Below are 57,671 nucleotides of genomic sequence, written 5' to 3'. Positions count from 1 at the left end.
GGGGATTCGTCATGAATGATATTCGCGGGCCGTTTCGCCTGTTGCAAACGCAGCCGACATCGGCGTCATTACCGCCACGCCCGTTGCTGCGCCGCGCTTCTCGGCTGTTGTCGCTGGAACAACGCTTCATGTTCGATGGCGCCGCGGTGGCCACGGCCGTCGATGCTGCCCACGCCAGCGACCCGCACGACGCCGCGCACGTCGCCGAGGCCAGCGCCCATGTGGTGCGTGCCGCCGATCCCGCCGCCAACGAAGGCAAGAAGGAGGTGGTGTTCGTCGATACCTCGCTGGCCAATTACCAGGCGCTCGAGGCCGGCGTGAGGGCAGGGATGGCGATCGTCGAATTCGACGGCAGCGCCGATGGCCTGGCGCAGATCGCGCAATGGGCGCGGGACAATACCGGCGTCGACGCCATCCATATCCTGTCGCACGGCTCGGAGGGTACGCTCAACCTGGGTTCCACGGTGCTGGACCAGGCGGCGCTGGCATCCGAGTCGGTCAAGGCCGAACTGGCCGACATCGGCCATGCCTTGAATGCGGGAGGCGACTTGCTGCTGTACGGCTGCGATATCGCCGCTGGCGACGATGGTCGGTTGCTCATCGCCGACATCGCACGGTTGACCGGCGTCGATGTCGCCGCTTCGACCGACCTGACCGGGTCTGCCGCGCTGGGCGGTAACTGGACGCTGGAGTCGCACGTGGGGCAGATCGACGTGCGTGCCATGAGTCTAGATGCATATGATGGATTGATGACGGTGGCTACCTTGACCGCCGCCGATCGGGTCACTAATCCGACAAGCATCTACTACGGTAGCTTCATCAAGATCATCGATGGGCAGAGGTTTTCCTTTGGAAGTACCGGGGGGGGCTATGATAGCTTGCGGTTCACCTCGGGGGGGACCCCCAACGGTGGCGTCTATTCGGTCGACGGGTACAACCTGTCCATTTATGCACCGACCGGTTATACCTTCGACCTGGATTCGCTGGTCATCGCCGCGCCAGCGGGTACGCGATTTTATGTCCAGAGCATCGACGCATCGGGAAGCCATCGCACTGTTTTCTTTACGACCAGCACCAGCGGATATAACACGTATTCCGGTTTTACCTCCGCAGCCAATGACGTAGTACAGGTCACGATCGGCTGGGTCGAGTTGGTGGAGGGTGCAGGGGTCACGCCGATCTACCAGAATTTTTCCATTACGGATATCCAGCCCGCCATCAAGATCAGCGACGGCAACATCTCCGTCACTTCCAGTGGCAGCGGCCTGGGTGGCGCCTACAAGATAGGCGACACGGTCACGGCACGGTGGAACAACACCAGCAGCGGCGACAATGCCAGCGGCATCGTGGCCACCACCTTCGATTTCAGCCAGTTCGGCGGCAGCGCCAGCGTGGCCGGCACCAATAACAATGGCATCTGGAGCGCCAGCTACACCATCACCGCCGGCAACATAGATGCCGTCAACCGCAACGTTTCGGTAAGTGCTTCCAATGGAGGCGGCATCAAGACCGTCACCGACAGCACCAACCTGACGGTGGACAACATCGCTCCCACCGTCACTACCGGGCGCATATCGATGACCGGGGCCACCGGCACCGGCGGGGTGTTCAAGATTGGCGATGTGGTGACCGTCAGCTGGAACAACTCGGCCTCGGGCGACAACAACAGCGATGCGATCAGCGCCGTGCGGGTCGATTTCAGCCAATTCGGCGGTCCACAGGTCAGCGCCACCAATGCCGGTGGCGTATGGACGGCGACCTATACCATCACCGCCGGAACCGTCGATTCGCTCAATCGCACCGCATCGGTCACGGTGGTCGACAATGCCGGCAACACCACCGCGCGCAATACGGCGGGGGCCAGGCTGGACAACATCGTACCGACGGTCGTCATCACCAGCAATGCCGGCAGCCTGGCCGCTGGCGAGAGCGCCACCATCACCTTCAATTTCAGCGAGGATCCAGGCTCGTCCTTCACCTGGAACGGCAGCAGCGGAGATCTGGTCGTGGCCGGTGGCTTGCTGTCGGCCATTTCCGGCACTGGCCTGACCCGCACCGCGATCTTCACGCCAACGGCCAACGTCAACAGCGGTAACGGCAGCATCACGGTGGTCGCCGGCAGCTATACCGATGGCGCGGGCAACGCCAGCGGAGCGGCCGTCACTTTAACCGTGCCCTATGACACGCTGGCGCCCAATGCCCCGTCGACGCCAGCGATGAGCGCAGCGTCCGACACCGGCGTGTCCAGTAGTGACGCCATCACCCGCAACACGACGCCCACCTTTACCGGCACCGCAGACGCCGGTGCAACGGTGGTGCTGTACGACACCAACGGTGTCACCGTGTTGGGCACCACGGTGGCCAACGGCAGCGGCAACTGGTCGATCACGACCGGGGTGCTCAGCGCCGGCACCCATGTGCTGCAAGCCGCGGCCATCGATGCTGCAGGCAACGCCAGTCCGCGCTCGGCCGCGCTGGTGGTGGTGATCGATACGACGCCGCCCACGGTCACCATCGCCAGCAACGTGGCCACGCTCGGTGTGGGCCAGAGCGCGACCATCACCTTCACCTTCAGTGAGGACCCGGGCAATACCTTCACCTGGAACGGTAGCAGCGGCGACGTGGTGGTCAGCGGTGGCACGCTGTCGGCCATTTCCGGCAGCGGCCTGACGCGCACGGCCATCTTCACGCCCACGGCCAACCTCAACAGCGGCACGGCCAGCATCACGGTCACCGGTGGCAGTTATACCGACGTGGCCGGCAACAGCGGCGGCGCCGGCACCGCGCCGGCGATCACCTTCGATACGCTGGCGCCGAACGCGCCCTCGGCACCGACGATGAACGGCGCCTCCGACACCGGCGTATCCAGCAGCGATGGCATCACGCGCAACACCACGCCGACCTTCACCGGCACGGCCGAGGCGGGATCGATGGTGACCCTGTACGACACCGATGGCGTGACCGCGTTGGGCTCGGCGGTGGCCACGGGCGGCAACTGGTCCATCACCACATCGGTCCTGGGCGAGGGCCTGCATACCATCACGGCACGCGCCACCGACGGTGCCGGCAATATCGGTGCGCGCTCGGCGGGCCTGGGCGTGAGCATCGACACCACGCCGCCCACGGTGGCCATTACCAGCAACCTGGCCACTCTCAAGAGCGGTGAAGTCGCCACGATCACCTTCACCTTCAGCGAAGACCCCGGCAGCACCTTTACGTGGAACGGCAGCAGCGGCGATGTGATGGTCACGGGTGGCACGCTGTCGGCCATTTCAGGAACCGGTCGCACGCGCACGGCGACCTTTACCCCTACGGCCAACGTCAACAGCGGCACGGCGAGCATCGCCGTCACGGGCGGCAGCTACACCGACGCCGCAGGAAACAGCGGCGGCGCTGGCACCACGCCCTCGCTCGTCTTCGATACGCTGGCGCCCAATGCGCCGTCGGCGCCGATCATGAGCAGCGCGTCCGATACGGGCGTGTCCAACGGCGACGCCAACACCCGCAACACCACCCCGACCTTCACCGGCACCGCTGAAGCAGGGGCCACCGTGATGCTCTACGACACCAACGGCATCACGGTGCTGGGCTCGACCACCGCCGATGGCAGCGGCAACTGGTCCATCACCACCCCGGTATTGAGCGAAGGCACACACGTCGTGCATGCCGCGGCCATCGATGCCGCTGGTAACACCAGCGCGCGCTCGGGCGCACTGGTGGTCGTCATCGATACGACCGCACCCAGCGTGGCCATCGCCAGCAACGTGGCCGTGCTCGGCGTGGGCCAGACCGCGACCATCACCTTTACCTTCAGCGAGGATCCGGGAAGTACGTTCACCTGGGACGGCAGCAGTGGCGACCTGGTGGTCAGTGGTGGCACGTTGTCGGCCATCAGTGGCAGCGGCCTGACGCGCACGGCGATCTTTACGCCGGCTGCCAACGTTGGCAGCGGCACGGCCAGCATCGCGGTCATCGGCGGCAGCTATACCGATGCGGCCGGCAACAGCGGCGGCGCCGGCACCACACCATCGCTGGTCTTCGATACGGTGGCGCCGAACGCGCCGTCGGCGCCGGTGATGAACACCGCCTCGGACACCGGCGTATCCAACAGCGATGGCATCACCCGCAACACCACCCCCAGCTTCACCGGTACGGCCGAAGCGGGCGCGACGGTAACCCTGTACGACACCGACGGTGTCACCGTGCTGGGCTCGGCGGTGGCCACCGGCGGCAACTGGTCCATCACTACCTCGGTCCTCGGCCAGGGAGCGCATACCATCACGGCGCGCGCCATCGACGGCGCCGGCAATATCGGGGCCCGTTCGGCCGGGCTGGGCGTGGGCATCGACACCACGCCGCCGACAGTGGTCATCACCAGCAGCGCAGGCAGTCTCAAAAGTGGCGAGACGGCCACCATCACCTTCACCTTCAGCGAAGACCCGGGCAGCACCTTCATTTGGGACGGCAGCAGTGGCGACGTCGCGGTCACTGGCGGCACCTTGTCGGCCATCAGCGGCTCGGGGTTGACGCGTATCGCGATCTTCACGCCGACCGCCCATGTCGCTGGCGGCACGGCCAGCATCACGGTCGCGGCCGGCAGCTATACCGATACCGCCGGCAATAACGGCGGCGCGGGCAGCGCCCCCACGCTGAACTTCAACACCCTGGTCCCCGACGCGCCGTCGGTGCCGGTGATGAGTGGCGCCTCGGATACGGGCGTGTCCAGCAGCGACGGCATCACCCGCAACACCACGCCCACCTTCACCGGCACCGCCGAAGCGGGATCGACGGTGACCCTGTACGACACCGACGGCGTGACCGTGCTGGGCTCGGCGCTGGCCATCGGCGGCAACTGGTCGATTACCACCTCGGCGCTGGGAGAGGGGGCGCATACCATCTCCGCGCGTGCCACCGATGGCGCCGGCAACGTCGGTGCGCGTTCTGCCGCGCTGGCAGTGATCATCGACACCACGTCGCCGACGTTGGCCATCACCAGCAACCTGGGCAGCATCAGGAGCGGCGAATCTGCCACGATCACCTTCACCTTCAGCGAAGACCCGGGCAGCACCTTTACCTGGAACGGCAGCAGTGGCGACGTGGTGGTCACGGGTGGCACGCTGTCGGCCATTTCAGGCACCGGATCGACACGCACGGCCATCTTCACGCCCACGGCCGGGGTCGACAATGGCATGGCCAGCATCACCGTCACGGCCGGCGGCTATACCGATGCCGCAGGTAATGGCGGCGGCGCAGGCACGACGCCATCGCTGGTCTTCGATACGCTGGCGCCGAACGCGTCGTCCCGGCCTGCGATGAGCAGCGCCTCGGACACGGGTGCGTCCAACAGTGATGGCATCACCAGCAATCCCACGCCCACGTTCATCGGGTCGGCCGAAGCCGGCGCCACGGTGACGCTATACGATTCCAACGGTGTCACCGTGCTGGGTTCGACCACCGCCGATGGCAGCGGCAACTGGACCATCACGGTCTCGCCGCTGACGGCGGGCGTGCATGAAATCAGTGCTGCCGTCACCGACGGCGCGGGCAACACCAGCACCCGCTCTGCGGCGGCGGCCGTGACAGTGATCACCACGGCGCCGTCGCAGATCGTGACCGGCGTCGATTTCTCGGCGCCCGGCGGCATCTCGGGTGGCACACTGCTCACCTCCAGCACGGCGCATACCCTGAGCGGTAGCCTGAGCGCGCCGCTGGGGGCATACCAGTCGGTGCAGGTGTCGCTCGACAACGGCGCCTCCTGGTCCGCTGCGGATGCCATCATCGGCACCACCGCATGGCGTATCGACAGCGTGCTCGATAGCGCCGGATCGACCATCATGATCAGGGTCGTCGACCTGGCCGGCAATGCCGGCCCGACCTGGTCGCAGGCCTATGCCGTCGATACCGTGGCGCCCACTGTCGTGTCGGTCACGGCGCCTGCCGACGGCACCTACTCGCTGGGACAGAACCTGGATTTCACGGTCCATTTTTCCGAGGCGGTGTTGGTCAACACGACTGGCACCATCCCTGCCATTTCCCTCACCCTCGATACCGGCGGCACGGTGCAGGCCACCTATGTGTCCGGCTCGGGAAGCAGCGACCTGGTGTTCCGCTATACGGTGTCCAACAACGTCCAGGACCTGACAGGGGTGAGCATCGGCGCAGCACTGACGGGGCGCCGGCAGGTCACGGATATCGCCGGCAATGCCGTGGTGGCCGCTCTCAACGCGGTGGCCAGCACGGCGGCGGTTCGGGTCGACGGACTCGACCCGACCATGGTCGATGTGGCCGTGGCCAACGGCGGCGGTGGCTATGGTGCCGGCAGCGTCATCACCGTCGTGGTCACCTTCGACCGCCCGGTGTCGGTTGATACCTTCGGCGGCCAGCCCTCGTTTGCGCTCAACACCGGCGGCCAGGCGATCTACAGCGGTGGCACCGGCACCTCGACCCTGAGCTTCACCTATACGGTGGCACCCGGAGAGAATGCGGCTGGCCTGGACCTGGGCGGCGCGCTGCTGCTCAATGGCGCCACCATTGTCGATGCCGCCAGCCTGCAGTCCAATGCCCAGTTGGGCTTGCGCCCCGGCTTGGGCCTGTTCGGCAACGTCGTCATCGACACTGTCGCTCCGGCTACGCCGGTCATCGACCGCATCGACACCGGTGGCCAGCAGCCGGTATTGGGTGGGTCGGCAATACTGGCCAATGGCGAGCGCCTGACGGTCGACATCGGTGGCGCGACCTATGAGGTGGTGGTCGCTGCCAATGGCAGCTGGAGCCTGGACCTGGCCGGTGCCAGGCCCACCAGCGGCAGTCTTGCGCTGGTACCGGGCGGCAGTTATGTGATCAACGTCGTCATCCGCGACCGCGCCGGCAACACCGGCAGCGCCAGCGCCGCATTGACGGTGCCGCTGAATGCGGCGGTGCCGCCCTCGGTGCTCAGGCCGGCACTCGACCGCCTGTCCGCATTCGTGCCCTTCGATTCGTGGTCGAGATTGATGGCGCGCTTCGATCGCGGCGCCGCCATCGAGGTCGGGGCCGTGGGCGGTGCCAGCCAGGCGGCGCTGGCGGAGTCGTCGTACGCATTGACCGAATCGAGCCGTGAATTCATCGTCCCCGAGCAGGCGGGCACGCCCCCGCGGGAAGGCGCCGTGGCGCTCGATGCGCCGGCCGCCCAGGGCACGCTGACCCTGGGCGGCGGCTTCGCGGTGACGGTACTGGGGCGCGCCCAGCCTGGTGCCGGCCCGGTGGTCAACCTCGGCATTGCCGACCAGGTGCTGGCCAGCACCAGCTACCTCGAGTTCTTCGTGCCGACCGACGCCTTCGCCCATGACGACCAGCGTGCCGCGGTCTACCTGACGGCTACGCGGGAAGACGGCAAGCCATTGCCCTACTGGATCAGTTTCAACCCGGCTACCGGCAAGTTCGTCGTCGATGCCAAGGCTTGCCTGACGGCCAATGTGACCATCAAGGTAGTGGCGCATGACAATCGCGGCAAGTCCGCAGCGGTGCAGTTCCAGCTCCGGGTCGGCGAACCGGGCGCCGCAGCCGGCAGCGACGCCAGCACGTCGGGGATGTCGCTCGAGCATGCAGGCTGCATTGCCTTGTCGGAGCAGATTCGCCTGGCCGCACAGCCCCATCGGGATGGATTGGAGCACTATCTTGCGCGGCTGGTGGCGAGCCTGCCCGGGCCGCGCGCCTAGCGCCTCAGAATCCGGCCTCGCGCCGGATCACCACCAGCGCGCCGCGTAGATAGCGCCATGCCGGTACGGCCCACTGCCCGTTGAGCATCACGGTGCCGCGCCAGGCATGTTGCGCCGCCGCCGACCCTGCCTCGCGCACCTTGAGCGTGACCCGGTAGACCGGGCGCTCGGGATAGACCTGTCCGTTCTTCTCGCGCGCGACGATGGTGCCGCCGAACAGGCTGGCCAGCTCAGGCTCGGGCAAGGTACGGCTGGCATCACGGTCCACCTCGATCACCTCCAGCCGGGCCCCGGGGCCTTCCGGCGTATCGGCGTGAAAGCGTGCGCTGTCGCCGATCCTGACCTGGTGGGCCTGGTCTTCGTCGAGGTAGGTCACGACAGTCGAGTCCCGGTCCGACACCAGCCGCGCCAGCGGCTCCTGCTGCGACAGCCAGACCCCCGGTTGCACCTCGGGCGACAGGTCGCGCAACACACCTGCGAAGGGAGCCACCGGTGCGTAGCGCACCGCGTCGGCCTGGATGGCGGCGATCTCGGCCTCGGTCGTGCCAAGCTGTTCCTGCGCGACTTGCCATAGTGCGCGTTGTTCGGCATCGAATGGCGCCGAGCTGACCTGCCATTGCAGCCGCCGCTGGCGTGCCCTGGCCGCGCGCAGCCGTCCTTCCAATTCGGCCGACGACAGCTGCAGCAACAACGTGCCTGCCGCGACATGCTGGCCTTCGGCCACCGGCACGGCCTGCACCTGCGCATGTGCAGGCGCATAGAGCAGCATCTGCTGGGCCGGGCGCAACAGGGCCGAGGTGCTCATGCGGGTCGGCCAGGGAACCAGCAGCGACAGCAACAGCAGCAGCGCCAGCAGGGCAGTGAAGCGGCTGCGCCGGCTGCCGGCGATGGCCGGCCACAGTGTCTTCCAGGTCTTCAGTTCCTGCGTCAACGGGCGCAACACGAACCAGCCGATCTCGAGCATGAACAGGAAGATGCCGACGGCCTTGATGAAGAACGCGTAGACCAGCGCGGCGATGCCCAGGAACACCACCAGCCGGTAGACCCATGTCGCATAGGCGAACAGGATCAGGCCGGTGCGGCGCGCACGTGGGAAGTTCTCTGGCGCCGGCTGGCCCAGTGCGAACAAGCGCTCGCGCAGGTCCCAGCGCGCCAGGGCAAATGCCCGGGCGTGCAGGTTGGGCATCTGCAGCCAGTCCGACAGGAAGAAGTAGCCGTCGAAGCGCATGAACGGGCTGGCATTGATGGCCAGCGTGGCCATCAGGGTGGTCGTCGCCAGCAGGAAGGCCAGCGACTTCAGGGTGCCATCCGGCAGCAGCGCCCAGGCCAGCGTCGACCATGCCGCCACCGCCATTTCGGTCAGCACGCCCGCCCCGACCACGGCCAGGCGCCGATGCCGCGCGGTCAGCTTCCAGACTTCGTTGGTATCGGTATAGGCCACCGGCCACAGCACCAGGAAGGCCACCCCCATGGTGGGCACCCGGCAGCCGAAACGCTTGGCGGTGATGGCATGCCCCAGCTCATGCAGCACCTTGACCGCCGTCAGCGCCAGGCCGTAGCTGGCCAGTCCCTGCCACGAGATGGTATCGACCAGCGTGGCGCAGAACGAATCCCATTGGCGCAACATTTCGATGGCGCCGCAGGCCAGCGCAGCCAGCGTCAGGACCAGGAACAGCGGCGAATAGAACAGCCCCAGGCGTGGCGCCCAGCGCCCGAGCCAGGCGTCGGGACGTACCAGCGGTATCCGGAAGAACAGGTAATTGTGCAGCAGGCGGTGGTGCCAGCCGCCGCGCCGTTGGCGCAGGCGCGTGGCGTAGTCCGCGGCCGTGCCGGCGGCCGGACGCAGCAACTGGTTATCGCGCAGGAACAGCAGCGCCTCGTCGACTTCGCCGGGCCCCAGTTGCAGTGTCGTATCGCGGCTGACGGCATCGGCCACCGCCCCGGCCTGGCCCAGGTGCCAGCGGCGCAGTATCTCGAACGTGGGCCAGTCGATCTGGAAGAACTGGTTGCGCACCGGATCGTGCAAGGTGTGGCTGGGTTGGCCGTCGGCCAGGACCGGCCCGGGCAGCAGCGCCAGTTCCTCGCGCAATGCTGGCAGGCGCGCCGTCATAGGCCCAGATACTGGCGCATGACCGCCAGCGGGCGGCGCAGCATCCAGTACACCAACGGTACCCACGGGCCGGACAGCCTGGCCGTTCCCTTGAGGCCGATCCGAAGTTCGGCCTGCGCCGCCAGGCGGGCCCGTACCCGATAGGCATAGCTGCCGTCGGGACGTGGCACGGCATCATGGGCCACGTAACGCAACCAGGCCTGTACCGCCGACAGCGGCGCCGATGCCAGGTACAGCGTGACCTCGGCCTCGTCGGCCAGGGGGATGGCGTCGCCGATGGGCAGCCAGGCCTCTACCTCGACGTCGCCCGGGGCGGCAATGCGCATGATGCGTTCGCCGGTCTGTACCGGCTTGCCGATCCATTCGCCGGGATCGTCGAACAGGGCGATGCCGGCTTGCGGCGCCATGACCCGCGAGCGCTGGAGCTGGTCGCGGGCGAAATCGGCCTCGGCCTGCTTTTCCTCGATCTTGCCGCCCAGGTTGGCCAGCTGGGTCTTCGACTTGGGGTCCGACAGCGCTTGCTGGGCATATTGGCGATACTCGGCCTGTGCCGTCGCCAGCGCCTGGGCGGCAACCTCCATGCGGGTAGCCAGCGGCGCCTGGTCGAAATAGAACAGTGGCTGGCCTGCCTGCACCGAGGCATTGGGCTGGACCTGGAATTGCGCGATGACACCGTCGAGCGGCGAGCGGATCAGTGCCGGATTGGCCGGCACCAGTTCGCCCGGCGCCAGCACCGACAGCCGCACCGGGCAGAACAGTAGCAAACCCACCGACGCCGCTGCCAGCGACCGCCGCTGTCGCCACCAGGGTTTGTCCGGGTGCGGTGCCAGCATGTGCTTGATGGAGTGGCCCAGGCGCCGCCAGGACCAGGCCGATGCGCTGCTCTGCTGGCGCGACCAGGCGTAGTGCCAGGTGTCGCTCCACTCCTTGAACAGCGCGATGGCTTCCTCGTCCCACGGGACGTCGGTGGCAAACAGCAAGCCAGCGCCGGCAAAAGGTAGCCACAGGGCGTAGGGTGGCAACCATTGCGACCACTGTTGGGCCAGTGCCGGCGGCAAGTGGTGCGGCCCGACCGCGATCGCTTCAGGCTGGCTCGCGGCCAGCGTGCGGCAGGCCTGGTCCAGCCATTGCGCATAAGGTGCGTTGGTTTCCGGTTCGAGCACGCCCGACAAGGTATCCACGCCACGGTCGGCGCGCCACAGGGCGGCCTGGCGATAGGCGCCCAGTGCATGGCTGTCGTTGACCACCAAGAACCCCAGTTCTTCGGTGCTGCGCGCGGCGCGGGCGCGCCGCCCCAGCTCCAGCAGCACCAGCAGCGGGTGTCGTGGCGGCGTGGTGCCCGACGGCTGTGCGCTCATGGCGGTGTCATCATCACGCGACCGCTCATGCCCGCCATCAGTTCATCGAACTGGCCGTCGATGGCGGCGGTCAGCTTGACCGACTGGCTTACTGGATCCACCCGGGCGCCGATGCGCAGGATCTTGGCCGGATAGCTGCGACCGGTCTCGTCGATGGCGACCTGGAATTTCTGGTTCGGCTTGAGCCATGCCAGCCATTTGCTGGGTACGATGAAGTCGAGTTCCAGCACCGAATCGTCGAGGATATCGAGCAGCGGCTGGCCCGGCTGCACGTACTGCTGTTCGCGGGCGCGCTGTTCGGCTACGCGGCCGTTGAAGGGAGCGGGGAGGCGGCATTTGTCCAGCGAGATGTTCATGTACGCGACATCGGCACGTGCCTTGCTGGCTTCGGCCTGCGACAGTTCCAGTTCCAGCTTGCCGATCGAATTGAGTTCGGCCAGTCGCTTGTTGGCGTTGTAGGTCTGGTCGGCCGCCGCCAGGGTCGCCCTGACCTTTTGCAGCTGCGCCTGCTGCAGCGAGCAGTCGAACAGGATCAGCGTCTGGCCGGCGCGAAAGCGGGCGCCCTCGGCCACCTCGATGCGATTGATCTTGGCGCCGATCTCCGCCGCCAACGTGGTATAGCGGCGCGGCGAGAGTTGCGCGCGCAGGTCCTGCCTTTCGATTGCCGAACGCTGCATCGTCGCGGGGGCGGCAGTCGGGGCCGTCGCTTGCGCCAGCGCACCGGTGCCGGGCAGCAGCGCCAGCAGCAAGATCGGCAAGGCGGAGCCGCAGCGTGCGGTCGATAACAGCATGGAGCACCTCATCGTCTAATTCACCGCAGGGGCCTGCCATTGCTGCAGCACCGCGCCGACCTGGGCGGCGAGCTGGTCCAGTGACAGCTCGTCCACGCTGCCGATGTCGGGTTCCATGCCCAGCGTGGCCTGCAGCTTGCCGCGCATGTTCTGCACCTGCGCCATGGACTGGTAGCGGCGCAACAGGCTGACGATGGCCGCGGCGTTGTTCGACACCAGTTCCAGCCGGCTCTGGGTTTGCGCCAGTTCGCGGTTCCTGCTGTGTTCGGCGATCTTTTCGTCGGCATGCCAGATCTCGTCGGAGCGCAGGTACTGGCGGTAGGCCGCCTCGTATTGCATCCGTGACAGGTGGACCTGCGTGAGCACCGTCATCTGGGTCGCGATGCGACGCTGGTCGGCCAGCTTGACGCCGGCCTCGGCCAGTTTCTTCTGCGACGGCGCGGCCAGCAGGTTGAAGATGTTGTACGAAAGCTGCAGGCCGGTCTCGTTCCAGGTGTTGTTGATCATGTAGCGATCGCTGTCATGGCGGATGCCGGCATTGAAGGACAGGTTGGGAAACAGCTTGAGCATGGCGCGCTTGGTTTCCTCCACTGCGATGCGGCTGCTGTATTGCTGTTCGCGGATGTCGGCGTTGTGCTGCATGGCCAGCTCTTCCATCTGCGGCATGGGGATCGCCAGCAACGGCGTGGCCAGCCGTTCCTCGGGCTCCACCACGCGGAAATGCAGGCCGGGCGGTGCATTCATCAACAGCGCCAGCTCCATTCTGCCTGCCGCCAGCTCTTGCTCGATATTTTCCAGCAGGCGCAGGTTTTCCAGCAATTGGCGCTGGTAGCGCAGGGCGTCGATGGGCGAGCGTACCCGTTCGGACTCGGCGCGGCGCGCGTCCTCCAGCGCACTCTCGGCATTGACGATGGCCAGCGTCACCTGCTCTTGCAGCTTCTGGGCGCTGGCCGTGCGCCAGAACGCGGTGACCACGTCCTGCAACAGCAGGTGCATGGCCTTGCGCCGGCGTTCGGCGGCGATCAGCACGCGGTCGGCCTGTTGCTTGGCGGCGATATAGCTCAAGCCGAAATCGAGCAGGTTCCAGGTCAGGCCCAGTTCCGCGGTGGCGTGCGCGCGCTCGGATGACACATAGGGATGCGCCAGTGACGGCTGGCCAGTGACCGAGTCGACGCTGTTGGTGATGAGGTCCTTGTTGCGACGGCTGTAGCCGGCTTGCGCCATCAGGCGCGGCAGCATGTCCCAGGTGGCGGTGTCGAGCTGGTCGTAGGCCAGCGCTTCCTCGAGCATCTTGGCACGACGTTCCAGGTTGTACTTGAGCGCCCGGGCGATGGCCTGCTCCATCGTCAGCGCTTCGGTGATGGCAGGCACATCCTGCTGTGCGGCAGCGCGATCGGCGGCGGTGCGGGCGGCAATCTCGGCTTCCGAATAGGGTTGTACCCCCACCGAACCGCAGCCGGCCAGTAGCAATGACGCCAGTAGCGCGGCCAGCACGGCGTGCGGCACCGCAAGCGGCGAAGAAGAAAAGACAATACGAAACCCCGTGGCGCCCATCCCCTGCCCCCAGTAGATTAGTCGACGTGAAATCCCAGGGGCGTGCATGGCGAGATGGGTGCCACGCGCCCCCACGCGTGGACCGGAGGCTGGGCCTCCACCATCCTTTGAACCATATTAAAGGGAGCCCCGCGACGGCGTATCTGCAGAGAAGACGGTGTTTTGACGGTTTGTTCTGGCCTTGCGCCGGGGGCGATTTTCAACGGGGCACCATGCTGCGGCGTGCCATGAATGGCAAAGTCGGGCAATCGCACGCGCCGATCCGGTCCGGCTCGGGCATAAAAAAGGCGCTCCGTCGAAGGAAGCGCCTGGTCGGAGCATCCAGCCCGGGGCTTCAGGTCAGCTTGTTCTTGGCCAACGGGGGATTCTTGGCGAAGTAGTTGCGAATCCCGGTCAGGATGGCGTCGGCCAACTGTTCCTGGTAGCGCTCGTCGGTCAGCTTGGCCTCTTCCTCGGGGTTCGAGATGAAGGCGGTCTCAATCAGGATGCTGGGGATGTCCGGGGCCTTGAGTACCGCAAAGCCGGCCTGTTCGACGGCCCCCTTGTGCAGCCGGTTGATGCCGCCGATCTCCTTCAGCACCGCATTGCCGACCCGCAGGCTGTCATTGATCTGGGCCGTGGTCGACAGGTCCAGCAGCACGCTGGCGAGCTGGCGGTCGTGGGTCTTGATGTTGACGCCACCGATCAGGTCGGCCGAGTTCTCCTTGTTGGCCAGCCAGCGCGCGGCAGTCGAGCTGGCGCCCTTTTCGGACAGCGCGAATACCGACGAGCCGCGGGCGGTAGGCTGCACGAAGGCGTCGGCGTGGATCGACACGAACAGGTCGGCCTGCACCTTGCGCGCCTTGACCACGCGCATGCCCAGCGGGACGAAGAAATCGGCGTCACGGGTGAGCATGACGCGCATGTTGGGATATTGCTCGATCTTGCGCTTGAGGCGCTTGGCGATCGACAGCACCACGTCCTTCTCGCGGTTGCCGCGCGCGCCGGTGGCGCCCGGGTCTTCGCCGCCGTGGCCGGGATCGAGGGCGATGGTGATCATGCGGGTGAGCTGCATGCGCGGCTCCTCCGGCACCACCCGGGGGTTCTTCTCGGCGCGATCCTCGGCCGGCGGCTTGGCCTCGACCAGCGGCACCGGGTCGGGCTTGACCGGCGCTTGCGCCTGGGCCGGCTCGCGCGGGGCCTCCTTGAGCCAGTCGCCCTTCTGGATCAGGGCGGCGATCGGGTCGGCCGGATTGGCCGGATACAGGTCGATCACGAAGCGGTACTTGTATTCGCCCACCGGCGCCAGCGTAAATACCTGCGGCTTGATCTCGTCCTTCAGGTCGAACACCAGGCGCACCACGCTGGGCCGGTTCTGGCCAACGCGCACCTGCTTGATGTAGGGGTCGTTGGGCTGGATCTTGGCTACCAGGTCCTTCAGGGTGCTATTGAGATCGATGCCTTCGATGTCGACCACCAGGCGTTCCGGGTCCTTGACCACGAAATGGGTGACCTTGAGATTGCTGTCGTTCTCCAGCGTGACGCGGGTGTAGTCGTCGGACGGCCAGACACGCACCGCCAGGATCTGCGAGGCGCAGGCAGGCAATGGGGTGACCACGGAGACGAACAGGACACCGCCAGCTTTGAGGACAGTGCGGCGGCTTTTGGACTTTACAGATTCGGAGCGAATTTCAGTCGAGCGAGGCATTCAAGACCCTTGTCGGACAACGCGCATAATTCTACATCACGGCCGTGGGCTGCGAGTACCAGGGTGAGCTCAATGTCCGGTGCAGGCAACACTGTGTCGCCTTTTTCCGGCCATTCGACTACACAGATTGTGTTTTCGTTGAAATGTTCACGAAAACCGGCCTCCAGGAATTCCTCCGGGCTGGCCATCCGGTAGAGATCGAAGTGGATGACTGTTACCATGCGCTCTGCCAGCTTGACCTCATAGGGCTCGGCCAGCGTGTAGGTCGGGCTCTTGACCCGTCCCTGGTAACCGGCCGCATGCAGCAGCGCGCGGGTCAGGGTGGTCTTGCCGGCGCCCAGGTCGCCATGCAGGTACAGCACCAGGCCCGGCGCCAGGGCCTGGGCCAGGTCTGCGCCCAGGCGGGCGGTGGCGGCCTCGTCGGGCAGGTGGAGTTGGCGGCGCTGCATGTTCAAACCTTTTGTCCCTACTGACGGATGTCTTTCGTTTCATGACCGATCTTGCCGCACTTGCCGTCGATATCAAGGCCTGGGGCCAGGAACTCGGGTTTGCCGAGTTGCGCATCGCCGACGTCGACCTGTCGCATCGCGAGGCCGGCTTCCAGGCCTGGCTCGACCGCGGCTACCACGGCGAGATGGATTATATGGCAAGCCACGGCATGAAGCGCGCCCGGCCGGCCGAACTGGTGCCGGGCACGGTGCGGGTCATCACCGCGCGCATGCCTTACCTGCCGGCGGCCAGTGGCGACGACTGGCGTGCGCGCGAAAGCGCCCGCAGCGCCGATGCGCGGATGGCGCAGGTGTCGCTGTATGCCCGTGGACGCGACTATCACAAGGTATTGCGGGCGCGGCTGCAGCAGCTGGCCAGCCGCATCGAGGCCCGCACCGGGCCGTTCGGCTACCGCGTCTTTACCGATTCGGCGCCGGTGATGGAAGTGGCCCTGGCCGAAAAAGCCGGCCTGGGATGGCGTGGGAAGCACACCCTGCTGTTGCATCGCGAGGCCGGGTCGATGTTCTTCCTGGGCGAGATCCTGACCGACCTGCCGCTGCCGGTGGACGCGCCGGTCACGCCACGCTGCGGGCAATGCACGAGTTGCATCGAGGTATGCCCGACCCAGGCCATCGTGGCGCCCTACGAGCTCGATGCCCGGCGCTGCATCTCGTATCTCACCATCGAACTCAAGGGCAGCATTCCGCCCGAGTTGCGGCCGCTGATCGGCAACCGCATCTACGGCTGCGACGACTGCCAGCTGTATTGCCCATGGAACAAGTTTGCCCAGCGCAGCACGCTGGCCGACTTCGATGCGCGTCATGGCCTCGATAGCGCCAGCCTGCTGGAATTGTTTGCCTGGAGCGAAGAGCAGTTCCTGAACAACACCGAAGGCAGCGCCATCCGCCGCATCGGCCACGAGCGCTGGCTGCGCAACCTGGCCGTCGGTCTGGGCAATGCCGCCGACGACCCCGCCATCCGCGGCAGTGCGCCGATCGTGGCGGCCCTGCAGGACGCCGGCGCGCATCCATCGGAAATGGTGCGCGAACACGCGGCCTGGGCGCTGGCGCGCCACCAGGATTGAAGCGGATTATTTCAGCAGGCGCGCCAGTTCCACTGCCGTCTTGACGTTCATCTTGTCGAAGATATGCGCGCGGTGGACCTCGACCGTACGCATGCTGATACCGAGCTCGTCGGCGATCACCTTGTTCATCTTGCCCGCCAGGATCAGGTCGAGCACCTCGCGTTCGCGCGCCGACAATGCCGCCAGCCGCGACTGCACGGCGGCGTCTTCGCCGGCCTGGCGCGAGCTTTCCAGCGCCTGCAGCACGCGGTCCATCAACTGGTTGTCGTTGAACGGCTTCTCGAAGAAGTCGAAGGCGCCGTTCTTGAGCATGTCGACCGCCATCGGCACGTCGCCGTGGCCGGTGAGGAAGATCACCGGGCGGCGCCGGGTCAGCGCCCGCGCCGCCAGCTGGTTGAACAGCGCCACGCCGCTCATGTCGGGCATGCGCACATCGAGCAGGATGCATTCGCCCCCGGCATCGAAGGCGGCGTCATTGTCCAGCGCCGACAGCAGCGCCTGGGCGCTGTCGTAGCTGACGGCGGCGATGTTGCGGGAGCGCGCCAGCCAGGTCAGCGAATCGCGGATGATTTCTTCGTCGTCGACTATATGCAGCATCGAATGGGTGGCGCCTGGCAAACGCGCAACGCGTGGAGTTGAAGGGCTATGCGGGTGCTGCGCCCAGGGCTGGCAGCGAAAACCGGAAGATTGTACCGCCTGCCGGGTTGTCGGTGTAGGTCAGCGTGCCGCCATGGAACTCGATGGTGGTGCGGCAGATGTTGAGCCCCATTCCCATGCCTTCGGCCTTGGTCGAGAAGAACGGCGAGAACAGCCGCGCCGCCACTTCCTCGGCGATCCCGTGCCCCTGGTCGATGACCGACACCACCACCGCTTCGGTACCGGGCTGGCTGCGGTCGATCTCGGCCACGATGCGCAGGATGCGCCGCTCGGGCGGGCTGGCCGTCATGGCCTGGATGCCGTTGCGCGTCAGGTTCAGGATCACCTGTTCCAGCAGCACGGCGTCGCCCAGCACGTCGGGCAACCGGGGCGGGACCTGGGTCTGCAGCACCACGAAGAATTGCTGCGCCTGCAATTCGATCAGCGGGGTGACGTTATCGATGAGCTGCTTGACCTGCAGCGGCGTGCGCGCAGGCTCGCGCTTGCGCACGAACTGGTGGACGCTGCGGATCACGTGCCCGGCGCGCTGCGCCTGGGCGTGGATCTTTTCCAGCGCCGGGGTGAGCGCGGACGGTTCCACGCTGCCCTGCTTGACCATGTTGAGGGCGCCGGTGGCGTAGCTGGAGATAGCCCCCAGCGGCTGGTTCAGTTCGTGCGCCAGGGTCGAGGCGATCTCGCCCATGCAGGCCAGGCGGGCGCTGGCCTGCAGTTTCTCTTCCTGGGTCCGGTTCAGGTCCTCGGCCCGCTTGCGTTCGGAAATGTCCAGGATCGACCCCATCCAGCCGGTCTGCTTGCCGTTCTGGTCGACCAGCGGCGCCTCGAAGATCAGCACCGGGAAGCGCTCGCCGTTGCTGCGCTGGAAGATGGTTTCGAACTGCGGCGTGATGCGCCCGGCCAGCACATTGGAAAAGCGTTCCTGGTATTCGTCGATGGCTTCGGGCGCCCAGTAGGGCATGGGCGGGATCTTGCCCACCAGCTGTTCGGCGTCGATGCCCACCATCTTGCAGAAGGCCGGGTTGACATAGGTGATGCGGCCCTGCAGGTCGCGCGCGCGCATGCCGGTGATGAGCGAGTTCTCCATTGCCGCCCGGAACGACGCCTCCTTCCACAGCGCGCCTTCGGCCTGGGTGCGGCGGTTGATGTCGCGCCACAGGGCCCACAGGCTCCACAGCAGTCCCAGCGACAGCACGATCACCGACCCCACCAGCAGGTTGGGCAGCAACTTGGGGGCGCTCTTGGTGCTATTGGTGTGCAGTACCAGCGTCAAGCCCGGCAATTCCAGTTCGCGGCGGTGGGTATAGACGTTCAGGCCTGGGCCGCCGGCGGTGCGGCGGGCGATCACGCTGTCGTCGGTGTCGGTGAGGGAGATCTCGTTGTCCTGCGCAAACCACCACGGCACCATTTCGTTGAGGATGCGCACCACCGCATAGCTGGCCACCAGGCTGCCCACGTAATGGTTATCGCGAAACATCGGCACGTGGTAATCCATCAGCGTCGGCTCGGCGATGCCGGGTGGCACCGCCGGCGGGCTATAGAGCGGCCGGCGCATCTGGCGCGCCCGCTGCTCGGTCATGCGCGACGGTTCCGAAAGGTCGCTGCGACCGATCGGAAAGTCGTCGCTGGAAGCCACCGGCTTGCCCTCGACATCGAGCCAGGTGACCCGATAGAATTCGCGGTTGTTGCGCAGCAGGGCATTGATGCGGGCGCGGAACTGGTCCTGGTGCAGGTGGTTGCCGACGATCTCGCGGGCGATGATGCGCATGCTTTCGTCGTCGCGGCTGAGCTGGAAGCGGATGGCCTGTTCTACCCACAGCGAGTCGGCGATCAATTGCTCCAGCCGTTCGCTGGCTTCCATCTGCTGCGCCTGGCGCGGCAACCAGATCAGCGTCAGCAAGAACAGCAGCACCAGCAGGAAGGGGATCAGCCAGCGCATGGTGGTCTTGCGGCTGGGGGCGAGCAGCAGCGAGGCGGCAGTGGGCTGGGCGTTGATGGCGGGCGGTTTCATGTCGTCGCCAGTGTAGCGGGGGCGGGCGGGCAGCGCCAGCGTGGCGCAGTGCAGCATCGGCCTGGCGTTGCGGTCGATGTGGTTATCCACAGTTGCCCGCGACGGCGCGGCCTGGGCAGAATCCGCGCAGGTCGCCAAGGCGGTTCATAACAATATCCTTCGAAGGTCGCAGGGGACACCATGAAGTTTCATTTCCTGGCGCGCGTGATGTCGGCCGTGCTCATCTTTGCCACCGGTAGCGGCGACACCGGCAGCGCCCAGGCGCAGCAGCCCATTGTCATCAAGTTCAGTCACGTGGTCTCGGCCGACACCCCCAAGGGCAAGGGCGCCGAGCGCTTCAAGGAACTGGCCGAGCAGGCCACCCGCGGCCGCGTCAGGGTCGAGGTCTACCCCAACAGTACGTTGTACAAGGACAAGGAAGAGCTGGAAGCCCTGCAACTGGGTGCGGTGCAGATGCTGGCGCCGTCGCTGGCCAAGTTCGGGCCGCTGGGGGTGAAGGAATTCGAGGTGTTCGACCTGCCCTATATCTTCCCCAGCAAGGAAGTGCTGTATCGGGTCACCGAAGGCCCGATCGGGCGCGAGCTGTTCAAGAAGCTCGAACCCAAGGGCATCACCGGGCTGGCCTATTGGGATAACGGCTTCAAGCTGATGTCGGCCAATCGGCCGCTGCACAGTCCGGCCGATTTCCGGGGCCTGAAGATGCGCATCCAGTCCTCCAAGGTGCTCGATGCACAGATGCGCGCACTGGGCGCCAGCCCCCAGGTACTGGTCTTCTCGGAGGTCTACCAGGCGTTGCAGGCCGGAGTGGTCGACGGCACCGAGAACCCGCCTTCGAACCTGTACACGCAGAAGATGCACGAGGTGCAAAAGCACGTCACGGTATCGGACCACGGGTACCTGGGCTATGCGGTGATCGTCAACAAGAAGTTCTGGGACGGCTTGCCGTCCGATATCCGCCGTGCCCTCGAAGGGGCCATGAAGGAAGCCACCCGCTACGCCAACGCCATCGCCGTGCAGGAAAACGAGGCCGCGCTGGCGGCGGTGCAGAAAACCGGCAAGACCACCATCTACCGCTTGTCCGAACAACAGAAGGCCGAATGGCGGCAGGCCCTGCTGCCGGTGCAGCAGCAGATGGAAAACCGTATCGGGCGCGACCTGATCGCCGCCGTCAATCGCGAAGCCGCGGCCGTCGCCGCGAAATGACGCGAGGCGGGAAAGCCCCAACCGGCGTGGCTTTGCCCTAAATTCATGTGATGTCTGTTGAGTTGCAGAAATGCACTTTCCAGCCATCAAAAAAGTGCTTTGAAGCGACCAAAAGTTTTGCTACAGTGCGTGCTTTGCTGAATTGGCAAGCGCAATTTGCCAGCCCGGCAACCGGATACGAGTGGGTGGTGCATAACAAACGGTATCGATACCGGGGAACTGAGGAGACGTGCATTCGATGAAGCTGTCCGAACGGCCGGGAATGCATCAAGGAGTTTTCAAGGCGCATCGACGATGCGCCTTTTTTCTTTTTGGACGCCGGATTGCTTAGAATAGGCGCACTGGTCGCCGCGCCGCCGCCCCCGCACCCCAAGATGCCCCAGCCCGCTTGCCCGCTCACTGCTCATTTTGCCGCCGTCATGCCGACCCCGTTCGGCGCGATCGGCATCCGTACCGGTGCCGGCGTGCTCACCGAGCTGGTCTACCTGCGGCCCGGTTTCGCCGACAAGGCGCCCACCGATACCCTCGCCGCCAGGACGGTCAAGCAGATAGCGCGCTACCTCGACGATCCGCAGTATCGCTTCAAGCTGCCGCTGGCCGAGGTCGGCAGCGCGTTCCAGCAACGGGTGTGGCGAGCCATCGACGACATACCGGTGGGCCGCGTGCTGACCTACGGCGACATCGCCCGGCGCATCGGCTCGGCGCCGCGCGCGGTGGGCCAGGCCTGCGGCGCCAACTGGTTCGCCCTGCTGGTGCCGTGTCACCGCGTCACCGCCGCAGGGGGGCTGGGCGGCTTTTCGGCGCATGACGACGTCGAGCACTTCCACCTCGACGTCAAGCGCTGGCTGCTGCGTCACGAAGGCGTACAGGGCTACTGAGCACACCATGGGACGCACCACACCGAAGATCGAGGCGCCACCGGAGAGCCGCAATGCCATCGACGAATTCTGCGACACCCTGTGGCTGGAAGACGGCCTGTCGCGCAATTCGCTCGATGCCTACCGGCGCGACATGACCCTGTACGCCCATTGGTTGCACCAGGCGCAGGGCAAGTCGCTGCTGGCGACGTCGGCCGCCGACCTTACCGCCTATTTCGCGGCGCGCCACGACCAGACCAAGCCCAGCTCGGCCAATCGCCGCCTGGCGGTATTGAAGCGTTTCTTCCAGCTGGCCTTGCGACAGAACCGCATCAGCGTCGACCCTTGCCTCAAGATGCGCTCGGCACGCCAGCCGCAGCGCTTGCCCAAGACCCTGTCCGAGGCCCAGGTGGTGGCCTTGCTGGGCGCCCCGGATGTCACCACGCCGTTGGGGCTGCGCGACCGCACCATGATCGAGTTGATGTATGCCAGCGGCCTGCGGGTGTCCGAGCTGGTGCTGCTCAAGACCATCGAGGTGGGCATGAACGAAGGCGTATTGCGCGTCACCGGCAAGGGCAACAAGACGCGCCTGGTGCCGTTCGGCGAAGAGGCCGGGGCCTGGATCGTGCGCTACCTGAGCCAGGGGCGGCCGCAGATCATGGCCGGGCAGGTCGACGACGCCCTGTTCGTGACCGCGCGCGGCGGGCCGATGACGCGCCAGATGTTCTGGACCCTGATCAAGAAGCATGCCCTGGCCGCCGGTATTTCGGTGCGCCTGTCGCCGCATACCCTGCGCCATGCCTTTGCCACCCACCTGCTCAATCACGGTGCCGACTTGCGGGTGGTGCAGTTGCTGCTGGGGCATGCCGATATCTCGACCACCCAGATCTATACCCATGTGGCGCGCGAACGGCTCAAGCAATTGCATGCGCAGCATCACCCGCGCGGCTAGCGCGCAAGGCGCCGATCTTGCGGCATAATGTGCGCCCATGGCGGCGTGACTGCATCAGCGGGACGCCGGTCGACTATACACACCCATGAGTTCCAGAAAAGAGCATATCTCCGAGACCCCGGCCACGCAGTTCCTGCGCAAGCATGGGGTGAGCTTCACCGAGCATCCCTATCAGTATGAAGAGCACGGCGGCACTTCGGTGTCCTCGCGCGAGCTGGGAGTGGCCGAGCATGCCGTGGTCAAGACCCTGGTGATGCAGGACGAGGCGGCCAGGCCGCTGCTGGTGCTGATGCACGGCGATTGCAAGGTATCGACCAAGAACCTGGCGCGCCAGATCGGCTGCAAGTCGGTCGAACCGTGCAAGCCCGACGTGGCCAACCGCCATTCCGGTTTCCTGATCGGCGGCACTTCGCCCTTCGGCACCCGCAAGAGCATGCCGGTGTACGTGGAGTCGAGCATCCTCGAACTCGAACGCATCTATATCAACGGTGGGCGGCGCGGCTTCCTGGTCGGCCTGGCGCCGGCCGTGCTGCTGGCGGTGCTGCCGGCCAAGGCGGTGCAGTGCGCATTGCCCGACTGATCAATCCAACACGTTTCTAGTGGAATTCCCATGAACAACATCCTCTTCGCCATTGGCGCCTACCTGATCGGATCGCTTTCCTTTGCGGTGGTGGTCTCGAAGCTGTTCGGCCTGGCCGACCCCCGCACCTACGGATCGAAGAACCCCGGCGCCACCAACGTGCTGCGCAGCGGCAACAGGAAGGCCGCGGCGCTGACGCTGCTCGGTGATGGCTTCAAGGGTTGGCTGGCGGTATGGCTGGCGCAGCATTTCGGACCCCGCTACGGGGTCGGCGACAGCGGCCTGGCGCTGGTGGTGCTGGCGGCGTTCCTGGGCCACCTGTGGCCGGTGTTCTTCCGCTTCGTCGGCGGCAAGGGCGTGGCCACGGCGCTGGGCATCCTGCTGGCGCTCGATATCTGGCTCGGCCTGGCCACGCTGGCGACCTGGCTGGTGGTGGCGTTTGCCTTTCGCTATTCGTCGCTGGCAGCGCTGGTGGCGGCGGTATTTGCGCCGTTCTACTACGGCCTGCTGTTCGGCAGCACCGACGGTATCCTGCTGGCCGTGGCGGCCATGAGCGTGTTGCTGGTGTACCGCCACCGCAAGAATATCGGCAACCTGTTGGCCGGCAAGGAAAGTCGCCTGGGACAGAAGAAAAAGTAGGACGCTGCTGCCGTCGCGGGCAGCCGGCCGACCTTGGTCAGGCCGCCAGCGGCGGTTTCAACTCGTCCAGCGGCCAGCGCGGTCGCACGCCGAAGCCGTATTCGCGGGTGGCGGCATCGGGCTGCAGGCGCAGTCGCATGGCGCCGGCGAAGGCGATCATGGCACCGTTGTCGGTGCAGAACTGCAACTCGGGATAGAACACTTCGTGACGGCGCTTGGCCGCCATGGCATCGAGCGCCTGACGCAACTGGCGGTTGGCGCCGACGCCACCGGCAATCACCAGCCGTTTCAGTCCGGTCTGCTTGAGCGCGGCCATGCACTTGGCGACCAGCACCTCGACGATGGCGTCGACGAAGCCGCGTGCGATGTTGGCCTTGTCCTGCTCGCAGATGTTGGCGCCGTTGGCGCCTTGTTGCCTGACCACCGTCAGCACCGCTGTCTTGAGGCCCGAAAAACTGAAGTCCAGGTTCTTCGCATGCAGCATCGGGCGCGGCAGCGTATAGGCCTTGGGGTCGCCGAACTCGGCCATGCGCGAAATCTCAGGCCCCCCCGGGTAGCCCAGTCCCAGCAGCTTGGCCGACTTGTCGAAGGCCTCGCCGGCGGCGTCGTCCAGCGTCTCGCCCAGCAGCTCGTAGCGGCCCACGCCATCGACCCGCATCAATTGCGTATGTCCACCCGAGACCAGCAAGGCCACGAACGGGAAAGCCGGCGGCTTGCTGGCCAGGAGCGGCGACAGCAGATGGCCTTCGAGGTGGTGGATGCCCAGCACCGGGCGATCGATCGCCAGCGCCAGGCCGCACGCCACCGAGGCGCCCACCAGCAGCGCGCCGGCCAGGCCGGGGCCCTGGGTATAGGCGATGGCATCGATGTCGGTCTTGACGATACCGGCCTCGGCCAGGGTCTGCTGCAGTAATGGAATGGCGCGTCGGATGTGGTCGCGCGAGGCCAGCTCGGGCACCACGCCGCCGTATTCCTGGTGCATCGCCACTTGCGAATGCAATGCGTGCGCCAGCAGGCCGCGCTCGGTGTCGTACAGAGCCAGCCCGGTTTCGTCACAGGAGGATTCGACGCCGAGAACGATCATGATTGCAATGGTGGGAACCGCTAGGAAAGGCGCTATTGTAATGTAAAGCCCGCGCCCACGCCCCGCCGGCGGGTGGGCTGGGCGTTTTGGTGTAACCTTGCGGCCATGCAGAACGATCACTCTACCCAAGACGCCCTGGCGGGCGCCGGCCAGCCGTTTGCCGCCGCCGCTTTCATCAAGGAAATCGGCCGCGGCAAGGATGGCGCGCGCAGCCTGTCGCGGCAAGACGCCTGCCGCATGTACGCGGCCATGCTGGACGCGCGCGTATCCGATCTCGAACTGGGCGCGATCTTGCTGGCCATGCGTATCAAGGGCGAGTCGGTGGCCGAGATCGGCGGCTTCCTGGATGCCGCCGAGGCTTCGTTTGCGCCGTTGCAGGCGCCGGCCGGCGCCTATGCGCCGGTGGTACTGCCCAGCTACAACGGTTCGCGCAAGATGGCCAACCTGACGCCCCTGCTGTGCATGCTGCTGGTGCGGCGTGGGGTGCCGGTATTGATGCACGGGGTTACCCATGATCCGCAACGCGTGACCAGTGCCGAGATCTTCACCGCGCTGGGCGTGACCCATGCCACCAGCGCCGGGCAGGCCGAGGCCCTGATGGCCGGCGGGCAGCCGGCATTCGTGCCGATCGAGGTGCTGGCACCGAAGATGGCGCACCTGCTGTCATTGCGTCGGGTGCTGGGCGTGCGCAATTCGACCCACACCCTGGTCAAGATCATGCAACCTTTCGCCGGTCCGGCATTACGGTTGAGCTCGTACACCCACCCCGAATACCTGGAGATGCTTACCCACTATTTCACCGAGGCGGCTCCCCATGGCCGGGGCGATGCGTTCCTGATGCGGGGCACCGAGGGCGAGACCGTGGCCAATGCGCGTCGCGCACAACGCATCGACTGGTTCAGTGGCGGGCAACGCACGGTACTGGTGGAAAAGCAGACGGTGGCCGAGGAATTGGCCGATCTGCCCGAGGGACGCGACGCGCATACCACGGCGCAGTGGATCGCATCGGTGCTGGAGGGGCGGCGTGCGGTGCCGCAAGCCATCGAGGAGCAGGTCGATCACTGCGTGCAGGTGGCCGCAGCGATTGCCCAGCGCGCCTGACGGCGCTACTAGGCGCGGGCGCGGCGCTTGACGGCAGCCTTGGCCGGCGCGGCAGCCTTGTCGGCGGCGTGGGCGTTGGCCAGTTGTGAAAACGCGAAGATGACTTCCTTGACGATCTTGCGCTGCGGTGCGGGCAGGTTGATGAAGGCTTCGAAGGCCTCGCGCTCGCGATAGCCGATCGCCTCTTCCCAGCGCGCGCGGCGCTTGTCGATGCGCTTGCCGATTTCCTCGCCGAAGCGCAGATGCTGGGGCGTGACGATCAACCATTCCGCCAGGGTCTCGAGCTTGTCCTGCTTGGGCATGGATTCGCCAAGCAGCCAGCGCCGCACACCGTGCAATGTCATCGGCTTGCCCCAGAAGCGCAGGTTGAACTCTCTTTCGAGGACGGCAGGCTTTGGCTCGTATCCAGCTTTTTCCATTGCAGCACGCAGCCGCTTGGCAAATTTTTGATTGGCGGTTTCCATGGTCGACGAAGGTACTTTGACGGTGAGCGTTCCGGGGTACGTTTGATTTTTGGATGAATTACGCCTCAAACGTGACTAACTATCACTGGCTGGCGAGCCCGGCCCAGCAAGGCCTTCGGCGACCCGGGCCGGGCGCGGCGCGACGCCTGTCACAGCGCCTCGGTGAGCAGTAGTGTGAACCCGAAAATGAGGTCATGTGCAGTCCCACGGTTTGAGACGATGACCGCAGCGTCCCGCCCAGTGCAGTATCGCTGCGATCAGGCCCGCACTGGCCGGCGCATCCGTGCGGATGTCGCGATACCACGCGCCAAGGGCTTATGTCCGTTATAGGACACATTGGCGCAATTGACGGATTGTTATTAATATATTTTTGATAACTGTATCCCAACAGATACATTTCTCACTGTGCGGGATGGCTTGGCGATACGTTCAATCTCGCCGCAACTCGCTAGAATAGGGCGGTTGCCGCAAAGCGCCCGATCCCGGCCACGCGCTCCCGACGCCAGTCGACGATGCGCGGGCCCCCGATGTCACGGATCCCGCTGTTATTTTTCTTGCGGCAATGTCTGGCCTTGATGAAACAAATCGAATCATAAATTAGTCGGCAGCATCCGCGCATGACGACGCCACCGGGTTGGCATCGCAACGCGCTCAGTTACGTAACTTTTGCATAGCACCGGGCACGTCCGGGCCAGCGCGGCAGCGCGGGGACCGTCCATGTCCGGCATGGAACGCGGTCGGCCATTACACGTCCGCGATACGACAAGACACCTGTCGCGGGCAGTCCCGGTAGCGGGGCGCTCGGGCGGCGAATCATGCGGGGCGACAGCGATGCCTGGGGTTTTCAATTTCCTGTTATTGACGTTCGGCCTGCTGGTGGCCAGCCTGGCCGCCTATGCCGGGCTCGAGATATCCGAGCGCATCACCGCCCACGATGCCAAGCATCGACGCCTGTGGTTGGCCATCGGCGCGCTGGTCTTCGGCATCGGCCTGTGGGCGGTGTTGATCCTGTGCGCAAGTGCACCGCGCCTGGCCCGGCCGGTGGTGTTCGACACCCGTCTGCTGACGCTGGCACTGTCGCTGTGCGTATTGGGCATGTTCTACCTGATGCACCTGTCCGGGGTGCGACGGCCGACGAACGTGCGATTGCTGGCCGGCGCACTGCTTATCGGGATGGCCCTGAACCTGGCGCTGTACCTGATCTTCAAGGCCATGCAGCTGGCACCTGCGCTGGCGTTCGACCCGGTGTTGCAGGCGCTGGCGCTGGTGTTGATGCAAGCCACGTCGGTGTTTGCCGTGACGCTTTTCTCGGCCACCAATCATCGCCGCGTCAGCGCCGGCTCGCTGCATTCACAGCAGGCGCGTCGGGTGCTGGCGGCCTTGCTGCTCGGGGTGGCGCTGGTGGCCAGCGCCGGCGCGGCGCTGCGCGCGTTGCAGCTGGACCCGACAGCGGGTAGCCGCAGGTCCTCGGGCGTGACGCGCGAGCACCTGGTCAATGGCATCGTGTTTGTTGCCTTCCTGTCCATGGCGCTGGCCCTGGTGGTCAGCGGTGCCCAGCGCAACACGGTGCTCAAGCGCATCGTCGGGCGCACCAATGACAAGCTGTTGCATTTCGCTACCCATGACGTACTCACCGGCCTGCCCAACCGCGCCTTGCTGGCCGAGCGTATCGAGCATGCGATCCAGGTGGCTCGCCGCAATGGCCGCATGTTCGCCGTGCTGTTCATGGACCTCGACGGCTTCAAGGCCATCAACGACTCGCTCGGTCATGCCGCCGGCGACTGCCTGCTGGTGGCCGTGGCGCAGCGCATCCGCGGCTGCATTCGCGGCGAGGACATGGTAGCCCGCATCGGTGGCGACGAATTCGTGGTGGTGATGGGCAACCTCGCTTCGCCGGAGGTGGTCGAGCAATTATGCGAGAACGTGCTGGCGGCGCTGCAGGACGATGTGGACGTCGACGGCACGCTGCTGCGCATGACTTCCAGCATCGGTATCGCGGTCTATCCCAACAGTGGCGAATCGGCCGATGCCCTGATGCAAAGCGCCGACGCCGCGATGTACGAGGCCAAGCAGAGCGGACGCAATACCTATCGCTTCTTCGAGCCCGCCATGCATGCCGCCGCCATGCGCCACCTGCTGGTGCGCCAGGCGCTGCAACAGGCGATCGCCCAGCAGCAGTTCAGCCTGCACTTCCAGCCCAAGTACCGTGGCGGCAGCCATGAGTTGACCGGGATCGAGGCGCTGCTGCGATGGCGGCACCCGGATCTGGGCGAATTGAGCCCGGGCGAGTTCATCCCGATCGCCGAGCGCTCGGGCCAGATCGTGGCCATCGGCGACTGGGTGCTGCGCGCCGTCTGCGCGCAGGTCAAGCACTGGGACGCGCAGGGCGTGCCGCCGGTGAAGGTGGCGCTGAACCTGTCGCCGCAGCAGATGCGCGGCGACCTGGTCGAAAGCATCATCGCCATCGTCACCGAAGCGGGCGTGGCACCCCAGCGCTTGATGTTCGAGATCACCGAGACCGCGGCCATGAAGAACGTCGAGCGCAGTACCCGCATCATCGCCGAATTGCAGTCGCTGGGCTTCGACATCGCCATCGACGATTTCGGCACCGGTTATTCCAGCCTGGCCTACCTGGCGCAGTTCCACTGCCGCCAGATCAAGATCGACCGCTTCTTTACATCCCGCCTCGACCAGGGCGACCACTCCAGTGGTGCCATCGTGGCGGCCATCATTGCGCTGGCGCATGCGCTGCAGATGGAAGTCGTGGCCGAAGGAGTGGAAACCGAGGCCCAACTGCATGCGCTGCAGCGGCTGCAGTGCGACCAGGTGCAGGGGTTCCTGCTGGGCCGCCCGGCCGCGGCGGCCCAGACCCAGGGATTGCTGGAGGCCAGCAACGATGACCTGTTCGGACGGGCAGGTGCGTTCAGCGGCCCATAGGCCCGACGCCAGCGCGCCGTTGCACCCGCCGCAGGTAGGCCAGCAGACCGGCGCCGACCAGCCCCAGGCTGACGCTGTTGGCCATCCAGAAGCCGGGAGCGCCCTGTAGCCAGCCCGGCGTCATGCCCAGCCTGTCGAACGCCAGCAGGTAACCGCCGCCCAGTCCGACGCCCCACAGGGTGACGGCGTAGATCACGGTCGGTATCACCGCCACCTTGTAGGCGCGCAGCACGAAGGCCACCGTCACCTGCAACGAATCGAACAACTGGTAGAAGGCGATGAACAGGAACAATGGCAGCGCGGCGGCCACGATCACCGGATCGGGCGTATAGGCCTGGATGATCTGGCCGCGCAGAAACCACACCGCCACCCCGATGAGCACCGACAGGATCACCGCCAGCCGGATGCCGGCCTTGCCAATGCGTCGCGCATCGCGCCATTGGCCGGCGCCGATGGCTTGTGCCACCAGGGTGCTGGTGGCGCTGGCGATCGACAGCGGCAGCATGTACAGCACGGTGCCGACGTTGGCCGTGATCTGGTGGCCCGCTACCGGCACCGCGCCCAGGCGGGCGATGAAGACCGCCATCAGGGTGAAGGCGGTGACCTCGATGAAATAAGACAGTCCGATCGGAATGCCCAGTCGCAGCAGTTCGCGCTGGGCCTTCCAGCTGGGCCGCTTCAGGCCGCCCCGCCACAGGTGCAGCGGGCGATAGGCCGGCAGCTTCGACACCAGCAGCCAGGCCACCACCACCATCAACCAGGCGATCACGGTGGTGGCAATGGCGCAGCCGGGGCCGCCGAAGGCGGGCAAGCCCAGGCCGCCGAAGATCAGCAGCGCATTCAGGGGCAGCTTGAGCAGCAGTCCGCACAGCTGGATCGCCATCACCATCTTGGGCCGCGCCATGGCCGTGTTGAGCGCCGAATACACCCTGAACAGCAACGTGGCCGGTAGCGCCAGGGCCTCGATGCGCAGGTAGAGCGTGGCCTTGTCGACCAGTTCGGGCGACGCCTGGGCCAACGACAGGAACAACGGCGAGAACAGCAGCGCCAGCATGCCCACCAGCGCCAGCCACGCGGCCAGCCACATGCCCTGCTGGACTTCGCCGCCGATGTCGCTCAAGCGGCCGGCGCCGAACAACTGGCCGATCGTCGGCTGCAGTGCCTGCAGCACGCCCGACAGGCCGACGAAGACACTGACGTAGATGGACACGCCCAGCGCCAGGGCGGCCAGGTCGAGCGCCGAGAAGCGCGACACCATGACGGTATCGATGACGCCATTGGCAATGAGCGCCAATTGGCCGACCAGCAACGGCCACGCCAGGCGGCCGATGCGTCCCACCTGCGCGCGCGAGGACAGGTGGCCGGCAACCTGGTCGGGCTCGGGCCGTTGGTCAGTCATGCAGCACCCCCGGCCTCATCTATCGACGCGGCGGTACAGGCGGAAACGTTCGTCGCGGTCCGATGGCCGACGGCCTTCCCACACCATGCGCCAGGTGCCAGGGTGCTGGCGCAGCATCACGGTGGCATCTTCGTTGCTGATGTCGTCCTGCAGCAGCAGGTAGTCACAGCTCTGGAAGCGTTCGTCGGCAAAGCGCACATGGCCGAAATAGGCGAACGAGGCACGCTGTGCGGGGCCGACGTTGGTTTGCACGCATTGCTTGACCGAGGTCAGCTTCGATTCGATCTGCTCGGCCACGCCTGCATAGCTCTTGCCGTAGTTGACCCAGGGTAGCCACAGCGTCATCAGCAGTACCCAGCACAGGATCACGCCACCCGACGACAGCACCACGGCGCGCCAGAGCACCGACGGCCGGCGCGAAATGCGCCAGTGCACCACCACGATCCAGGCCAGCGTGGCGGCCACCGCGATGAGCAGCGAGGTCCATTCGAAGCCGGGCTTGAAGCCGGGGGCCAGCTTGAAGGCATTGCGTGCGATCTGCGCCGGCCAGCCGGTTTCCTTGGCGATCCAGGCAATCCAGATGAAGGCCGCCGATGTCGTCAGCGTCATGACCGAGAACCAGTCCACCGCATTGATGGCACCGCGCTTCATGGTCGGCAGGCCGAATGCGGCCAGGATCGCCAGCGCCGGCAGCAGCGGCAGCAGCATGCCCTGTTCGCTGTGGACGTTGATCAGTACCAGCAGCGTGAGCGGAATGAAGAACGCCAGCGGCAGCGCGATGTGCAGCGAACCCGGCTGGCGGCGCCAGGCATACAGCGCCCAGCCGGCAAACGGCCAGGCCGGCCAGGCGAACCAGACGCCATAGCGCAGGAAGAAGCCCAGTGCACCTGTGGTGGGACGATTGAGCTGGTAGACGTTCCAGCTCATCCACAGGTCGAACTGGCCGGCGGCGGCTTCGGGCATCAGGATGCGCACCGCCATCACCCAGGCCGCGCTGATGAGCAGTGCCAGCGGCAGCGCTACGCCCAGCAGCAGGCGGGCGGCGGGGGCATCGCGGCGGATCGCCGCCAGCATCACCAGGCCCGCCAGGGCACCGGCCGGCAGCACCCAGCCGTAGGTCAGCACCAGCAATCCCAGCGCCATGCCCAGCCACGCGGCATGACGCAGCTTGTGGACGTCGAACACGCGCGCGGCGCCATACATGGCATAGGCCACCAGCGCGATCTGCAGGGTCTTGGGGCTGGTTTCATGGCTGTGCAGCAGCAGGCCGAGAAAACCGAGGTAGATCAGGAAGGCGCCGTCGGCCAGCGTGCGGCCGAAGTCCTTGGGCTCGGGCTGGCCGCCGAAGGCCAGCTTGAGCGGCTGCGCCTCGGCGCGACGACCCAGCAGGTAGGTGGTATACCAGATCGACAGCGAGCCCACCAGGAAGCAGCCGACGGTCGACACGCGAGCGGCCAGCGGGTCGCCCAGCAGCCAGCCGAAGAGGCGGATGCAGATCGCACCGAACCAGTAGGCCAACGGACTTTCGGCGGGCAAGGCCAAGCCTGCCACGTTGGGGCTGAGCCAGTCGGCCAGGCTGCCGTGGGCCATGGTCCACATGATGCCGAAGCTGGTGGCGTCCTCGTTCTTCCACGGGTCGCGCCCGATCAGGCCGGGCAGGATATACAGGAGGGCGAGCGCAAGCAGCGCGATGCGCGGCAAGGCACTGGTGGCGGAGGCGGGAAGACGGACGGGCTTCATCAAGATGTTGTTGCTCTTGTCTCGTGGTGCTGATCGTTGCGTGCCGCATCGGCGGTCACGGGGTCGGGCGGTATCGGGGCTCGACCTCGCTTGCCGGCCGATATGGCCATGCCGGGCGGGACGACGTCGGGCAACCGTTATTGTGCAGCAATTCCCGGTAAAAAGTTGTTTCGTGCATCGTCGGCAACAGCACGGCCGGCGCACACAAAAAAAGGCAGCCGCAGCTGCCTTTTTGCGAAGATGCCGCTGCGGTGGCAGCAGCACGATCCAGAAGGATCAGCCCTTCGAGACGGCGGTCTTGGAACCGACGGTACCGAACTTCTGACGGAACTTCTCGACGCGACCGGCGGTGTCGACGATCTTGTGCTTGCCGGTGTAGAACGGGTGCGATTCGGACGAGACTTCGATCTTCACCAGCGGGTATTGCTTGCCTTCGAATTCAGCGGTTTCGCGGGTGCCGATGGTCGAGCGGGTCAGGAACTTGAAGTCGTTCGACACGTCGTGGAACAGGACTTCGCGGTAGTCGGGGTGAATGCCTTCTTTCATTATTGCCTCTGCAGTAGTTTGGTAGCCAATCGTCACTTCGTCGGTCGCCCCGCTTCTTGACCCGATTGTCGATCACTTGCCGGTTTGGAAAAGTCCGAAATTATACAATCAAACGCCCCGGCCAGGCAAAACAGGCGTCGTCCCCAGCCCGCCGTGTGGCATTTCGGGTACCCGGTGTTTGCATCCTGGCAATGAATCGCTCGCCGGGCGTAAAAAAACGGCCGGCGCCGGGGCGCAGGCCGTTTTGTCGAGGTGATGCCGGATTTAGTTGCCGCGACGCATCATGTCGAAGAACTCGGCGTTGTTCTTGGTCGATTTCATCTTGTCGAGGATGAATTCCATCGCTTCGATCTCGTCCATGTCGTACATCAGCTTGCGCAGCACCCAGATCTTCTGCAACTGATCGGGCTTGATCAGCAGTTCTTCGCGACGGGTGCCCGACTTCGACAGGTTGATGGCCGGATAGACGCGCTTTTCGGCCAGGCGACGCTCGAGGTGCACTTCCATGTTGCCGGTACCCTTGAATTCTTCGAAGATCACGTCATCCATGCGGCTGCCGGTTTCGATCAGGGCGGTGGCGATGATGGTCAGCGAGCCGCCTTCCTCGACGTTACGGGCGGCACCGAAGAAACGCTTCGGGCGCTGCAGCGCATTGGCGTCGACACCGCCGGTGAGCACCTTGCCCGATGCCGGGATGACGGTGTTGTAGGCGCGTGCCAGGCGGGTGATCGAGTCCAGCAGGATCACCACGTCTTTTTTCATCTCGACCAGGCGCTTGGCCTTCTCGAGCACCATTTCGGCAACCTGCACGTGACGCGTGGCCGGCTCGTCGAAGGTCGATGCGACCACTTCGCCGCGCACCGAGCGCTGCATCTCGGTCACTTCTTCAGGGCGTTCGTCGATCAGCAGCACGATCATCACGGTGTCCGGATGATTGGTGGTGATGGCGTGCGCGATGTGCTGCAGCATCACCGACTTGCCCGACTTGGGCGACGCCACCAGCAGGCCGCGCTGGCCGCGGCCGACCGGCGCGATCAGGTCGATGATGCGGCCGGTGATATTTTCCTCGCCGCGCATGTCGCGTTCGAGTTGCAGGATCTTGTTGGGGTGCAGCGGGGTCAGGTTCTCGAACAGGATACGGTGCTTCGACGCCTCGGGCGGTTCACCGTTGACCTTGTCGACCTTGACCAGTGCAAAGTAGCGCTCGCCATCCTTGGGGGTGCGCACTTCGCCTTCGATGGAGTCGCCCGTGTGCAGGTTGAAACGGCGGATCTGCGACGGCGAGATATAGATATCGTCGGTCGATGCCATGTAGCTGGCATCGGGCGAGCGCAGGAAGCCGAAGCCGTCAGGCAGCACTTCGAGGGCGCCATCGCCAAAGATCTGTTCTCCTGATTTCGCACGCTTCTTGAGAATGGCGAACATCAGTTCTTGCTTGCGCAGGCGCGCGGCGTTCTCGATGTCGAGGCTGATGGCCATTTCCAGCAACGCAGAGACGTGCATCGCTTTTAATTCTGATAAGTGCATATGAGTGTCCCGGGACGGGAATTTATAAGGTGGGGGAGGGAGTTGCGTGGTGTGGTTTAAAAATGTCCGCCGCCATGCAGTCGGACCACGACGGCGCGGGCGCGCCGTCGTCGGGGAAAAATCAGATGTTGCTGTCGATGAACGAGGTCAGCTGGCCCTTGGCCAACGCGCCGACCTTCTGGGCGGCTGCCGCACCGTTCTTGAACAGGATCAGCGTGGGGATACCGCGGATGCCGAACTTGGCGGGAATGGCCTGGTTGGAATCGACATCGAGCTTGGCGATCTGCAGCTTGCCTTCGTATTCCTTGGCGACTTCTTCCAGGATCGGGGCAATCGCCTTGCAGGGGCCGCACCATTCAGCCCAGAAGTCGACCAGCACAGGCTTGTCGGACTTCAGCACATCGGCTTCGAAAGATGCGTCAGAGATATGTTTGATGTTTTCGCTCATGGCAGGTCCTCGGAATGAGGTAAGAATAAGGGGGTCAAATAGCGCCGTGGTCAGAGACCATATTGCCTGGCGTAGGCCAAACGCTTCCGGAGTTGCTGAGTCTACGTGGAGTCGTCGCGCGCCGATTCAAGTTGTTTTTGAAGCGCGCCAGGATGTTGCGGCGGGTACAAAAACAATCATAACCGATTTTTGCCAAAAGTGTCGTCGTGCCGGCGCTGTTGTTGTCAGGCGCCATCAGGGCCGGGCAGAAATCGCCGGCCCGCGCCGCGCGCGGCGTTGCGGCATGCCGGTGGCCGAAAGTACGCGGCGGCGGCGATGCTGGCATTACAATGCGCTGCTGTTGGAGTGGGCTTCCGATTGAAAAAATCTCTCGGGCCCAGAGAAAAAATCAATCGCCGAGTCCCCCGATCCCCGCATGACGCTAGCGACCATTTCGATTCCGCCTTCCGCCGATTTCTGGCAAGACGCCGTCACGCGCCTGCTGGCGCCCGACCAGCCGCTGGGCCAGGCGCTGGCGCAGCACGGCGAGGGCCAGGGCGCGCTCGACTTCTCGGGTTGCCAGCTGCTGGTGCCGGCGTTCTCGCACGCCCGCAACTTCAAGGCCGCGCTCAGCCGCGCGCTGCAGCGTCCTTACCTGGCGCCGCGCATCAATACCCCTTCCGGCCTGTTGGCGATGCTGCCCCCCGATGCATCCGCAGCGCCCCCGGAAAGCGAGCGCCTCATGCAGCTGTATGCCCAGCTGCGCGAGCACGGCTGGCTCAAGAAGATGTTCTCGGCGCGCCGCAATGCCGACCTGCTGCCGCTGGCGCAGACGCTGCTGGCGTTGTCGGACGAACTGACCCTGGCCTTGCTGCCCGAGATCCGGGCCGGCGCCGGCGCGGCCGACGTGGGCCGGGACCGCTGGCGCCAGGCGCTGGCGACCCTGCTCGAACCATTGGCCCCGAACGCGCACGGCATGCTGTCCGACGAGGCGCAACTGGTCTGGACCGTCTGGAAGAGCCAGCTCGATGGCAGCGACCGCCTGGTGCAGCGCTTCGATGCGTTGCTCAGGCTGGCCACGCATGCCGACCTGCCGCTGGTGTGGATCAGCCCCACCGCGCCCGAGGCGCTCGATTGCGCGTTCCTGCAAGCGTACGCCCGGCGGCAGCCGGTGTGCGTGCTGGGCATGGACTGGAGCGGCGTCGGCCTGGCCGGGCCGGCCGCGTTGTACGCCGCGGCCTGGCCCGAGCTGCTGCAGGACGATGCCGTGCCCTCGCCGCTGCCGGCACGGTTGCCGCCGCTGCCGCAGCTGTGCGCCGCCGCCGACCTCGAAGACGCCGCCGTGCAGGGCGCGCGCATCGTGCTGCGCTGGCTGGAGCAGGGCAAGGGCGAGATCGCGGTGGTGGCTCAGGACCGGGTCCCGGCGCGGCGCCTGCGGGCCTTGCTGGAACGGGCGCAGGTAGTGGTGGCCGACGAAACCGGCTGGAAGCTCTCGACCACCCGCGCCGCCGCCGCGCTGGCGGCCTGGAACGACCTGGTCGCCGCGCGCGGCGAGACCGGGGCCTTGCTCGACCTGCTGAAGTCGCCCTTCGTCTTCGCCAGCGACCCCGAGCGCGGCGAACGCATCATGCGCATCGAGGCGCGCCTGCGCCGCAACAACATCGCCGGCGACTGGAACACCCTGCAGTCGGTATTTGCCGAGCTCGACGAGGCCGGTGGCGAGCGCCGCTGGATGGTGCTGCTGGCGCGCCTGGCGTCGCGCTTTTCGGGGCGTCGCGACCTGGCCGGCTGGTGCCTGCTGGAGCGCGAGATGATCGATGCGCTCGATATGCAGCAAGCGCTGGCCGAGGATGTCGCCGGCCAGCAATGCCTGCTGCTGCTCGACGACATTGCCGGGCGCCAGGCCGGCACGGCGCTGGCCGACGAATTCACGTTTGCCGAGTGGCGCGCGTTGCTCAACCTGCGGCTCGATGCGACATCCTGCACGCCGCCCATCACCGACCGCCGGGTCGTGATGCTGCCCCTGAACGGCGCCCGCCTGCGACACTTCGACGCGGTGCTGGTGCTGGGCGCCGACGCCGCGCACCTGCCGTCGCCACCGCAGGAGACCCTGTTCTTCTCGAACGCGGTACGGCGCGAACTGGGCCTGGTCACACGCGCCGAACGGCAGCGCCAGCAGTTGCGCGACCTTACCGAGCTGCTGTGCGTCAATCCCGAGGTGGTGCTGTGCTGGCAAAGCCAGCAGAACGGCGAACCCAATCCGGTCAGTCCCTGGGTGCAGCGGCTGCAACTGAAGCTGGCCCAGCATGGCCTGCCCGGATTGCCCACGGTGCAGTTGCATGCACCCCTCTATGCATTGCAGGCGGTGAGCGCCAGCATGCCCGCCCCGAGCGCCCCCGACCTGCTGCCCGGGCGCCTGTCGGCCAGCGGCTTCGGCAGTTTCCTGGCATGCCCCTACCAGTTCTTCGCGGCGCGCATGTTGCGCGTGGCGGTGATGGACGAACTGTCCGACATGCCCGAAAAGCGCGACTACGGCAGCTGGCTGCACGAGATCCTGACCCGCTATCACGAACGCGTGCGCGACCAGCAGCCGCCCCAGGCGCAGCGCGCGACGCTGCTGCAGCAGATATCGGCCGAGGTGTTCGAGCGCGCGCTGGCACAGCATCCGGCGGCATTGGCCTACTACGCGCGCTGGCAGCGGGTGATGCCGGCCTACCTGCTGTGGGCCGCCGAACGCGAAGCCGCCGGCTGGCATTTCGTGTTTGGCGAACAGGCCATGTCGCAGACGCTGGCGTGGTCCGATGGCGCGGTCGAACTGCACGGCCGCATCGACCGCGTCGACGCCAACGACCAGGGCGAGCGCGCCGTGCTCGACTACAAGACCCGGGCGCTGCCCAGCCTGCGGCAGAAGGTGGCCGACGACGATGACCATCAACTGGCGTTCTACGGTCTGCTGGCCGGCGGCACCATCGATGCCGCATCGTATGTGGCGCTGGAACTGGCCGGGCAGGCGCTGGGCGACGCCGCCGCACCCGACTTCGGCGCCCGCCAGCAGGTGCTCAGGCAGCAGATCGCCGGCACCATGCAAGCCGTGGCGCATGGCGCGCCGCTGCCGGCCAACGGCGTCGAATCGGTGTGCCAGTATTGCGATATGCGCGGCCTGTGCCGCAAGGGGGCATGGCTGTGAACGAACCCCTGTTGCCGTCGGCCATCCCCTACGAGATCAACGACGTCGCCGCCGACGCCGCCAGTTTCACGCGCGCGGCCTGCGACCCGCGCCACTCGGTGGTGGTCGAGGCCTGCGCCGGCAGCGGCAAGACCTGGCTGCTGGTCGGGCGCATGCTGCGCCTGCTGCTGGCCGGCGCCCAGGCACCGGAGCTGCTGGCCATCACCTTCACCCGCAAGGCCGCGCAGGAAATGCGCGAACGGCTCATGGAGCTGTTGCACGAGCTGGCCCTGGCCAGTGACGAGCATGCGGGGCGGCTCTTGCTCGAACGCGGCGTGGCCGAGCCCGACCTGGCGCGCTTGCTGCCGCTGGCGCGCGGACTCTACGAGCGCATCCTGTCGAGCGAGCAGAGCCTGTCGATCGATACCTTCCACAGCTGGTTCGCGCGGCTGTTGCAGATTGCGCCACTGGCCGCCGGCGTGCCGCACGGCTACGCGTTGACCGAGAAGAACGGCGAGCTGCAGGACGAAGCCTATCGCCGTTTCATGCAAGGCTTGCGCCGCAGCGACGCCGCGCCGGTCAAGGCCGCACTGCTGGAACTGTACGAACTGGCCGGCGACTTCAATGCCCGCAACCTGCTCGATGCGTTTCTCGACAAGCGTGCCGAATGGTGGGCGTCGACCCTGGACGACGAGCGTGCCGGGGTGCAGGAATTCATGCACGAGCCGGCGCCCCTGCGCTGGCTGCAGGAGATGTGCGGCGAGGACGCGTTGGCCGATGCGCGCCTGGGATTGTGGCGCGACGGCAGCCTGCTGCAACGCCTGGGCGAAGTGGCGCGGCTGCTGGGGCAGGGCTCGCAAGCCAACCAGGCGCGTGCGGTGGCGATCGAGACGGTGCTGTCGCAGGCGCCGTCGGCCGAGGGCTTCGCCAGCCTGTTCGGCCAGTTCTTCGACGACAAGGACAAGCGCCGCAAGAACGGTCGCGTCAAGGCCTTGCTGGCGGCCTTGGCCAAGGTCGATGAACGCGGCGACGAATTGGCGCTGGCCGCCTTCGAGGACGAGTTCAATGCCCTCGGCGACGCGCTGGCCGAGCTGCAGCAGCGCAGCTTCGAGAAGCTGGTGCTGCAACTGAACCGGGCCTTGTTCGTGGCCGGTCGCGCCTATCTCGATTGCTACCAGGAGGTCAAGGCCGAGCAGCGGGTGTTCGATTTTGCCGATCTCGAATGGCATGCCTACCGGCTGCTCAACGACGAGGCCAGTGCGGCCTACCTGCAGACCCGCCTCGACGCGCGCTACAGCCATATCCTGCTCGACGAGTTCCAGGACACCAACCCGCTGCAATGGAGCATCGTGCGCGCCTGGCTGCAGGCCTACGGCGGCGATGCCCAGCAGCCCACGGTGTTCGTGGTGGGCGACCCCAAGCAATCGATCTATCGTTTCCGGCGCGCCGAGCCGCGCGTGTTCGTGGCCGCACGCGAGATGTTGCGCGCGCAGGGCGCCGTGGTGCTGCGCGCCAACCAGACCCGCCGCAACGCCACCGCCGTGGTGGAGTTGCTCAACCAGTCGTTCCTGCAAGGGGGCAACCCGCTGTATGCGCGCCAGAGCACGCTGGGACTGGAGGGCGGCGAAGTCTGGAAGCTGCCGCTGGCGCGCATCGAGGAACCGGTGCAGCAGGAGGCGCCGGAACCGGCTGCCGTGGCCTGGCGCAACCCGCTGACCACCCCCCGCCAAGAGCAGGAAGACGCCCGCCGCAAGCGCGAGGGCCAAGCCCTGGCGAGCGCCTTGCTGCTGGCGCGCGCCGAGGTCAGGGTGGCCGACGGTGCCGATGGGCGGGCGCTGCGCTGGAGCGATGTGATGCTGCTGGTGCGCAAGCGTACCCACCTGGCGGCCTACGAGAGCGCCTTGCGCGACGCCGGCGTGCCGTTCGTGTCGGACCGGCGTGGCGGCTTGCTGGAGTCGCTGGAGATCGCCGACCTGATCGCGTTGCTGACTTTCCTGATCACGCCCGATGACACGCGCGCGCTGGCGCATGTGCTCAAGAGCCCGATCATCGGTGCGGTGGACGACGACCTGATCCAGATCGCGCGACGCGACCGCGACGACAGCCGACATTGGTGGCAGCGTATGCTGGCCATGCGCGACGATGGTTCGGCCTCGGCCGCCATGGTACGCGCGGTACGGCTGCTGGATCGCTGGTTGCAGGCGGCACCGCACCTGCCGGTACACGACCTGCTGGACATGATCCTGCACCAGGGCCAACTGGTGGCCCGCTATGCACAGCACGCCCCGCCCACCACCCGTAGCCAGACGCTGGGCAACATCGCCGCTTTCGTCGAGCTGTCGCTCAACATGGACGCCGGACGCTATCCCAGCCTGCCCAAGTTCATCGATGCCTTGCGCGTGCTGGCGCGCAGCGGTGGCGGCGATGCTCCCGACGAAGCCAGCGTCGACGCCAGCGCCGACGCCGTGCGCATCCTCACCGTGCACAGTGCCAAGGGCCTGGAGGCGCCGGTGGTGGCGCTGCTCGATACCAACCATAGCGAGGGTGCGGAAGACCACGTCGGCATCCTGTGCGACTGGCCACAGGAACGCGATGCGCCGGTGCACTTCTCGGCATTCGGGCGCCGCGCCGAACGGGGGCGTGCGCGTCACCCGCTGTTCCAGGCCGAAGAGCAGTTCCGGCTGCAGGAAGACTGGAACCTGCTCTACGTGGCCGTGACGCGCGCCAAGCAATTGCTGCTGGTGAGCGGCGTGGCCGGCACGCGTGGCGCGGCTGCCGACGGCATGCAGGAAGGGAGCTGGTACCAGCGGCTGTTCTCGACGGCGGCCGCGGTGCGCGAGATCGACGCGCAGCAGGTCGCCGGTGAAGGCGACGCCAGTCACGCGGAGCGTTTCGAGCTGGCCTTGTTCGAACCGACGCCGCAGCCGCCGTCCTTGTTCGGCATGGCCGGCATTGACGACGATGACGCGCCGCTGCTGGCCGAAGATGGCAGCCTGGCGACCAGTGCCGCCATTGACGAAGGGGTGGCGCTGCACGCCCTGCTGGAGCGCGTGACGCACGGCGGGCGGTGGCCGGCGCAGCTGCCGGCGGCCGATGTGGTGGGCCCCTGGCTGGGCATCGATGCCGGGCTGGCAGCAGTGGTGCACGAACAGGCCCGGCGGCTGTTGACGCAGCCCGAACTGCAACGGTTTTTCGACCCCGCGCTGCACCGCGCGGCGCGCAACGAGATGGAGATCGTCACCCCCGGCGGCGTGTTGCGCTGCGACCGGGTGGTCATGTTCGACGACGAGGTCTGGGTGCTCGACTACAAGCGGCGCCTGCTCGATAGCGAACGCGCCGATTATGCGGCGCAGCTGGCGCGTTATCGGGTCGCGCTCATGTCGGTGTTTTCTGACAAGCAAATCAGGTCTGCTCTGATTACTGCCGATGGACGGCTTTGGGAACAATGAGGCACTTTCGAACACGAGCTCGACAATGGGAGTGAACCGGGGAAAAACAGAGCGAAAATTCGCACGAAGAAAATCAATTATTCCGTTGTAATATAAAAAAGACCATCGCGATGAGCTTTGCCCTCGGTTAGGCTGCGCGAGTCCCGGACGTCGCAATGTCGACGCCAGGCACGCATCATCGGCAGCAATCTGCCGACAGCCGTTTTGCCGGCCCAGGGCGCCGCGCGGTTTCCATCATCAGACATACCAATACTCAGGAGGAGTTATGGAGTGGGCTCTTCCGTCTTTCACCTTGACACAGACGCTGCAATGGAACGCCTTGCTGGTGTTCGGCGGCTTGCTGCTGCTCGGGCTGATCGCGGGCTATGTAGTTTCCAAGTCGCCGTGGGTGCCACGCATCACCGGCTACCTGCTGGTTGGTTTCCTGCTGGGCGCCGGCGGCCTCAACCTGCTGTCGGGCGAGATCCTCAAGGTCACCAATATCTTCGCCGACATCGCCGTGGCGCTGGTGGTGTATCAACTGGGTCGCTACGTCGACATCGGCTGGCTGCGCCGTGAAAAATGGCTGCTGGCCACCGTGGCCACATCGGCCGTGCTGTGCTTCGGCTTCGTCAGCATCGCCTTGACCTGGTTCGGCACCGATTCGGTGATGGCACTGCTGGGCGGCGTGATGGCCATCGCCACCGCGCCGGCGGTGGTGCTGGTGGTGCTGCGCGATCTCAAGGCCGAGGGCCAGGTCACGCGGCGCCTGGCGGCGATGACCGCATTGAACAACTTCGTGGCCGTGCTGGCTGCCTATGCCTTGCTGCCGGTGATCGCGCACGAGGCCGGCACGCCGGTGACCACCCTGATCCAGCACACCCTGTATTCGCTGGGCGGCTCGGCCTTGCTGGCCTGGCTCACCTATTGGTTGCTGATGCCACTGGCGCGCCTGTTGGGGCGTGAAGGGCGCTGGCAGTTCGTGCTGGTGATCTCGGTCATTGCGCTGGCCATCGGCGTGGCGCATGCGCTGCATTTGCCGGTGATGCTGACGATGCTGATCTTCGCCATCCTGTCGAAGAACCTGGATCGACAGTTCGACCTGATGGAGCTCGAGTTCGGGGTGGCCAACGAACTGTTCATCGTCATGCTGTTCGTCACCGTGGGCGCATCGATGCGCCTGACCGACCTGACCATGGTCGGCTTCACGGTATTGATATTGATTGCGGCGCGGTTCCTGGCGATGGCCTGCGGGGTGTTCGTGTTTGCCCGCTTCGCCCGCATGAACTGGCGCCAGGCCAGCTTGCTGACCTTGGGTACCCTGCCCATGACCGAAGTCGGGGTAGGGCTGATGCAAACGGTGTCGTCGCTGTACCCCAGCACCACGGCCGATGTGCTGCCGTTGCTGGCGGGCAGCCTGATCGTGCTCGAGTTCCTGGGGCCGGTGGCGACGCAGTTTGCGCTGATCAAATCTGGTGAAAGTGGACGCGAATGAATACCGAGACATCAACCGACACCGTGATCGAGGCCGCGCCACGCCCGACCCACGTCGAGCAGCCGCAGGGCAGCGCCGGCATCCTGCCGTTTTCCAGCTCGACCGCCTTCACCATGGGCATCGAGCTCGAACTGCAACTGGTGAACCGGCGCAACTACAACCTGGCCAGCGACGCGGTCGACCTGCTGAACTGGATCGAACCGCGCGAAGTGCAAAAGCAGATCAAGCTCGAGATGACGCAAGGCATGATCGAGCTCAATTCCAACGTGCACACCCGGGTCGACGAACTGATCGAGGAATTGAAGGGCTTGCGCGCGGCGCTCAACAACGGCGCGCGCTATCTCAACATCGATGTCTCCGGCGGCGGCGCGCATCCGTTCCAGCATTGGAACGAACAGCGCATCACGCCCAGCGAGCGCTTTCATTACCTGCACGAGAAATACGGCTACCTGGCCAAGACCTTTACCGTATTCGGCCAGCATATCCACATCGGCGTGCCCAGTGGCGACGACGCGCTGTACCTCACGCATGCCTTCTCGCGGTACGTGCCGCACTTCATCGCCTTGTCGGCCGCATCGCCCTTCTACCAGGGTGCCGATACCCGTTTCGATTCGTCGCGCAGCAACGTGGTGCGGGCGTTTCCGCTGTCGGGCACGGCGCCGGTGCATACCCGCTGGGCCGAGTTCGAGACCTACTACGATGAATTGCTGCAGATGGGCATCATCAAGAGCATGAAGGATTTCTACTGGGACATCCGGCCCAAGCCCGAATACGGCACGGTCGAGATCCGCGTCTGCGATACCCCGCTCACCATCGAGCATGCCGCCCACCTGGGTGCCTATGCGCAGCTGCTGGCGCGCTGGGTGCTGACCGAGCGGCCGTTCGAGCTGACCGACGACTTCTACCTGCTGTACCAGTTCAATCGCTTCGAGGCCAGCCGCTTCGGCCTCAACGGCATGCTGGCCTTGCATGGCGCGACCCCGGCCGAATCGCGCAAGTTGCCGATCTTCGAGCACCTGCTGCAGACCCTGCAACAGCTCGAGCCCTATGTGCAGAACGAGGCCGAGCGGGTCACCTTGCAGCGCTTGCGGCGCATCGCGCACGATCGCCTGTCCGACGCCAGCTGGCTGCGCCAGGTGTTCGCCCAGCGCGGCACGCTCAACGACATGATGCGATTGTCGTCCGAGCTGTGGATGGGCGAGAACCCGCCACCGTACTTCCAGTAGCGCCGGGGCGACCGCCTTCGCGCACCACGGAGCCGGCCTCGCAAGACGCCGGCTCTTGTCTTTTGGGCGCAGGATCGCCGACAATCACGCTTTTGATACGAGCTCGGGGGCCTCCGAGATTGGGCGGAGGGGTAGATGAGCAAGCAATTCGATGTCGCCGTGATCGGCGCCGGCGCCGCCGGCATGATGTGCGCGGCCGTCGCCGGCCAGCGCGGCCGGCGCGTGGTGCTGATCGATCATGCGTCACGCCTGGCCGAGAAGATCCGCATTTCCGGTGGCGGCCGGTGCAACTTCACCAATATCGCGGCCGCCCCGCAGAACTACCTGTCGCAGAATCCCCATTTCTGCCGTAGTGCCTTGTCGCGCTATACGCCGCAGGACTTTCTTTCGCTGATGAAGCGCCATCGCATCGGCTATCACGAAAAACACAAGGGCCAGCTCTTCTGCGACAACTCGGCCGAGGACATCATCGCCATGCTCAAGGCCGAGTGCGACCTGGGCAATGTCAGCTGGCGCATGCCGTGCAGCGTGGCGCAGATCGGCCGTAGCGGCGAGTCGTTCCGCATCGACACCAGCGCCGGCGAGATCACCGCAGCGAGCGTGGTGATTGCCACCGGCGGCCTGTCGATTCCCAAGATCGGCGCCACCGACTTCGCCCATCGCATCGCGCGCCAGTTCGACCTGCGGCTGGTCGAGCCGCGCCCGGGGCTGGTGCCGCTGACCTTTGATGGGCGCGCCTGGCAGCCCTTTGCGGAACTGGCCGGGATCGCGCTGCAGGTCGAGGTGGAGACCGGCCAGAAGAAGGCCCGTGGCCATTTCCTGGAAGACCTGCTGTTTACCCACCGAGGCCTGTCGGGCCCGGCGATCCTGCAGATATCGAGCTACTGGCAACCCGGCACGCCGCTGACCCTTAACCTGTTGCCCGAAGTCGACCTGGCCGAGACCCTGATTGCCGGCAAGGGCGCATTGAAGAAGAACCTGGGCAACCTGCTGGCGCAGTGGATGCCGACGCGGCTGGCCGAGGGCTGGTTGCGCGTCAACGGCTTCGACGCCGGTGCCCGGATCGCCGACCTGCCCGACAAGGCGCTGCGCCAGCTGGGCGATTCGCTCAACCGCTGGGTGGTCGTGCCGGCCGGCTCGGAAGGATATCGCAAGGCCGAGGTCACGCTGGGCGGGGTCGATACGCGCGAACTGTCGCAGCAGAGCATGATGGTCAACAGCGTCCCGGGCCTGCATTTCATCGGCGAGGCGGTCGATGTCACGGGCTGGCTGGGCGGCTATAACTTCCAGTGGGCCTGGGCATCCGGGGTGGCTGCCGGTCTGGCCGTGTAGTTCATGCGATATCTGATGTTTGAGCCAGCAAGTGACTGATTTTTCGGGGCTTTTTCACATCCGGGTGGAAAAAATGCCACGACCGGACTTCCAATCAGGCTTGTGCTCTGCTAGAATCGCTTTCTTTGCTAATTCAATCTAACCTTTTGGTTTGACTTTACATGACCACTATTCGCGTTAAAGAAAACGAGCCGTTCGAAGTCGCAATGCGTCGCTTCAAGCGCACCATTGAAAAGACCGGTCTGCTGACCGAGCTGCGCGCACGCGAGTTTTACGAAAAGCCAACTGCCGAGCGCAAGCGCAAGCTGGCTGCTGCAGTCAAGCGTCACTACAAGCGTATCCGTAGCCAACAGCTGCCGAAAAAGATGTACTAAGAATTTCTCGCCGCGCGTTCGCGCGGTTGATGTGACAGCCCGCTCCGGTGTAGTCCGCAGCGGGTTTTCGCATTCTTCGCCGTATCGGCACTGGTTTGCCGCCGTATTGTGTTCCATGCGCGACGGGTATCGCACGCCACCGGACTGGCGAGTGGCCATTCCATGATCTACGATGGTCCGGGATGCTGCCGGCGGCGACTGCTCCCGGTGCGCGTGGCCCGACAATAGCGGGCGGTCTCCTCATCTATTCTCAATCGGAGCAAGCAATGGGTTTGAAAGAACAGATCACGGAAGACATGAAGGCCGCCATGCGCGCCAAGGAAGCCGGCAAGCTCGGCACGATCCGCCTGATCACCGCCGCGATGAAGCAGAAGGAAGTCGACGAGCGTATCGAACTGACCGACACCCATGTGCTGGCCATCATCGAGAAGATGATCAAGCAGCGGCGTGACTCGATCAGCCAGTTCGAGGCCGGCGGTCGCCAGGACCTGGCCGACATCGAGAAGGCCGAGCTGCAGATCCTGTCTACCTATATGCCTGCGAGCCTGTCGGAAGAAGAGATCAAGGCCGAGGTGGCCGCGGCCGTTGCCGCCACGGGCGCCGCCGGTGCCCAGGACATGGGCAAGGTGATGGGCGTACTCAAGCCGAAGCTGGCCGGCCGCGCCGACATGACCGTGGTGTCGGCCCAGGTCAAGGCCGCGCTGGCCTCCTGAACGCATCCTCATTGCACATTCATAGCTGCTTCCCAGCCCGGTGATCCCACAGTCGTTCATCCAGGACCTGCTCAATCGCGTCGACATCGTCGACGTGGTGGGCCGCTATGTGCAGTTGAAGAAGGGCGGCGCCAACTTCATGGGGCTGTGCCCGTTCCATAACGAGAAGTCACCCAGCTTTACCGTCAGTCCCACCAAGCAGTTCTATCACTGCTTCGGTTGCGGTGCGCACGGCACGGCCATCAGTTTCCTGATCGAGTATTCCGGCCTCGGCTTTGTCGAGGCGGTCAAGGACCTGGCCCAGAACGTGGGCATGGTGGTACCCGAGAACGAAGACCGCCTGCTGCCGGCGCAGCGCGCCGAGAGCCAGGCCAAGAGCCTGGCCCTGTCGGACGTGCTGTCGCGTGCCAATGATTTCTACCGCCAGCAGTTGCGTACGGCCCAGCCTGCCATCGACTACCTCAAGGGGCGCGGTCTCACCGGCGAAGTCGCGGCCCGTTTCGGGCTCGGCTATTCGCCCGACGAGTGGGACGGCCTGCGCCAGGTGTTCAAGGATCGCGACTACGACAACGAAGCGCTGGTCGAATCGGGCCTGCTGATCGACAAGAGCGAAGAGGGTGGGGCACACCGCAAGCGCTACGATCGCTTTCGCGGTCGCGTCATGTTTCCCATCCGCAATACCAAGGGTCAGGTGATCGGCTTCGGTGGCCGGGTCATGGACGGCGGCGAGCCCAAGTACTTGAACTCACCCGAAACGCCTCTATTTTCGAAGGGTAGCGAGTTATACGGTTTGTTCGAGGCGCGACAGGCCATCCGCGAGGCTGGCTACGCATTGGTCACCGAAGGTTACATGGACGTGGTGGCCTTGGCGCAGCTGGGTTTTCCGCAGGCGGTCGCCACGTTGGGTACGGCCTGCACGCCGGTGCATGTGCAAAAGCTGTTGCGCCAGACCGACCAGGTGATCTTCAGTTTCGACGGCGACGGCGCCGGACGCCGCGCGGCACGGCGTGCACTGGAAGCCTGCCTGCCGCATGCCTCGGACAACAAGACCATCCGCTTCCTGTTCCTGCCGGCCGAGCACGACCCCGACAGCTACGTACGCGAAATGGGCGCCGAAGCCTTCGAGCAGCAGATTCGCGAAGCGCTGCCGCTGTCGCAGTTCCTGTTGCGCGAGATCATCGGCGAGAATGACCTGGCCACGCCCGAGGGGCGCGCACACGCGCAGTTTGCCGCCAAGCCCATGCTGCAGGCCTTGCCGGCATCGGCCCTGCGCTTGCAGATCGTGCGCAGCGTAGCGCAGGTCACGCAGTCGACGGCAGCCGAGATCGAGACGTTGTTCGAGCTCGAAAAGCCGGTGGCGCGGGTCCAGGCCAAGGCCCCGCGCAGCAAGCGCACCGCGCCGGTCGGCCTGGAGCGGCAAATCGTGCGTTGGCTGGTGGCCCACCCACGGTTGGCGGGCGACCTGGACGACGAAGCGCTGCAGGCAGTGGCCAGCATTGCGCCGGACCGCGCCGAAATGCTGGGCCATCTGGTGGGACTGGTGCGCAGCATGGGCGAGCAGGCCAGTTTTGCCAGCCTGGTCGAGCACCTGCGCGAGTCCGGACCCGAGTTCGATTCGTTGATCGCCGAGATCGCCGCCGAATCCGAATCCGAATTCGACGCGGTGCGTGCCGAATTGGCGGGCGCGGTGCGGCAAAGCAAGATTCGCGCAATCGAGGAAGAACTGGCCACCCTGATCGCCGGGGGCCTCAAGGCCGAAGACCAGCGCCACCGCTATCGCGAGCTGACGCAGCAGAAGGAAGCGATCAAGCGCTTGCCGGCGGCGGTAGTGGCAAATTGAGCGCGAAACCGTCGGAAATGGCGTATAAATCGCGAAAAGTGGGTAAAGCGCAGCAAATTAGTGTTTTTTAAGGCCCCGATGGACGTCGATGGCGCTTGATCGGGAAGAAAAGAGCCCTATATCTATGCTATGATGTAAGGCTTTAGTCCCGCCGGACAGCAATGGCATTTTTCATCCGGTGGGCCAGCGGCGACGCATGTTTCCCGTCGGGAAGATGCGGAAAATCCAAGCCGCATTGATCGTTGATCGGCGAAACTGCCTGTCGTCAGCGATCGCCAGGGGGCAAAAAGGAACGTTGCGCGTGCAGCCGGAGTCTATCGGGTTGTCAAAATTCCGGTACCGCTTTGCATCATTAGCATGACTTGATTGGCGCAATGAGTGTGAATCTCAATTGGCAGTTGATTCTATGGCAAATGCAATGAAGAAACCCGCGAAATCTCCGGTTGCTCCCGCAAAGAGCGTGAAAGCGGCAACGGCAGTAAAATCCTCCGTCGGGGCATCCAGCTCGAAGACGGCGGCCGCCAAGCAGGCGGCCAAGGCGCCCGTGGCCAATGCAGTGAAATCGACGGCCAAGACTGCGACAGCAGGGACGCCGAAACACGCGGTAGCCAAGGGGGCTCCCGCCAAGCCGGTACGTGCAGCAGCGCTAGAAGCGACTGCGGCGCCAGCCAAAAAGTTATCCCAAGCCGCCGAACAAGCGGTTTCTGTGAAATCGAAGACCTCCGTGACGACCAAGAAACCCGAACCCAAGACAGCCGCCAAGTCCACCAAAGCCGCACAGGTGGAAGGCAAGGACGCTGGTGCGACCTCCGCATCCTCGAGCGTGAGCCAAACCACTGATGCCGCAGCGCTGGCGGCCATCGACACCTCGGGCTACATCCTGCCGTCCGTCAAGGTGCCGGGCCGTCGCGGCCGCAAGCCGAAGGAATTCCAGCCTGAGAGCGAAGAAATGGCGGCCCTCAACGCGGTCGAGCGCGCCGAGCTCAAGGCGGTCGACAAGGCCAAGGCCAAGGACCGCAAGGCCAAGGAAAAGGCCTTGCTCAAGGACGCCTTCTCGTCCGATACCGAAGCCAGCGAAGAAGAACTCGAGCGCCGTCGCCAAAAGCTCAAGACCCTGATCAAGCTGGGCAAGGAGCGCGGTTTCCTGACGTACTCCGAAATCAACGACCACCTGCCCGAGAACATCGTCGATCCGGAAGCGATCGAAGGCATCATCGGTACCTTCGCCGACATGGGCATCTCGCTGTACGAGCATGCTCCTGACGCAGAGACCCTGCTGCTGTCGGACAACGTGGCCAACGTCGCCAGCGATGACGACGCCGAGGCTGCCGCCGAAGCGGCGCTGTCGACGGTCGACTCCGACTTCGGTCGCACCACCGACCCGGTGCGCATGTACATGCGCGAAATGGGTTCGGTCGAACTGCTGACCCGCGAAGGCGAAATCGAGATCGCCAAGCGTATCGAAGACGGCTTGAAGGACATGATCCAGGCCATCTCCGCCTGCCCGACCACGATCGCCGAGATCCTGGCCGCGGCTGACCGCATTTCGAAAGACGAGATCAAGGTCGACGAGATCGTCGACGGCCTGGTCGACCTGAACGAATCGGTGCAGCAGGTAGAAGCCGCATCGGCCTCTGACGACGAAGAAGACGAAGAGGACGACGAGGACGAAGAAGACGAAGAGGAAGAAAGCGAAGGCACCGGCACTGCCGGCGCCGCCGGTTTCTCGGCCGAGCAGCTCGAACAGTTGAAGCGTGATGCGCTGGGCAAGTTCGGCGTCATCGGCACCCAGTTCGAGAACATGCGCAAGGCGTTCGAGAAGGAAGGCTACAATTCCAAGCCCTACGTCAAGGCGCAAGAGATCATTTCCAACGAACTGCTGGGCATCCGCTTCACCGCCAAGGTAGTCGAGAAGCTGTGCGACACGTTGCGTGCGCAGGTGGAAGAAGTGCGCCAGGTCGAGCGTCAGATCCTGGACGTGGCGGTCAACAAGTGCAACATGCCGCGCAACCACTTCATCAAGGTGTTCCCGGGCAACGAAGTCAACCTTGACTGGGTCGACGGCGAAGTCGCCGGCAACCATGACTACAGCGTGGTGCTGGCCCGTAACGTGCCGGCCATCAAGGAACTGCAACAGAAGTTGATCGACCTGCAAGCGCGCGTGGTGTTGCCGCTGCCGGACCTGCGCGCCATCAACCGCAAGATGGGGGCTGGCGAGAAGAAGGCCCGCATGGCCAAGCGCGAAATGACCGAGGCCAACCTGCGCCTGGTGATCTCGATCGCCAAGAAGTACACCAACCGTGGCCTGCAGTTCCTCGACCTGATCCAGGAAGGCAACATCGGCCTGATGAAGGCAGTGGACAAGTTCGAGTATCGTCGTGGCTACAAATTCTCGACGTACGCCACCTGGTGGATTCGCCAGGCGATCACCCGCTCCATCGCCGACCAGGCGCGCACCATCCGTATTCCGGTGCACATGATCGAAACCATCAACAAGATGAACCGCATTTCGCGGCAGATCCTGCAAGAGACCGGCGCCGAGCCAGATCCTGCAACCCTGGCCATCAAGATGGAAATGCCGGAAGACAAGATCCGCAAGATCATGAAGATCGCCAAGGAGCCGATCTCGATGGAAACGCCGATCGGTGACGACGACGATTCGCACCTGGGCGACTTCATCGAAGACAACAACACGCTGGCTCCAGCCGACGCGGCGTTGCATGCTTCGATGCGCGGCGTGGTCAAGGACATCCTCGACTCGCTGACGCCACGCGAAGCGAAGGTGTTGCGCATGCGTTTCGGTATCGAGATGTCGACCGACCACACCCTGGAAGAAGTCGGCAAGCAATTTGACGTCACGCGAGAGCGTATTCGCCAGATCGAAGCCAAGGCACTGCGCAAGCTGCGTCATCCTTCGCGTTCGGACAAGCTCAAGAGCTTCCTCGAAGGCAATTGATCGAGAGTGTCAGAGCTGGCCGGTGATGTTAAAATCGCCGGCCATCTTTTTGGCCCTCTAGCTCATGCTTGGTTAGAGCAGCGGACTCATAATCCGTTGGTGCCGTGTTCGACTCACGGGGGGGCCACCAGTATTTAAAGGGATTCCAAGAGATTGGAGTCCCTTTTTCTTTGTGCGCCTAAAAGCACGGGGTTACAATGGCGGTCAAATTTGATCAATTGAGCCGCCGCTCTCCACAGCAGATCTGAGAGACTCGCTCCTGCAGTTTATTCCATGCCTAGATCCTCCAAACCTTCTCCTTCCTGCCCACCATGGTTTCATCTGGAGCGTTACTCCCGCACCAAGTCTCTTGACTTCGATGGCTGGAAAACACAGATAGGCAATCGCATCTATCTGGAAGGGCTGATCGCCAGCGAGCAATACGAACTATTTGATCTTCACTTTACAGAGATCAGTGCCGGCCCGTTTCATGACATCGGCTTCGATGCAAACTACGCGGCGCCCTCTTCGGTATATCCCCTAACGATCGCAAAAACCATGACCATCATCGAAGCACTCATCGGCAACATGGAAGAAGATGAAGTAGATCGGCATACTCAATGTGATGCGAAGCTAACCGACATCGGTGCCGATGGGTTCTCGATGCAGCGGCACGTCACCATCGACCTTCGGGCGTCCGAGAGCAAAATAAGGCGGGACTTCGAAAAATACTTGACTGCAGAAATCCGAGCAAATCGTCAACGATTCGAGCGTAAGCGGGAGGCCGAAATCACGGAGACAGTCTTGGCATCTTGGTCTAGACAACGGATCCTCCCCTACCAAGATCTCATCTTGTGGTACCGACGGCAAGGAGAAAAGAGGCCATCTGGCCAGATACTATCCACATGGCTGTATCCAGATGGCACCGGGACCAAAGACAAGGTACGGGAAATCGGCGATGCTGCAGACTTTGCTTTCACCATGACCACATTGCGCCAACTAGCGATGGCAGCCGAATCCTGAAGCACCATTTTTCTGCGGGAAAAAATCCAGAAAAAGATCACGCCACTTAGAAAGTGCAACCGCATAAAGTCTCGTCTGTCCGGCTAATTCCTAGCCGGCCCTTCAACAGGACTAATATGCAATCTGATCTTTTCAGCCGTACAGCAGCAGCGCAATACCTCGGCGTCAAGCCGCAAACGCTTGCGGCCTGGTTCTCGACCGGGCGCTATTCCCTGCCTGTCGTCAAAGTAGGCCGTTACGCCAAGTATCGCCTTAGCGACTTGCAAGCATTCATCCAGGCCAACACTTTCGCCCACTCCGGCTCCACTCAAGGTGGAGAGTTGGCATGAGCACTAACGTGCCCGTGAAACAGGAGGAAGCGACCCTGCTTAGAAGCAATGGTGAGCAGGATGCTTTTGCCGACGTGCTTGACACCGCTGCAGCCACACTTGCAGAGCAAGGGCTGCCCGTTGGAGCCAGGGTGCGCCAGCACGCTCTTCTGCCACTTCAGCTGCTGAAGTGCAGAACCCTGCGCATTTGCTGCTCAGGTGAAGCGGCGTGCTCCAACCATAATGTCCTTACCGCTGCGGCCAAACAGCTTGGCAGATATGCGGGTATCCAAGACTTCACAACATCGAAGGGCTTGGCGACGCTCGGCTCGGCTATTGCAACTGCAGATACTACTCGACCGCCTTCGTGCGAGGAAATCCGAGAGAACGGTGCGACCACTTGCCCATCGGGTGGTTGTCCGTTGCCGGGTGGCAGCATCGCAGAATCACCAGAAGATCTTCTGCAGTGGAATTGCGCACACAAGGATATCGGCCACGTCACCCTCGCTCGATCCGTCGTTGCCAGCGAGTTTGGCAGCGGCTTACTTGTCGCACCTGGAGATAAGATGTATGCGCCTCACGAGGGTGCATACCAGCCTATTGATACCAGGAAGATCCAGAATCTGATCATCAAGCACCTGGGTGCTGACGCCACTATCAAGAGGGCTGATGCTATCCGCAAGATGATCCTGGCCATCGAACTTACAGATGCTGAAGCGCAGCCTAGCCCTAATCACATCTGCTTCACCAACGGGACATTGGACGTGACTACCGGACGACTGGGCGAACACAACATCGCCCACAGTCTGTTCAATCGCATTCCTCACAGTTATGTGTCGGGTAGCCAATGCCCGAACTTCATGGCCTTCCTGCATAGCATTTGGTCTGGTGATGTCGATACGGTGGAGAAGCATCAGTTCATTCAGCAGTGGATGGGCTACATGCTCACCGCAAACATTAGCCAGCAGTGCATGCTTATATTGAAGGGCGAAGGATCCAACGGCAAATCAGTTCTGATGGACATTGCACGCCACATCGTCGGTGAGGAAAATACCACCAGCGCTATGCTCCACAGGCTGAATCACCCTGATGTCCGTGCAACCTTGGAGAAGAAGCTGTTAAACCAATCCCCGGACTTGCCGAAGCTACGCCATGTTGCGGATGGAGAGTTCAAGGCGATCGTGGGCGGCGATTCCATCGAAGCGTCGGCAAAATACAAGCCGTCCTCTAAGTTCAAGCCCTATGTCAAGCTCATGACGGCAACCAACAGCATGCCGCATAGCGCAGACACAACTGAAGGATACTTCCGTCGCATAATAGTTCTGACCTTCAATCGTCAGTTCTCCGCAAGCGAACGAGATCCGAAGCTACTTGATAAGCTGAAGGAGGAGACGCCAGGCATTATCTCTTGGGCGGTCGCCGGAGCAAGGGCACTGCAAGCACTAGGCAGATTCTCGATTCCGCCGTCATCTGATCAGGAGGTCCGAGCGTATCGGACCGAGCTATCGCCTGCCAGGGGCTTTGCCGAAGAATGCCTTGTGCCGTCGCAGGGTCTCAGCGGTATCAAGGCTCAGGAGCTGTTCTCAGCGTACAGCAGCTGGTGCAGATCACACCACTTCTCGGCAGGAAACTCGATTTCGTTTGGCCGGGAGCTAAGTCGCCTGAGCTTCCGCTCTAGGAAGGTTGGCTCAACCGTCTGGATGGTCAGCCCCAGTGAGGCCGGACGACCGTACTTCCCGAACAATATCGCAAGCCTACCAGGGACACATCGCCAGCCAGCTCAGGTGATGTAATCCCAGTCAGTCTCCCCACCCTCAAAAGTGGGGAGCTGTCGGATCGACTCGGGCAGTTCGTTAGACCATGCCAACTGGCCGCAGGGAAGATAGGGAAGATGTCTGCGCAAAACCGTCTAGCCTCCCCCTTACGGTCAGAACGTGGCATCTGAAATTCCGCACATACAGTTCGCCATACACCTTAAGCTGTGAACCAGGACTGTGACCGTAGGGAAGATAGGGAGGATGCCTGCTTAAACTTCCTGCTGTCTGACATCGCAGATGCTGAAATATTCCCGGAAGAAGTCTTTCCGAGTGGAGCTCCGTACACCACTGCAATCGCAGCAATGAAAATTTTTTCATTTTTCCCGATCGCCCTCAGAAACCGAAGTTAACATACTGATAGGGTAAGCCAGAAAGCACCCATTTATAACAAAAAAGGAATATAAAAATGAGAGGAGATACAGCAAAAGCTATACACAACATGGGTGGAACAACCATGGTCAGCCGCAAGCTTGGAGTATCAAAAAGCACAGTCGGCAAGTGGATCCGCAACAATCACATCCCAAACCTGGATAAGGCAGAGATCGTCGCCAAGGCCAGCGGATTCGATGTATCGAGGCTTCGTCCTCGTTTCGAGCAGTAAGCACAGAGAAATGCCCTGCTTGCCGTTTCTTCATGGTGAAGATCGGCGAAAAAAATCCGCCCGAAACGACGAATCTCGGACGGAGTACATAACGATAAAAACTATATATGACATATTTTAATCAATTATTAGAAGGCGAAAAAACGCCCGCAGCAGCACCGTCACAAGCTCATCTCCCACCGGCAGAAACAAACCCCGTAATCCGTGCCAAGGAGCTTTTGACCCTCGACGCGTCGATGGAAGGGGGAGTTAACTTTGACTTGACCAAGGAGCTTGCCTTCGAATGTCAGGACGATATCTTCGAACGCTGGATCCCCGATGGCGAAATCAGAGGCAAGCAATACGCCGCATTAAATCCGACTCGGAATGACGGAAGCATTGGGTCTTTTACAGTCAATACAGAAAACGGAGTCTGGAAAGATTTTGCCGGGGCCAATAACGAGAGCGGATCCGACCTGATCAGCCTAGTTGCGTACGTGGAGGGAGGCATCAACCAAACTGAAGCCGCTCGCCTTATTTTGCAGCACATTGCATCGGGATCCGAAGCCATCGCTGCGGCTAGGGTAGCGAAGGGCGATTTCAAAAGACGTACAGACCAGCCTGAATTCATCGCCGTCATGCCAGTACCTGAGGACGCACTTACACGACGGCCCATTTACTTCGGTGCACGTCTTGGGAAGCCGACCGCTACTTGGGCCTATCGTAATGCAGCCGGTGAGATCTTGTTCCTCCAGAACCGGTTTGACACTGCAGAGGGGAAGACATATCTCCCACAGACGTACTGCAAGGATAAGACCGGACATCCCTCCTGGCAATTGAAAGCACCGCCAGAGCCTCGCCCCGCATACGGATTAGATCGGCTAGCAACAAGACCTGAAGCACCCGTCCTCTTCACAGAGGGAGAGAAGGCAGCAGATGCCGCCCAGAGCCTTTTCCCCGACTTCGTGGCAGTCACCACCTTGAATGGAGCAAAGTCGCCTGAAAAGACCGATTTGATGCCTTTTGCAGGGCGCACCGTTTATATCGCTCCGGACAACGATGAAGCTGGTATTGCTTATGCCAAGTCTCTCAACGATTTGCTTTCAGCAGTCGGAGCTCAAGTAGCGGCCATCATGGATCTGAAGCTTCTGACAAAGCCTGGAAGTGATCTCCCCAAAGGCTATGATCTTGCCGATGCCCTACGTGATGGATGGACATCCCAAACGCTTGCGGACCTTGGCCATGATCTATGGATAGACAACCCCTGGATGACTCCCTGCGAATACGCTCTGGAAGATGAAGGAGCGTCAGTTCCCGCAAGTCCACGCTTATCGGGCAGGAAGCAAGACCCATCTCCCATGCAGATGGCAAAAGAGCTGGGACAGAAACTCTTCGGAGGTCACCTTGCCTGCTTCGATAACAAGATGCTTGCATATGCAGAAGGTTATTGGAAGGTTCTCAAGCAAGACCTAGAAGTGCGAAATCCAATTCTGAATTATCTTGGAGACGCAGCAACCCCAAGAAAGATAAACACGATCTTCGAACTGATTAGAACCAATCACGCCGCAGACCCAGCGATGTTCGAAAGAAGATCGAATCTGATATGCCTGAAGAATGGAACACTGGAACCAATCTCAGGGAGGTTGCTTCCGCACAGTCCAGATCACAAATTGACAAACGCCCTGCAGATTAAATTTCTACCGGAAGCGGAATGCGCCCTGTGGCTGCAAACACTAGAAGAAATCTTTGCGCCAGATGCCGACAAGGAGAGCAAGATCAGGCTGCTACAGGAGTTCAGCGGCTACTGTCTGATCCCGGATACAAAGATGCACAAGTTCCTATGGCTCGTCGGCGCTGGGGGCAATGGCAAGTCGCTTGTTCTTTCAGTGCTGCAGGCTCTTGTTGGGTCTGCGAATATCAGTAATGCTGCCATCGAACGCCTACAGGATAAGTTCGTCAGAGCTGAGCTCTTCGGTAAACTGGTGAACATCAGCTCCGAGATGAGCGCCCAAGCAACGATCTCCGACGGCTACCTGAAGCAGATCACGGCTGGGGACGAAATCGAAGCGGAGCGCAAGTTTGAACCGTCCTTTTCGTTCAGACCATATGCTCGATTGATTGGTGCAACGAATAGCCTACCGAGACTGCTGGACCATTCTGATGGATTTGCACGGCGTGCCATCATCCTGCAGTTCAATCGCCAGTTCAAAGAACACGAGAGAGATATACATCGAGAAGAAAAGCTGATGGCCGAGTTACCTGGCATTTTGAACTGGGCGGTCACTGGGCTGCAAAATCTGCTGCGTCGTGGTAAGTTCGATGCTCCACCTAGCTCTCACCAAACAATTGAATCGTACCGACTGAATTCAGATCCGGTCCGCCAGTTTCTTCTAGAACTTTCGGATGAGGCGGTAATGTACGACTTCAAGGCTGGGGTTAGAAGCAGTGATTTGTACCAGCGATATCGCACTTGGGCAACGGAGAATGGCTATCAGGGCCTTTCTTCCAGCGCCCTCGGCGGCAGGGTAATCCTCCCTTAAAACCAG

The 57,671-nt window shown here is 64.0% G+C and carries 39 protein-coding genes and 1 tRNA gene; 24 read left to right on the top strand and 16 right to left on the bottom strand.

From position 1 onward, the window contains the following. Positions 1-11 precede the first annotated feature (11 nt). Positions 12-7,697 (top strand): Ig-like domain-containing protein, encoded by a 7,686-nt coding sequence (locus tag PMI40_RS17890; RefSeq protein ID WP_008118237.1) that lies wholly within the window; start codon positions 12-14, stop codon positions 7,695-7,697. Between the two features lie 4 nt (positions 7,698-7,701). Here the strand turns inward: PMI40_RS17890 and PMI40_RS17885 are convergent, their stop codons facing one another. The 6 genes from PMI40_RS17885 to tsaE all read right to left on the bottom strand — a co-directional run bounded on the left by PMI40_RS17885 (position 7,702) and on the right by tsaE (position 15,646). Then, entirely contained in the window at positions 7,702-9,807 is a 2,106-nt protein-coding gene (locus PMI40_RS17885; RefSeq protein WP_008118235.1) for an HlyD family efflux transporter periplasmic adaptor subunit, read from the bottom strand. Then, positions 9,804-11,165: an efflux RND transporter periplasmic adaptor subunit gene (locus PMI40_RS17880; RefSeq protein ID WP_008118232.1), complete on the bottom strand. Its 1,362-nt coding sequence runs from the start codon at positions 11,163-11,165 to the stop codon at positions 9,804-9,806. The genes PMI40_RS17885 and PMI40_RS17880 overlap by 4 nt, the downstream gene beginning before the upstream one ends. Further along, entirely contained in the window at positions 11,162-11,956 is a 795-nt protein-coding gene (locus tag PMI40_RS17875; RefSeq protein ID WP_008118230.1) for an efflux RND transporter periplasmic adaptor subunit, read from the bottom strand. The genes PMI40_RS17880 and PMI40_RS17875 overlap by 4 nt, the downstream gene beginning before the upstream one ends. Before the next feature lie 15 nt (positions 11,957-11,971). Next, entirely contained in the window at positions 11,972-13,510 is a 1,539-nt protein-coding gene (locus PMI40_RS17870) for a TolC family protein (RefSeq protein WP_008118227.1), read from the bottom strand. A 334-nt stretch (positions 13,511-13,844) separates the two neighbouring features. Continuing rightward, a complete protein-coding gene (locus tag PMI40_RS17865) occupies positions 13,845-15,197 on the bottom strand; it encodes an N-acetylmuramoyl-L-alanine amidase (protein WP_008118225.1) in 1,353 nt (450 codons plus the stop codon). Next, entirely contained in the window at positions 15,161-15,646 is a 486-nt protein-coding gene (gene tsaE / locus PMI40_RS17860; protein ID WP_008118223.1) for a tRNA (adenosine(37)-N6)-threonylcarbamoyltransferase complex ATPase subunit type 1 TsaE, read from the bottom strand. Before tsaE ends, PMI40_RS17865 begins: the two co-directional genes overlap by 37 nt. Positions 15,647-15,687: 41 nt before the next feature. Between tsaE and queG the strand changes: the two genes are divergently transcribed. After that, the gene (gene queG, locus PMI40_RS17855) at positions 15,688-16,770 is read left to right on the top strand and encodes a tRNA epoxyqueuosine(34) reductase QueG (protein WP_008118220.1); all 1,083 of its coding nucleotides are present in this window, start codon (positions 15,688-15,690) and stop codon (positions 16,768-16,770) included. Positions 16,771-16,776: 6 nt separating this feature from the next. On the opposite strand, the gene PMI40_RS17850 is transcribed toward queG, so the two are convergent. Together PMI40_RS17850 and PMI40_RS17845 are read right to left on the bottom strand one after the other, a co-directional pair. After that, on the bottom strand, positions 16,777-17,367 hold the full coding sequence (locus PMI40_RS17850) for a response regulator transcription factor (RefSeq protein ID WP_008118218.1): 591 nt from the start codon (positions 17,365-17,367) through the stop codon (positions 16,777-16,779). A 46-nt stretch (positions 17,368-17,413) separates the two neighbouring features. Further along, complete coding sequence (locus PMI40_RS17845; RefSeq protein WP_040502344.1) at positions 17,414-19,432, bottom strand: PAS domain S-box protein; 2,019 nt, start codon at positions 19,430-19,432, stop codon at positions 17,414-17,416. Between the two features lie 207 nt (positions 19,433-19,639). Here PMI40_RS17845 and PMI40_RS17840 point away from each other — a divergent pair, with 207 nt between their 5' ends. From PMI40_RS17840 to plsY, 5 genes are all read left to right on the top strand, one after another. Continuing rightward, a complete protein-coding gene (locus tag PMI40_RS17840) occupies positions 19,640-20,635 on the top strand; it encodes a TRAP transporter substrate-binding protein (protein ID WP_085944265.1) in 996 nt (331 codons plus the stop codon). A gap of 419 nt (positions 20,636-21,054) precedes the next feature. After that, positions 21,055-21,513 (top strand): methylated-DNA--[protein]-cysteine S-methyltransferase, encoded by a 459-nt coding sequence (locus PMI40_RS17835; RefSeq protein ID WP_008118212.1) that lies wholly within the window; start codon positions 21,055-21,057, stop codon positions 21,511-21,513. Positions 21,514-21,520: 7 nt separating this feature from the next. Beyond that, the gene (xerD, locus tag PMI40_RS17830) at positions 21,521-22,444 is read left to right on the top strand and encodes a site-specific tyrosine recombinase XerD (RefSeq protein ID WP_008118210.1); all 924 of its coding nucleotides are present in this window, start codon (positions 21,521-21,523) and stop codon (positions 22,442-22,444) included. Between the two features lie 85 nt (positions 22,445-22,529). Next, entirely contained in the window at positions 22,530-23,024 is a 495-nt protein-coding gene (locus PMI40_RS17825) for an aminoacyl-tRNA deacylase (protein WP_008118208.1), read from the top strand. Between the two features lie 30 nt (positions 23,025-23,054). After that, positions 23,055-23,663, top strand: a complete 609-nt coding sequence (gene plsY, locus PMI40_RS17820; protein ID WP_008118207.1) for a glycerol-3-phosphate 1-O-acyltransferase PlsY — start codon at positions 23,055-23,057, stop codon at positions 23,661-23,663. 37 nt (positions 23,664-23,700) lie between these two features. On the opposite strand, the gene tsaD is transcribed toward plsY, so the two are convergent. After that, positions 23,701-24,747, bottom strand: coding sequence for a tRNA (adenosine(37)-N6)-threonylcarbamoyltransferase complex transferase subunit TsaD (gene tsaD, locus PMI40_RS17815; protein WP_008118205.1), 1,047 nt, complete (start codon positions 24,745-24,747; stop codon positions 23,701-23,703). A gap of 105 nt (positions 24,748-24,852) precedes the next feature. On the opposite strand from tsaD, the gene ybiB reads away from it, so the two are divergent. Then, the gene (gene ybiB, locus PMI40_RS17810) at positions 24,853-25,848 is read left to right on the top strand and encodes a DNA-binding protein YbiB (protein ID WP_008118203.1); all 996 of its coding nucleotides are present in this window, start codon (positions 24,853-24,855) and stop codon (positions 25,846-25,848) included. An 8-nt stretch (positions 25,849-25,856) separates the two neighbouring features. Here ybiB and PMI40_RS17805 read toward each other — a convergent pair whose 3' ends face one another. Next, entirely contained in the window at positions 25,857-26,312 is a 456-nt protein-coding gene (locus PMI40_RS17805; RefSeq protein ID WP_008118201.1) for a hypothetical protein, read from the bottom strand. Positions 26,313-27,143: 831 nt separating this feature from the next. On the opposite strand from PMI40_RS17805, the gene PMI40_RS17800 reads away from it, so the two are divergent. Next, positions 27,144-29,249: a bifunctional diguanylate cyclase/phosphodiesterase gene (locus PMI40_RS17800; RefSeq protein ID WP_008118199.1), complete on the top strand. Its 2,106-nt coding sequence runs from the start codon at positions 27,144-27,146 to the stop codon at positions 29,247-29,249. On the opposite strand, the gene PMI40_RS17795 is transcribed toward PMI40_RS17800, so the two are convergent. The 6 genes from PMI40_RS17795 to PMI40_RS24100 all read right to left on the bottom strand — a co-directional run bounded on the left by PMI40_RS17795 (position 29,236) and on the right by PMI40_RS24100 (position 35,234). Next, positions 29,236-30,648 (bottom strand): MATE family efflux transporter, encoded by a 1,413-nt coding sequence (locus tag PMI40_RS17795; RefSeq protein ID WP_008118197.1) that lies wholly within the window; start codon positions 30,646-30,648, stop codon positions 29,236-29,238. The two genes, PMI40_RS17800 and PMI40_RS17795, sit on opposite strands and share 14 nt — an antisense overlap. A 15-nt stretch (positions 30,649-30,663) precedes the next feature. Then, positions 30,664-32,388 carry a glycosyltransferase family 39 protein gene (locus PMI40_RS17790; RefSeq protein WP_008118195.1) on the bottom strand — a complete coding sequence of 575 codons (1,725 nt, stop codon included), beginning with the start codon at positions 32,386-32,388 and terminating at the stop codon, positions 30,664-30,666. Between the two features lie 276 nt (positions 32,389-32,664). Beyond that, positions 32,665-32,934, bottom strand: a complete 270-nt coding sequence (locus PMI40_RS17785; RefSeq protein ID WP_008118193.1) for a type B 50S ribosomal protein L31 — start codon at positions 32,932-32,934, stop codon at positions 32,665-32,667. Between the two features lie 264 nt (positions 32,935-33,198). Then, on the bottom strand, positions 33,199-34,461 hold the full coding sequence (rho, locus tag PMI40_RS17780; RefSeq protein ID WP_008118191.1) for a transcription termination factor Rho: 1,263 nt from the start codon (positions 34,459-34,461) through the stop codon (positions 33,199-33,201). A gap of 121 nt (positions 34,462-34,582) precedes the next feature. After that, a complete protein-coding gene (gene trxA / locus PMI40_RS17775; RefSeq protein WP_008118189.1) occupies positions 34,583-34,909 on the bottom strand; it encodes a thioredoxin TrxA in 327 nt (108 codons plus the stop codon). Between the two features lie 34 nt (positions 34,910-34,943). Next, the gene (locus PMI40_RS24100; RefSeq protein ID WP_157221604.1) at positions 34,944-35,234 is read right to left on the bottom strand and encodes a hypothetical protein; all 291 of its coding nucleotides are present in this window, start codon (positions 35,232-35,234) and stop codon (positions 34,944-34,946) included. Between the two features lie 90 nt (positions 35,235-35,324). Between PMI40_RS24100 and PMI40_RS17770 the strand changes: the two genes are divergently transcribed. The 15 genes from PMI40_RS17770 to PMI40_RS23000 all read left to right on the top strand — a co-directional run bounded on the left by PMI40_RS17770 (position 35,325) and on the right by PMI40_RS23000 (position 57,665). Further along, positions 35,325-38,075 carry a PD-(D/E)XK nuclease family protein gene (locus PMI40_RS17770; RefSeq protein WP_008118186.1) on the top strand — a complete coding sequence of 917 codons (2,751 nt, stop codon included), beginning with the start codon at positions 35,325-35,327 and terminating at the stop codon, positions 38,073-38,075. Continuing rightward, positions 38,066-41,503, top strand: coding sequence for an exodeoxyribonuclease V subunit beta (locus PMI40_RS17765; RefSeq protein WP_008118184.1), 3,438 nt, complete (start codon positions 38,066-38,068; stop codon positions 41,501-41,503). The genes PMI40_RS17770 and PMI40_RS17765 overlap by 10 nt, the downstream gene beginning before the upstream one ends. 265 nt (positions 41,504-41,768) lie before the next feature. Continuing rightward, entirely contained in the window at positions 41,769-42,977 is a 1,209-nt protein-coding gene (locus PMI40_RS17760) for a cation:proton antiporter (RefSeq protein ID WP_008118182.1), read from the top strand. Further along, positions 42,974-44,203, top strand: a complete 1,230-nt coding sequence (locus tag PMI40_RS17755) for a YbdK family carboxylate-amine ligase (RefSeq protein ID WP_008118178.1) — start codon at positions 42,974-42,976, stop codon at positions 44,201-44,203. Before PMI40_RS17760 ends, PMI40_RS17755 begins: the two co-directional genes overlap by 4 nt. A 135-nt stretch (positions 44,204-44,338) precedes the next feature. After that, the gene (locus tag PMI40_RS17750; protein WP_008118176.1) at positions 44,339-45,535 is read left to right on the top strand and encodes an NAD(P)/FAD-dependent oxidoreductase; all 1,197 of its coding nucleotides are present in this window, start codon (positions 44,339-44,341) and stop codon (positions 45,533-45,535) included. A 161-nt stretch (positions 45,536-45,696) separates the two neighbouring features. Beyond that, a complete protein-coding gene (gene rpsU / locus PMI40_RS17745; RefSeq protein ID WP_008118174.1) occupies positions 45,697-45,909 on the top strand; it encodes a 30S ribosomal protein S21 in 213 nt (70 codons plus the stop codon). Positions 45,910-46,175: 266 nt separating this feature from the next. After that, entirely contained in the window at positions 46,176-46,622 is a 447-nt protein-coding gene (locus PMI40_RS17740) for a GatB/YqeY domain-containing protein (protein ID WP_008118172.1), read from the top strand. Positions 46,623-46,662: 40 nt separating this feature from the next. Next, a complete protein-coding gene (gene dnaG / locus PMI40_RS17735) occupies positions 46,663-48,462 on the top strand; it encodes a DNA primase (protein ID WP_008118170.1) in 1,800 nt (599 codons plus the stop codon). 724 nt (positions 48,463-49,186) lie between these two features. Then, positions 49,187-51,418, top strand: a complete 2,232-nt coding sequence (rpoD, locus tag PMI40_RS17730; RefSeq protein WP_369770850.1) for an RNA polymerase sigma factor RpoD — start codon at positions 49,187-49,189, stop codon at positions 51,416-51,418. Between the two features lie 51 nt (positions 51,419-51,469). Next, positions 51,470-51,548: transfer RNA gene (locus PMI40_RS17725), tRNA-Ile, on the top strand. Positions 51,549-51,691: 143 nt separating this feature from the next. Next, positions 51,692-52,420 carry a DUF6387 family protein gene (locus tag PMI40_RS17720; protein ID WP_008118166.1) on the top strand — a complete coding sequence of 243 codons (729 nt, stop codon included), beginning with the start codon at positions 51,692-51,694 and terminating at the stop codon, positions 52,418-52,420. A 116-nt stretch (positions 52,421-52,536) separates the two neighbouring features. Beyond that, positions 52,537-52,749 carry a helix-turn-helix domain-containing protein gene (locus PMI40_RS23415; RefSeq protein ID WP_008118164.1) on the top strand — a complete coding sequence of 71 codons (213 nt, stop codon included), beginning with the start codon at positions 52,537-52,539 and terminating at the stop codon, positions 52,747-52,749. Then, on the top strand, positions 52,746-54,521 hold the full coding sequence (locus tag PMI40_RS17710) for a phage/plasmid primase, P4 family (protein WP_008118162.1): 1,776 nt from the start codon (positions 52,746-52,748) through the stop codon (positions 54,519-54,521). The genes PMI40_RS23415 and PMI40_RS17710 overlap by 4 nt, the downstream gene beginning before the upstream one ends. A gap of 430 nt (positions 54,522-54,951) precedes the next feature. Continuing rightward, a complete protein-coding gene (locus PMI40_RS23410; protein ID WP_081496490.1) occupies positions 54,952-55,146 on the top strand; it encodes a helix-turn-helix transcriptional regulator in 195 nt (64 codons plus the stop codon). Between the two features lie 107 nt (positions 55,147-55,253). Then, positions 55,254-57,665, top strand: coding sequence for a phage/plasmid primase, P4 family (locus tag PMI40_RS23000; protein ID WP_008118158.1), 2,412 nt, complete (start codon positions 55,254-55,256; stop codon positions 57,663-57,665). Positions 57,666-57,671: the final 6 nt, after the last annotated feature.

This window comes from Herbaspirillum sp. YR522 (assembly GCF_000282575.1).
GTDB lineage: Bacteria > Pseudomonadota > Gammaproteobacteria > Burkholderiales > Burkholderiaceae_D > Herbaspirillum.
Note: the sequence above shows the minus strand (reverse complement) of the source record. Positions and strands in the feature narration are given on the sequence as shown.

Bases quoted from the DNA above. Each gene is read 5' to 3' on its own strand.
- PMI40_RS17710 (WP_008118162.1), top strand. From the start codon at position 52,746: ATGAGCACTAACGTGCCCGTGAAACAGGAGGAAGCGACCCTGCTTAGA.
- PMI40_RS24100 (WP_157221604.1), bottom strand. From the start codon at position 35,234: ATGCCAGCATCGCCGCCGCCGCGTACTTTCGGCCACCGGCATGCCGCA.
- rpsU (WP_008118174.1), top strand. From the start codon at position 45,697: ATGACCACTATTCGCGTTAAAGAAAACGAGCCGTTCGAAGTCGCAATG.
- PMI40_RS17760 (WP_008118182.1), top strand. From the start codon at position 41,769: ATGGAGTGGGCTCTTCCGTCTTTCACCTTGACACAGACGCTGCAATGG.
- PMI40_RS17790 (WP_008118195.1), bottom strand. From the start codon at position 32,388: ATGAAGCCCGTCCGTCTTCCCGCCTCCGCCACCAGTGCCTTGCCGCGC.
- PMI40_RS17785 (WP_008118193.1), bottom strand. From the start codon at position 32,934: ATGAAAGAAGGCATTCACCCCGACTACCGCGAAGTCCTGTTCCACGAC.
- queG (WP_008118220.1), top strand. From the start codon at position 15,688: ATGACCGATCTTGCCGCACTTGCCGTCGATATCAAGGCCTGGGGCCAG.
- PMI40_RS17835 (WP_008118212.1), top strand. From the start codon at position 21,055: ATGCCGACCCCGTTCGGCGCGATCGGCATCCGTACCGGTGCCGGCGTG.
- PMI40_RS17805 (WP_008118201.1), bottom strand. From the start codon at position 26,312: ATGGAAACCGCCAATCAAAAATTTGCCAAGCGGCTGCGTGCTGCAATG.
- trxA (WP_008118189.1), bottom strand. From the start codon at position 34,909: ATGAGCGAAAACATCAAACATATCTCTGACGCATCTTTCGAAGCCGAT.
- ybiB (WP_008118203.1), top strand. From the start codon at position 24,853: ATGCAGAACGATCACTCTACCCAAGACGCCCTGGCGGGCGCCGGCCAG.
- PMI40_RS17880 (WP_008118232.1), bottom strand. From the start codon at position 11,165: ATGAGCGCACAGCCGTCGGGCACCACGCCGCCACGACACCCGCTGCTG.
- PMI40_RS17870 (WP_008118227.1), bottom strand. From the start codon at position 13,510: ATGGGCGCCACGGGGTTTCGTATTGTCTTTTCTTCTTCGCCGCTTGCG.
- PMI40_RS17765 (WP_008118184.1), top strand. From the start codon at position 38,066: ATGGCTGTGAACGAACCCCTGTTGCCGTCGGCCATCCCCTACGAGATC.
- PMI40_RS17755 (WP_008118178.1), top strand. From the start codon at position 42,974: ATGAATACCGAGACATCAACCGACACCGTGATCGAGGCCGCGCCACGC.
- PMI40_RS17740 (WP_008118172.1), top strand. From the start codon at position 46,176: ATGGGTTTGAAAGAACAGATCACGGAAGACATGAAGGCCGCCATGCGC.
- PMI40_RS17800 (WP_008118199.1), top strand. From the start codon at position 27,144: ATGCCTGGGGTTTTCAATTTCCTGTTATTGACGTTCGGCCTGCTGGTG.
- tsaD (WP_008118205.1), bottom strand. From the start codon at position 24,747: ATGATCGTTCTCGGCGTCGAATCCTCCTGTGACGAAACCGGGCTGGCT.
- PMI40_RS23415 (WP_008118164.1), top strand. From the start codon at position 52,537: ATGCAATCTGATCTTTTCAGCCGTACAGCAGCAGCGCAATACCTCGGC.
- PMI40_RS17850 (WP_008118218.1), bottom strand. From the start codon at position 17,367: ATGCTGCATATAGTCGACGACGAAGAAATCATCCGCGATTCGCTGACC.
- PMI40_RS17770 (WP_008118186.1), top strand. From the start codon at position 35,325: ATGACGCTAGCGACCATTTCGATTCCGCCTTCCGCCGATTTCTGGCAA.
- tsaE (WP_008118223.1), bottom strand. From the start codon at position 15,646: ATGCAGCGCCGCCAACTCCACCTGCCCGACGAGGCCGCCACCGCCCGC.
- PMI40_RS17840 (WP_085944265.1), top strand. From the start codon at position 19,640: ATGTCGGCCGTGCTCATCTTTGCCACCGGTAGCGGCGACACCGGCAGC.
- PMI40_RS23000 (WP_008118158.1), top strand. From the start codon at position 55,254: ATGACATATTTTAATCAATTATTAGAAGGCGAAAAAACGCCCGCAGCA.
- PMI40_RS17885 (WP_008118235.1), bottom strand. From the start codon at position 9,807: ATGACGGCGCGCCTGCCAGCATTGCGCGAGGAACTGGCGCTGCTGCCC.
- xerD (WP_008118210.1), top strand. From the start codon at position 21,521: ATGGGACGCACCACACCGAAGATCGAGGCGCCACCGGAGAGCCGCAAT.
- PMI40_RS17865 (WP_008118225.1), bottom strand. From the start codon at position 15,197: ATGCCTCGCTCGACTGAAATTCGCTCCGAATCTGTAAAGTCCAAAAGC.
- PMI40_RS17750 (WP_008118176.1), top strand. From the start codon at position 44,339: ATGAGCAAGCAATTCGATGTCGCCGTGATCGGCGCCGGCGCCGCCGGC.
- plsY (WP_008118207.1), top strand. From the start codon at position 23,055: ATGAACAACATCCTCTTCGCCATTGGCGCCTACCTGATCGGATCGCTT.
- PMI40_RS17795 (WP_008118197.1), bottom strand. From the start codon at position 30,648: ATGACTGACCAACGGCCCGAGCCCGACCAGGTTGCCGGCCACCTGTCC.
- PMI40_RS17845 (WP_040502344.1), bottom strand. From the start codon at position 19,432: ATGAAACCGCCCGCCATCAACGCCCAGCCCACTGCCGCCTCGCTGCTG.
- PMI40_RS17890 (WP_008118237.1), top strand. From the start codon at position 12: ATGAATGATATTCGCGGGCCGTTTCGCCTGTTGCAAACGCAGCCGACA.
- PMI40_RS23410 (WP_081496490.1), top strand. From the start codon at position 54,952: ATGAGAGGAGATACAGCAAAAGCTATACACAACATGGGTGGAACAACC.
- rho (WP_008118191.1), bottom strand. From the start codon at position 34,461: ATGCACTTATCAGAATTAAAAGCGATGCACGTCTCTGCGTTGCTGGAA.
- PMI40_RS17720 (WP_008118166.1), top strand. From the start codon at position 51,692: ATGCCTAGATCCTCCAAACCTTCTCCTTCCTGCCCACCATGGTTTCAT.
- PMI40_RS17825 (WP_008118208.1), top strand. From the start codon at position 22,530: ATGAGTTCCAGAAAAGAGCATATCTCCGAGACCCCGGCCACGCAGTTC.
- PMI40_RS17875 (WP_008118230.1), bottom strand. From the start codon at position 11,956: ATGCTGTTATCGACCGCACGCTGCGGCTCCGCCTTGCCGATCTTGCTG.